This window comes from Paraburkholderia sp. BR10141 (assembly GCF_056155635.1).
Window position 1 is genome coordinate 113,903 of the sequence record NZ_JBMIQH010000004.1, and the last position, 56,808, is coordinate 170,710.

At 59.2% G+C, this 56,808-nt stretch carries 52 protein-coding genes and 1 tRNA gene (2 of these 53 only partly in view); 31 read left to right on the plus strand and 22 right to left on the minus strand.

What is annotated here, in order from left to right; all coding sequences use genetic code 11:
• Nucleotides 1-569 carry the beginning of an MFS transporter gene (locus tag ACOJB8_RS07080; RefSeq protein ID WP_368618030.1) on the minus strand. Its footprint begins 652 nt before the window's first position, so the window shows 569 of its 1,221 coding nt (coding positions 1-569); the start codon lies at nt 567-569; its stop codon lies beyond the left edge, outside the window.
• A 154-nt stretch (nt 570-723) separates the two neighbouring features.
• Between ACOJB8_RS07080 and ACOJB8_RS07085 the strand changes: the two genes are divergently transcribed.
• The 3 genes from ACOJB8_RS07085 (at nt 724) to ACOJB8_RS07095 (ending at nt 3,610) form a co-directional block, all read left to right on the plus strand.
• Nucleotides 724-1,410, plus strand: a complete 687-nt coding sequence (locus ACOJB8_RS07085; RefSeq protein ID WP_368618031.1) for a HugZ family pyridoxamine 5'-phosphate oxidase — start codon at nt 724-726, stop codon at nt 1,408-1,410.
• A gap of 413 nt (nt 1,411-1,823) precedes the next feature.
• A complete protein-coding gene (locus ACOJB8_RS07090; protein WP_069265202.1) occupies nt 1,824-2,132 on the plus strand; it encodes an H-NS histone family protein in 309 nt (102 codons plus the stop codon).
• Nucleotides 2,133-2,428: 296 nt separating this feature from the next.
• Nucleotides 2,429-3,610 (plus strand): cation diffusion facilitator family transporter, encoded by a 1,182-nt coding sequence (locus ACOJB8_RS07095; RefSeq protein WP_368618032.1) that lies wholly within the window; start codon nt 2,429-2,431, stop codon nt 3,608-3,610.
• Between the two features lie 42 nt (nt 3,611-3,652).
• On the opposite strand, the gene ACOJB8_RS07100 is transcribed toward ACOJB8_RS07095, so the two are convergent.
• The 3 genes from ACOJB8_RS07100 to ACOJB8_RS07110 form a co-directional block, all read right to left on the minus strand.
• Complete coding sequence (locus ACOJB8_RS07100; RefSeq protein ID WP_174479506.1) at nt 3,653-4,123, minus strand: Lrp/AsnC family transcriptional regulator; 471 nt, start codon at nt 4,121-4,123, stop codon at nt 3,653-3,655.
• Between the two features lie 77 nt (nt 4,124-4,200).
• Complete coding sequence (locus tag ACOJB8_RS07105) at nt 4,201-4,833, minus strand: 3'-5' exonuclease family protein (protein WP_368618033.1); 633 nt, start codon at nt 4,831-4,833, stop codon at nt 4,201-4,203.
• 14 nt (nt 4,834-4,847) lie between these two features.
• The gene (locus ACOJB8_RS07110) at nt 4,848-5,492 is read right to left on the minus strand and encodes an MBL fold metallo-hydrolase (RefSeq protein ID WP_069265200.1); all 645 of its coding nucleotides are present in this window, start codon (nt 5,490-5,492) and stop codon (nt 4,848-4,850) included.
• A 769-nt stretch (nt 5,493-6,261) separates the two neighbouring features.
• Between ACOJB8_RS07110 and ACOJB8_RS07115 the strand changes: the two genes are divergently transcribed.
• A complete protein-coding gene (locus ACOJB8_RS07115) occupies nt 6,262-6,861 on the plus strand; it encodes a septal ring lytic transglycosylase RlpA family protein (protein ID WP_069265199.1) in 600 nt (199 codons plus the stop codon).
• 155 nt (nt 6,862-7,016) lie between these two features.
• Here ACOJB8_RS07115 and rsmI read toward each other — a convergent pair whose 3' ends face one another.
• Nucleotides 7,017-7,919: a 16S rRNA (cytidine(1402)-2'-O)-methyltransferase gene (gene rsmI / locus ACOJB8_RS07120; protein ID WP_368618034.1), complete on the minus strand. Its 903-nt coding sequence runs from the start codon at nt 7,917-7,919 to the stop codon at nt 7,017-7,019.
• On the opposite strand from rsmI, the gene ACOJB8_RS07125 reads away from it, so the two are divergent.
• From ACOJB8_RS07125 to ACOJB8_RS07155, 7 genes are all read left to right on the plus strand, one after another.
• Nucleotides 7,918-8,445 (plus strand): YraN family protein, encoded by a 528-nt coding sequence (locus ACOJB8_RS07125; protein WP_368618035.1) that lies wholly within the window; start codon nt 7,918-7,920, stop codon nt 8,443-8,445. The genes rsmI and ACOJB8_RS07125 overlap by 2 nt on opposite strands.
• Nucleotides 8,446-8,558: 113 nt before the next feature.
• On the plus strand, nt 8,559-9,146 hold the full coding sequence (locus tag ACOJB8_RS07130) for a phosphoheptose isomerase (RefSeq protein ID WP_069265196.1): 588 nt from the start codon (nt 8,559-8,561) through the stop codon (nt 9,144-9,146).
• A 28-nt stretch (nt 9,147-9,174) separates the two neighbouring features.
• Nucleotides 9,175-9,957 carry a BON domain-containing protein gene (locus tag ACOJB8_RS07135; protein WP_368618036.1) on the plus strand — a complete coding sequence of 261 codons (783 nt, stop codon included), beginning with the start codon at nt 9,175-9,177 and terminating at the stop codon, nt 9,955-9,957.
• Nucleotides 9,957-10,304, plus strand: a complete 348-nt coding sequence (locus ACOJB8_RS07140; RefSeq protein ID WP_368618037.1) for a c-type cytochrome — start codon at nt 9,957-9,959, stop codon at nt 10,302-10,304. The genes ACOJB8_RS07135 and ACOJB8_RS07140 overlap by 1 nt, the downstream gene beginning before the upstream one ends.
• Nucleotides 10,305-10,371: 67 nt before the next feature.
• Nucleotides 10,372-10,447, plus strand: a tRNA-Ala gene (locus ACOJB8_RS07145).
• 662 nt (nt 10,448-11,109) lie between these two features.
• Nucleotides 11,110-13,260 carry an ATP-binding protein gene (locus ACOJB8_RS07150; RefSeq protein WP_475011770.1) on the plus strand — a complete coding sequence of 717 codons (2,151 nt, stop codon included), beginning with the start codon at nt 11,110-11,112 and terminating at the stop codon, nt 13,258-13,260.
• Nucleotides 13,260-14,699 carry a hypothetical protein gene (locus tag ACOJB8_RS07155; RefSeq protein WP_475011773.1) on the plus strand — a complete coding sequence of 480 codons (1,440 nt, stop codon included), beginning with the start codon at nt 13,260-13,262 and terminating at the stop codon, nt 14,697-14,699. The genes ACOJB8_RS07150 and ACOJB8_RS07155 overlap by 1 nt, the downstream gene beginning before the upstream one ends.
• A 594-nt stretch (nt 14,700-15,293) precedes the next feature.
• Here ACOJB8_RS07155 and ACOJB8_RS07160 read toward each other — a convergent pair.
• The 8 genes from ACOJB8_RS07160 to ACOJB8_RS07195 all read right to left on the minus strand — a co-directional run bounded on the left by ACOJB8_RS07160 (nt 15,294) and on the right by ACOJB8_RS07195 (nt 30,945).
• Nucleotides 15,294-18,620, minus strand: coding sequence for a type I restriction endonuclease subunit R (locus ACOJB8_RS07160; RefSeq protein ID WP_475011776.1), 3,327 nt, complete (start codon nt 18,618-18,620; stop codon nt 15,294-15,296).
• A gap of 57 nt (nt 18,621-18,677) precedes the next feature.
• Nucleotides 18,678-19,955: a restriction endonuclease subunit S gene (locus tag ACOJB8_RS07165; protein WP_475011780.1), complete on the minus strand. Its 1,278-nt coding sequence runs from the start codon at nt 19,953-19,955 to the stop codon at nt 18,678-18,680.
• Complete coding sequence (locus tag ACOJB8_RS07170; RefSeq protein WP_475011784.1) at nt 19,952-22,132, minus strand: type I restriction-modification system subunit M; 2,181 nt, start codon at nt 22,130-22,132, stop codon at nt 19,952-19,954. Before ACOJB8_RS07170 ends, ACOJB8_RS07165 begins: the two co-directional genes overlap by 4 nt.
• A gap of 725 nt (nt 22,133-22,857) precedes the next feature.
• Complete coding sequence (locus tag ACOJB8_RS07175) at nt 22,858-24,261, minus strand: TniQ family protein (protein WP_475011786.1); 1,404 nt, start codon at nt 24,259-24,261, stop codon at nt 22,858-22,860.
• Nucleotides 24,258-25,409 carry an AAA family ATPase gene (locus ACOJB8_RS07180; protein ID WP_475011790.1) on the minus strand — a complete coding sequence of 384 codons (1,152 nt, stop codon included), beginning with the start codon at nt 25,407-25,409 and terminating at the stop codon, nt 24,258-24,260. Before ACOJB8_RS07180 ends, ACOJB8_RS07175 begins: the two co-directional genes overlap by 4 nt.
• Nucleotides 25,409-28,090 (minus strand): hypothetical protein, encoded by a 2,682-nt coding sequence (locus ACOJB8_RS07185; protein ID WP_475011793.1) that lies wholly within the window; start codon nt 28,088-28,090, stop codon nt 25,409-25,411. Before ACOJB8_RS07185 ends, ACOJB8_RS07180 begins: the two co-directional genes overlap by 1 nt.
• On the minus strand, nt 28,080-28,511 hold the full coding sequence (locus ACOJB8_RS07190) for a hypothetical protein (RefSeq protein WP_475011797.1): 432 nt from the start codon (nt 28,509-28,511) through the stop codon (nt 28,080-28,082). Before ACOJB8_RS07190 ends, ACOJB8_RS07185 begins: the two co-directional genes overlap by 11 nt.
• Before the next feature lie 1,459 nt (nt 28,512-29,970).
• A complete protein-coding gene (locus ACOJB8_RS07195) occupies nt 29,971-30,945 on the minus strand; it encodes a helix-turn-helix domain-containing protein (protein ID WP_475011800.1) in 975 nt (324 codons plus the stop codon).
• A gap of 146 nt (nt 30,946-31,091) precedes the next feature.
• Between ACOJB8_RS07195 and ACOJB8_RS07200 the strand changes: the two genes are divergently transcribed.
• The 3 genes from ACOJB8_RS07200 to ACOJB8_RS07210 all read left to right on the plus strand — a co-directional run bounded on the left by ACOJB8_RS07200 (nt 31,092) and on the right by ACOJB8_RS07210 (nt 32,770).
• Nucleotides 31,092-31,901 (plus strand): DUF4145 domain-containing protein, encoded by an 810-nt coding sequence (locus ACOJB8_RS07200; protein ID WP_475011802.1) that lies wholly within the window; start codon nt 31,092-31,094, stop codon nt 31,899-31,901.
• A gap of 375 nt (nt 31,902-32,276) precedes the next feature.
• On the plus strand, nt 32,277-32,525 hold the full coding sequence (locus ACOJB8_RS07205; protein ID WP_475011806.1) for a hypothetical protein: 249 nt from the start codon (nt 32,277-32,279) through the stop codon (nt 32,523-32,525).
• A 2-nt stretch (nt 32,526-32,527) separates the two neighbouring features.
• Complete coding sequence (locus tag ACOJB8_RS07210) at nt 32,528-32,770, plus strand: hypothetical protein (RefSeq protein ID WP_475011810.1); 243 nt, start codon at nt 32,528-32,530, stop codon at nt 32,768-32,770.
• A 278-nt stretch (nt 32,771-33,048) separates the two neighbouring features.
• Here the strand turns inward: ACOJB8_RS07210 and ACOJB8_RS07215 are convergent, their stop codons facing one another.
• Nucleotides 33,049-33,276: a hypothetical protein gene (locus tag ACOJB8_RS07215; RefSeq protein WP_475011814.1), complete on the minus strand. Its 228-nt coding sequence runs from the start codon at nt 33,274-33,276 to the stop codon at nt 33,049-33,051.
• Between the two features lie 920 nt (nt 33,277-34,196).
• Between ACOJB8_RS07215 and ACOJB8_RS07220 the strand changes: the two genes are divergently transcribed.
• The gene (locus ACOJB8_RS07220; RefSeq protein ID WP_475011817.1) at nt 34,197-36,722 is read left to right on the plus strand and encodes a hypothetical protein; all 2,526 of its coding nucleotides are present in this window, start codon (nt 34,197-34,199) and stop codon (nt 36,720-36,722) included.
• A gap of 239 nt (nt 36,723-36,961) precedes the next feature.
• Here ACOJB8_RS07220 and ACOJB8_RS07225 read toward each other — a convergent pair whose 3' ends face one another.
• From ACOJB8_RS07225 to ACOJB8_RS07240, 4 genes are all read right to left on the minus strand, one after another.
• Nucleotides 36,962-37,864 (minus strand): plasmid partitioning protein RepB C-terminal domain-containing protein, encoded by a 903-nt coding sequence (locus ACOJB8_RS07225; RefSeq protein WP_475011821.1) that lies wholly within the window; start codon nt 37,862-37,864, stop codon nt 36,962-36,964.
• A complete protein-coding gene (locus tag ACOJB8_RS07230) occupies nt 37,852-38,763 on the minus strand; it encodes a ParB/RepB/Spo0J family partition protein (protein ID WP_475011824.1) in 912 nt (303 codons plus the stop codon). The genes ACOJB8_RS07225 and ACOJB8_RS07230 overlap by 13 nt, the downstream gene beginning before the upstream one ends.
• Nucleotides 38,760-40,325, minus strand: coding sequence for a recombinase family protein (locus ACOJB8_RS07235; RefSeq protein WP_475011828.1), 1,566 nt, complete (start codon nt 40,323-40,325; stop codon nt 38,760-38,762). The genes ACOJB8_RS07230 and ACOJB8_RS07235 overlap by 4 nt, the downstream gene beginning before the upstream one ends.
• Nucleotides 40,326-40,496: 171 nt before the next feature.
• Nucleotides 40,497-40,940, minus strand: coding sequence for a hypothetical protein (locus tag ACOJB8_RS07240; protein WP_475011831.1), 444 nt, complete (start codon nt 40,938-40,940; stop codon nt 40,497-40,499).
• A 561-nt stretch (nt 40,941-41,501) separates the two neighbouring features.
• Between ACOJB8_RS07240 and ACOJB8_RS07245 the strand changes: the two genes are divergently transcribed.
• The 3 genes from ACOJB8_RS07245 (at nt 41,502) to ACOJB8_RS07255 (ending at nt 42,970) form a co-directional block, all read left to right on the plus strand.
• A complete protein-coding gene (locus ACOJB8_RS07245) occupies nt 41,502-42,008 on the plus strand; it encodes a tyrosine-type recombinase/integrase (RefSeq protein ID WP_475011833.1) in 507 nt (168 codons plus the stop codon).
• Nucleotides 42,009-42,074: 66 nt separating this feature from the next.
• Nucleotides 42,075-42,683, plus strand: a complete 609-nt coding sequence (locus tag ACOJB8_RS07250) for a tyrosine-type recombinase/integrase (RefSeq protein WP_475011836.1) — start codon at nt 42,075-42,077, stop codon at nt 42,681-42,683.
• The gene (locus ACOJB8_RS07255) at nt 42,680-42,970 is read left to right on the plus strand and encodes a hypothetical protein (protein ID WP_475011839.1); all 291 of its coding nucleotides are present in this window, start codon (nt 42,680-42,682) and stop codon (nt 42,968-42,970) included. The genes ACOJB8_RS07250 and ACOJB8_RS07255 overlap by 4 nt, the downstream gene beginning before the upstream one ends.
• Here ACOJB8_RS07255 and ACOJB8_RS07260 read toward each other — a convergent pair.
• On the minus strand, nt 42,967-43,503 hold the full coding sequence (locus ACOJB8_RS07260) for a hypothetical protein (RefSeq protein WP_475011840.1): 537 nt from the start codon (nt 43,501-43,503) through the stop codon (nt 42,967-42,969). The two genes, ACOJB8_RS07255 and ACOJB8_RS07260, sit on opposite strands and share 4 nt — an antisense overlap.
• Before the next feature lie 39 nt (nt 43,504-43,542).
• Here ACOJB8_RS07260 and ACOJB8_RS07265 point away from each other — a divergent pair, with 39 nt between their 5' ends.
• The 6 genes from ACOJB8_RS07265 to ACOJB8_RS07290 all read left to right on the plus strand — a co-directional run bounded on the left by ACOJB8_RS07265 (nt 43,543) and on the right by ACOJB8_RS07290 (nt 48,728).
• Nucleotides 43,543-43,719, plus strand: a complete 177-nt coding sequence (locus ACOJB8_RS07265) for a SymE family type I addiction module toxin (RefSeq protein ID WP_475012076.1) — start codon at nt 43,543-43,545, stop codon at nt 43,717-43,719.
• Between the two features lie 98 nt (nt 43,720-43,817).
• Complete coding sequence (locus ACOJB8_RS07270) at nt 43,818-44,606, plus strand: GntR family transcriptional regulator (protein ID WP_475011842.1); 789 nt, start codon at nt 43,818-43,820, stop codon at nt 44,604-44,606.
• 57 nt (nt 44,607-44,663) lie between these two features.
• Nucleotides 44,664-45,482, plus strand: coding sequence for an ABC transporter substrate-binding protein (locus tag ACOJB8_RS07275; RefSeq protein WP_342949598.1), 819 nt, complete (start codon nt 44,664-44,666; stop codon nt 45,480-45,482).
• A gap of 15 nt (nt 45,483-45,497) precedes the next feature.
• The gene (locus ACOJB8_RS07280) at nt 45,498-46,265 is read left to right on the plus strand and encodes an amino acid ABC transporter permease (RefSeq protein WP_475011848.1); all 768 of its coding nucleotides are present in this window, start codon (nt 45,498-45,500) and stop codon (nt 46,263-46,265) included.
• Nucleotide 46,266: 1 nt separating this feature from the next.
• Nucleotides 46,267-47,067: an amino acid ABC transporter ATP-binding protein gene (locus ACOJB8_RS07285; protein ID WP_475011852.1), complete on the plus strand. Its 801-nt coding sequence runs from the start codon at nt 46,267-46,269 to the stop codon at nt 47,065-47,067.
• 68 nt (nt 47,068-47,135) lie between these two features.
• Nucleotides 47,136-48,728, plus strand: coding sequence for a gamma-glutamyltransferase family protein (locus ACOJB8_RS07290; protein WP_475011855.1), 1,593 nt, complete (start codon nt 47,136-47,138; stop codon nt 48,726-48,728).
• A gap of 45 nt (nt 48,729-48,773) precedes the next feature.
• On the opposite strand, the gene ACOJB8_RS07295 is transcribed toward ACOJB8_RS07290, so the two are convergent.
• Entirely contained in the window at nt 48,774-49,220 is a 447-nt protein-coding gene (locus tag ACOJB8_RS07295) for an SRPBCC family protein (RefSeq protein ID WP_069265180.1), read from the minus strand.
• A 160-nt stretch (nt 49,221-49,380) separates the two neighbouring features.
• On the opposite strand from ACOJB8_RS07295, the gene ACOJB8_RS07300 reads away from it, so the two are divergent.
• Nucleotides 49,381-49,674 (plus strand): hypothetical protein, encoded by a 294-nt coding sequence (locus ACOJB8_RS07300; protein WP_475011860.1) that lies wholly within the window; start codon nt 49,381-49,383, stop codon nt 49,672-49,674.
• A 274-nt stretch (nt 49,675-49,948) separates the two neighbouring features.
• On the opposite strand, the gene ACOJB8_RS07305 is transcribed toward ACOJB8_RS07300, so the two are convergent.
• Nucleotides 49,949-50,257, minus strand: coding sequence for a DUF4148 domain-containing protein (locus tag ACOJB8_RS07305; protein ID WP_368682723.1), 309 nt, complete (start codon nt 50,255-50,257; stop codon nt 49,949-49,951).
• 273 nt (nt 50,258-50,530) lie between these two features.
• Between ACOJB8_RS07305 and ACOJB8_RS07310 the strand changes: the two genes are divergently transcribed.
• The 6 genes from ACOJB8_RS07310 (at nt 50,531) to ACOJB8_RS07335 (ending at nt 56,589) form a co-directional block, all read left to right on the plus strand.
• Nucleotides 50,531-50,785, plus strand: a complete 255-nt coding sequence (locus tag ACOJB8_RS07310) for a BufA1 family periplasmic bufferin-type metallophore (protein ID WP_069265177.1) — start codon at nt 50,531-50,533, stop codon at nt 50,783-50,785.
• A 40-nt stretch (nt 50,786-50,825) separates the two neighbouring features.
• On the plus strand, nt 50,826-51,674 hold the full coding sequence (bufB, locus tag ACOJB8_RS07315) for an MNIO family bufferin maturase (RefSeq protein WP_475011867.1): 849 nt from the start codon (nt 50,826-50,828) through the stop codon (nt 51,672-51,674).
• Nucleotides 51,671-52,450, plus strand: coding sequence for an HvfC/BufC family peptide modification chaperone (locus tag ACOJB8_RS07320; protein ID WP_342949592.1), 780 nt, complete (start codon nt 51,671-51,673; stop codon nt 52,448-52,450). The genes bufB and ACOJB8_RS07320 overlap by 4 nt, the downstream gene beginning before the upstream one ends.
• A gap of 222 nt (nt 52,451-52,672) precedes the next feature.
• Nucleotides 52,673-54,187 carry a sensor domain-containing diguanylate cyclase gene (locus ACOJB8_RS07325; protein WP_342949591.1) on the plus strand — a complete coding sequence of 505 codons (1,515 nt, stop codon included), beginning with the start codon at nt 52,673-52,675 and terminating at the stop codon, nt 54,185-54,187.
• Nucleotides 54,188-54,277: 90 nt separating this feature from the next.
• Nucleotides 54,278-54,913, plus strand: coding sequence for a DUF2239 family protein (locus ACOJB8_RS07330; RefSeq protein WP_475011873.1), 636 nt, complete (start codon nt 54,278-54,280; stop codon nt 54,911-54,913).
• Between the two features lie 371 nt (nt 54,914-55,284).
• A complete protein-coding gene (locus tag ACOJB8_RS07335) occupies nt 55,285-56,589 on the plus strand; it encodes a solute carrier family 23 protein (RefSeq protein WP_342949589.1) in 1,305 nt (434 codons plus the stop codon).
• Nucleotides 56,590-56,684: 95 nt separating this feature from the next.
• Here the strand turns inward: ACOJB8_RS07335 and ACOJB8_RS07340 are convergent, their stop codons facing one another.
• Nucleotides 56,685-56,808, minus strand: partial view of a Na+/H+ antiporter gene (locus ACOJB8_RS07340; protein ID WP_069265171.1) — the 3' end only. It continues 1,544 nt past the right edge of the window; 124 of the gene's 1,668 nt are visible here — the last part of the coding sequence; the start codon falls outside the window, past its right edge; it ends in the stop codon at nt 56,685-56,687.

Sequence of the window (56,808 nt, forward strand, 5' to 3'; positions counted from 1 at the left end):
GAAGCGAGAAAGAGATGCAGCGCCGGCGCCATGCCGCGCGCGAGCAGCGCGCCGCCAATCGCGGCGCCCGCCATGCCGCCCAGGCTGAACATGCCATGCAGCCCCGACATGATCGGCTTGGCGACGGCTTCTTCCACGGCGCTCGCTTCGGCGTTCATGGCGACATCGAGCGTGGCCATGCCCACGCCGAAAAAGGCGAGCACGACGATCAGCATCCAGTAATACGGGACCACCAGGATCAGCGCGCCGCACACGGACATCGTCAGGCCGCCGGTGAGGCAGGCGCGGCGCGAGCCCGCGCGCGCGATCCAGCCGCCGATCGTCGTCATCGCGGCGATAGAGCCGCCCGCGACCGCGAAGAGCGCGTAAGAGAGAAGTGCCGGGCTCAGATGAAACTTGTCGCGCACGGTCGGCACGTGCACGCCCCACGACGCGTACATCATGCCGGCGACGAAAAAGAGCGCCATGGTCGCGATGCGCGCGCGATGGCGCGTGGCGGCGGGCAGCGCCCGATGGTGGGCGGCTGGGCTCGCAACGGCGAGGGCGGGGTCGGTCGGTCGGTCGGACACGGGAATTCCGGGCAGAAGGAAGAGAAGGGACCAGGAAGGCGCCTGAAAGCAAACGATGATTCTAACGAAGGTGCGACTGGCCTGTCGCAGCGCGTTGGCCGGGTCAGCTGCTCTAATATCAGGAGCATCCATCGTTCGACTCGAGGACGCGCCCTTGAAGATTCCCGCTCACGCCCCGCTGCATCTGCTGCACCAGACGCCTATCGGCACGCTCGCCACGCACTCGCGCGAGCCGCGCGGTTTTCCGTATCCGACGCTGCTGCCGTTTGCGCCCGACGCGCAGCACCGTCCGGTGATCCTGGTGAGCCGTCTGGCCGAGCACACGCGCAATTTGCTCGACGACCCGCGCGCGGGCTTTCTCGTCGCGCACGTACCCGACGCCGACGTGCTGAACGCCCCGCGCGCCACGCTGCTCGGCCGCTTCGAACCAGTCGCGCCGGTCGATTCAGCCGCCCACGAAGCGAGCGAGGCGCTGGCGCGGCGCTACGTGCGCTATCACCCGGACGCCGAGCGCTATCTCGCACTCGGCGACTTCACCTTCTGGGTCATGCACGTCGAGCGGCTGCGTTATATCGGCGGGTTTGGCGCAATGGGCTGGATGGACGGCGCCGACCTCGACGCGCTCCCCCCGCTCGCTCCCGCCGACGAAACCACGCTGATCCGCTTTTTCGAAACGCACCCCACCCGCCGAGCCGGACTGGACCTCGCAGGCGTGGATCGCTACGGCGCCGATCTCGTGATCGACGGCGCCCGCACGCGCTTTGTTTTCGATGCGCCACAGTTTGATTTGCAATCCTTGCATGCGGTGCTAGCCGACTGCATTGAGCGCCATACGCAATGACGGTTTATTCCGCCCATGCGGGCGTTGTCCGCCGTCCTATATAGCGCGTCGCCTCATGCTGCTTAGCAGCAACCGGTTTCTATCCCCGTTGATTGGCTCAAAGTTGTCATGGGATGAAATGTTTGACGTATTTCAACGCATTTAATTTTCATCCGCTGCTAATTATGAGATGTGGATTTATCTGGCAAAAGCGGGATTTAGTAAAAATACCGATTTGCACGAAATGACAATGAGTTAGAGGCTTGCTGGAAGGCGCGGGATTGGAAATCTGGCTTTAATTATTTTTATTGCTTACACGCAACCCGGCATTCAAATCTGTGTTAATCTCGCCACCGATTTCCGAGGCACGCATCTATCAATCGGCATACTGACGCGAGATCAGTAGCCATTAAGATCAAACCACAAGGGCACCTATGTCTTCCTACAAGGAACTTCTCGCTCAGCGAGAGAAGCTGGAAAAGCAGATTGAAGAGGCGAAGGCTCGCGAATATGCCGAGGTCCTCGATGAAATCAAGCAGAAAATGGCCGACTACGGCATTACCCTGGCAGAACTCGGTGGCGGCCGCGCCAGCGCCAAAGCCGCGAAGGCAGCCAGCCGTTCGCGTGCGAGCGTCGCGCCGAAATACCGCGATCCCGACAGCGGCAGCACGTGGTCGGGCCGTGGCAAGCCGCCGCGCTGGATCGCCGGTCAAGACCGCGATCGTTTTCTGATCCAGAAGTAAATCAACTTGTCAGCGGCGCGTTTGAACGCGCTGCGCATGAGTGAAAGCAGGAGCGGAGTCGGGCGAGGTATCTCCTGATTCTCGAAAACAAGAAGCCGCGCAGTCCGGGGACGCGCGGCTTTTTGATTTTCTGCACCATGTGCGGTTTGGTTCGAACCGTATCCACGGCTTGAATGAGAATGCTTCCTGGTCTTGTAGGCATCTGATTTAAAAGAGATTTTTAGGGCTATCCATAAAATCGTCGCATGCAGTCGCTACAATCGCGGTTATTCCCCTAATTTGCTCTCTCGCCGCGCATGACTTCTTCCGCCGCCCCCCCGTTCTCAGATAAACACGAGGTCGCACGCCGTACGACGTGGGTCAGCGTTGGCGTCAATTCTGTTCTGGTGGTGTTGCAAATCGTCATCGGTGTGTTTGCGCATTCGCAGGCGTTGATTGCCGATGGCGTGCATTCACTCGCCGATATCGTTTCCGACTTCGTCGTGCTGCTGGCCAACCGGCATAGCGGCGCCAAGCCGGACGCCGATCATAACTACGGCCACAGCCGTTATGAGACGGTCGCGTCGTTATTCCTTGGCGCATTATTGATTGCGGTGGGCGTCGGCATGCTGGTGCGCGCCGGCACGCGCATCATGAATCTCGGCGATATTCCGGCGCTGCACGTGAGCGCGCTGGTCGTGGCGCTCCTCGTGCTGGTTTCCAAGGAAGGGCTCTTTCGCTACATGCTGCGCGAGGCGCAGCGCGTGCGCTCGGCCATGCTGATCGCCAATGCCTGGCATGCGCGCTCGGACGCGGCTTCGTCGCTGGTCGTGGCGATCGGCATTGTGGGCAGCCTCGCCGGCGTGCGGCTGCTCGATCCGATCGCGGCGGCCATCGTCGGCTTCATGGTCGCGCGCATGGGCTGGGTGTTCGGCTGGGACGCGCTGCAGGACCTCTCCGACCGCGCGCTCGACGAAGCCGCCGCCGCGGACCTGCGCGCGCTGCTGATGAGCACGCCGGGCGTGCTCGACGTGCACGAGATGCGCACACGCAAGACCGGCGACCTCGCGCTAGTGGATGCGCACATCCTCGTCGATCCGCTGATTTCGGTTTCGGAAGGGCACTACATCGCGGAGACGGCGCGTGCTCGCCTGCTCACCGACGCACGCGTGCTAGATGCACTGATTCACGTCGATCCCGAAGACGACATGCACGTGCGCTCCGTGGCCAACCTGCCTGCGCGCGACGACGTGGCCAGGCGCCTGCGAAGCGAGCTGTCGGAGCATGACGTGCATGTCGAAGGCATCACGCTGCACTACCTGAGCACGGGGCTGGAGATTCAGGTGGTGCTGGCCGCGGCGGACGACGCGCGGCGCGTGGCCGCCATGGATCTGGAAGCGCTGCGCGCGCGCCTCGGCGCGAGCAAGCTCGTCGTGATGCAGCCGCTCGATGCGCATGGCGCACTGGCCGCGCACGGCAAATCGCGCGAGTCGCATTGAGTGCGCTCGGCGCGGCAGAGAAGCCGCCGCGCCGTCGTGGCTTCACAGCGGCAATTGCGTATCGAACTTGATTTCCCGCAGCACGACGCTCGTGCGCACCTGCGCCACCGCGGGAATGCGGAAGATGCGTTCGTGCAGGAAGGCGTCGTAGGCCTTGATGTCGGGTGCGACGATCTTGAGGATGTAGTCCGACTCGCCCGTGGTGCTGTAACACTCGGTGACTTCGGGGCAGGTGGCGATCTCGCGTTCGAAGGCTTCGACGCCGCCTTCGGTGTGGCGCGTGAGATGGATATGCGCGAGCGCGCAGACGTGCAGGCCAAGCTTTTCGCGATCGAGCAGCGCCGTGTAGCGCTGGATCACGCCCGACTGTTCCATGTCCTTGATACGGCGCCAGCAAGGGGTGCTGGAGAGCCCCACCTGGTCGGAGATTTCCTGGACCGAGCGGCGCGCGTCGAGCTGCAGCAGGCGCAGGATCTTCTGAGAGAACGTATCGAGTGTCAACTGCGCCTCCATTGCGTCGCTGTATTCCTGAATGTTAGAGGCCAGGAGAACAGAACGCAATGCAAAGCGCAGATGATGAGGGAGATTACCTAATTTGCCGGAGTGCTCGCGGCGTTTTGCCCTGAGTCGTCCCCATCAGCGGCGAGCGCGGCTTGCTGTGCGCGCAGGTCGGCCAGCATGTTGCAGAAGAGGGCGCCTTGCTCGATCGCGTCGTCGAGCGCGACGTGCGTGTGCGGGTGATCGTCGAACCAGTGCTTCGGAAAGCGCGGCTTGATGCACTTGCGGTACGGCAGGCCCGTCATCGCGAAGGCGAGCGTCTTGATGTCGAGCGCCGACCATGAGAACGGGCAGCGCCCGGCGAAACGCATCATGTACCAGAACATGAAGGTGAAATCGAAGCCCGCCGGCATCGCCACGAACACCGGCTTGCCGGGCAGCGCCTCCACCCATTCGACGTAGGCGACGAGCGCCGCCGCCGGGTCTTGCAGATCCTTGCGGCATGCGGCCCAGGCCTCGGGCTGCGTCTCCCACCAGGCGGCCTGCACCGGATGCGGCGCCGCGCCTCCGAGCATCTCGAGATTGGCCGAGAACGTGGCGATCAAACGCTTGTCGGCGGTGTACGCCGCCGAAGCGAAACTCAGCATCGAATGCGGGCCGGGAATGGGACCATCGGCCTCGACGTCAGTGCTGACGTAAATCTCCTCAATAGCGGCTTGATTCATCTTACTTTTCACTCTCATCCAGGTACGCCATCTGCGACGTACGGGTTGGAGCGGCGCTCCTCGCCGAATGTCGAAACGGGGCCATGGCCCGGCACGAACGTGACGTCGTCGCCCAGCGGCCAGAGCTTTTCGCGGATCGAACGGATCAGGTCCGCATGATTGCCGCGCGGAAAGTCCGTGCGGCCGATCGAACCCGCGAACAGCACGTCGCCGACCGTGGCGACCCGGTGCTTGCGGCTGAAGAAGATCACGTGACCCGGCGTGTGCCCGGGGCAGTGATAGACCTCGAGTTCCTCGCCGCCGAAGCGCACCGTGTCGCCGTCTTGAAGCCAGCGCGTGGGCTCGAACGCCTCGGCGTGACCGAAGCCAAAGCGCACGCTCTGCTGCGGCAACTGGTCGATCCAGAAGCGCTCGTCTTCCTGCGGGCCTTCGATCGGCACGCCGAACTTCGTGGCGAGCGCCTTCGCGCCGGCGCAGTGGTCGAGGTGGCCATGGGTGAGCAGCACCTTTTCCAGCTGCACGCCCTGACGTTCGATCTCGGCCTCGATGCGTTCGAGGTCGCCGCCCGGATCGACGACGGCGGCGCGGTTCGTCGTTTCGTCGACGAGCAGCGAGCAGTTTTGCTGGAACGGCGTGACGGGAATCAGCGTGACTTTCATGCGGGGATCGTGGGGTTCAGGTCTCGCGGGGCGGGTACAGCGACGCGTCGAAATCGACGTCGCGTGCCGACGGCCCCAGCCAAAGGATCGATTGTACCGGGGTGCAGGAAGCGCCGCCGACGCCGCTCGCGACAGCCTCAGTCCCTTGTCTGACAAGGGATGCGGCGGCGCAAGGCGAACGGCTTTGTTACATCAATAGTGAAAAATCATGGAGATTTGTGAGGCACCGGCGTGACAGGAATAACTTTTGGGTATAATGCGACCCATCACGCACGGAATTCGTGCTTTCAAAGGGCGGTGTGACCTTCGTAAAAAAAGAGGTCGCATACATCGCCGTCAAGCAGTGCTGTCGTTCTAGGCGGGCCGAAACAGGCTGCCTTACAAGATAGCAAATCAGGTGTCGATCCGTTCGACGCCGCACGTCTTGCCCAGCCAGGTGCCACGCGCCTGCAACGGCCTACATGCCGTGACGCTGGGTGGGGCCTACGCCGCCGTTCCTGTGCGCCGAGAGTTTCCGGCGCGCCTGAACGAGCTTCATCGTTCGATGGCGGCATGTGGGGTCTGGTCAGGCTGCCGGGGACAGGTTGCGCCAGACGTGAAAGATAACTAGCGGTTAGCGGCTTATTAGGGCTGCATCCGGGCATTGGCACGCGTTCGCCTTTTTCATTTCAGGCGAGCGATGGCGAAGCTTTGCCCGCGACCGCCGAAGCCTTTCCGACAACGCGCACACATGGCGCGGGACAGGCTTCGAGAACGTGATGGCAATGTTATGAACCTTCGACTGACTCGACGACGACTCGGGAGTCTCGCAGCCGTGTCCATTCTGGCCGGTTGCGCCGTGCCGCCTGCCCAGCAGGACCAGGCATCCAGCGACGCCCTTCGCACGAAGGACGCGGCTTTCACTGCGCCGCAGGGCTACGGCTCCGCGCTCGCTGCGCTGCCCGCATCGGGCACCGCGAAGGACAACTCGCTCGCGAACGCCGAGGCGATCGACGAGAACGGCCCGGACGTCCACTCGTTCCACCAGACCGGCCGCGCCTCGTGGTACGGCCGCGCGTTCCACGGCCGCCGCACCGCAAGCGGCGAGCGCTTCAACATGAAGGCGCTCACTGCTGCGCACCGCACGCTGCCGCTCGGCTCGTATGTGCGCGTGAGCGTGCCCGGCACGTCGAAGTGGGTAGTGGTGAAGATCAACGACCGTGGCCCGTACGCACGTGGCCGTGTGCTCGACCTCTCGTATGCCGCCGCCAAGCTGCTTGGCGTGCAGCATGCGGGTACGGCGAAGGTGGACATCGAAGGCCTCACGCGCCAGGAAGCGAAGGCCGCGCAAGCGGATATGCTTGCCGCGAACTCGAACATCGATCACTAAGCGATCTCGTTTGGGCGTGGCGCTGAGTGCGCCGCGACGCGCCTGAGACTGAACCGCCTGGCAGAGTTGGATGTATACGCGAAAGGCCGCCTGATTGACTCAGGCGGCCTTTCGGTTTTTCTGGCTGGTGCTTTTGACTGTAGTCGGCTGGCGGCTCAGTCGCCCGCTTCTTCCCCGCCTTCACCCTTCAATTCCAGCGCCCGCGCGTAGAGCGCATTGCGCGACGCGCCCGTGAGCGCCGCCGCGATCTTCGCCGCGCCCTTTACCGGTACTTCCTGAAGCAGCACGCGCAAGAGCGCGTCGTGATCGGCTTCGCCTTCCGCCTGCTCGCTCGCGCCTTCCACCACCAGCACGAACTCGCCGCGCTGACGGTTCGCGTCCCCTGCCAGCCACGTTGGCGCTTCGGCCAGGGTGCCGCTCCAGAGCGACTCGTGTAGCTTCGTCAATTCGCGGGCGATGAGGATGCGGCGCGCGGGACCGAACGCATCGGCGAGCGACTGCACGGTTTCGACGATGCGATGCGGGGCTTCGTAGAACACCATCGCATGCGTATGCGAGGCGAGCGGCTGCAATGCGGCTGCGCGCTGCTTGGGCTTGGGCGGCAGAAAACCGAGGAACGTGAAGGTCGAGACCCAGTCGCCGGCAGCGGAAAGCGCCGTTGCGAGTGCGCTCGCGCCAGGTAGCGGCATGACGTTCAGGCCGGCGGCGCGCACGGCGTCCACGAGTTTCGCGCCCGGATCGGAAATGCCGGGCGTGCCCGCGTCCGAAACGCAGGCCACGCGCTCGCCCGCGCGCAGAAATTCGATCACGCGCTGCGCGGCCTCGCGCTCGTTGTGCTCGTGCACGGCGACGAGCGGCTTCGAAATACCGTAGCGCGCGAGGAGCTGGCCGGTGTTGCGCGTGTCTTCGGCGGCGATGCGATCGACGAGGCCGAGCACGTGCAGGGCGCGCAGCGTGATGTCGGCGACATTGCCGATGGGCGTCGCCACGACGTACAGCGTGGCGGCCGGATATTGCTGGGCCTGTGCGAGTTCGAAGGGGGACGAGAGGGACGTCATGACACGCAACGCGCGAAAGCAGGAAAAGAGGCCGACATTGTGCCACGCGGGCGCGAGTGCACCCGAGGGAAGCGGCGCGAACGAAAGTGCACGCGTCGACAACTTTTGCGCGCGGGCGCAGTCGAATGCCCAACGCCGCGCGACAGGCGCGCGTTTCGAGGCGCACGCACTGGCGTTTTTACGTCGCGAGCGCCTGGAGCTGGTCGCGCGCAACGTGAATTGCCGCGGCGGCGAACTCGATCTCGTGATGCGCGAGCGCGACGGCACGCTGGTTTTCGTGGAAGTGCGCGCCCGCGCGCGGCCGGCATTCGGCGGGGCGGCGGCGAGCGTGGGATGGCGCAAACAGCAGCGCGTGCTGCGCGCGGCGCGCTACTTTCTCGCGACGTGGCGCGCCGCCGATGCGAACGGGAAAGCGGCCACGCAAGCGCGAACGCCGCCCGCGTGCCGCTTCGACGTGATCGCGTTCGAGAGCGGCCGGCTCGTGTGGCTGCGCGACGCGTTTCAACCGGAAGCGCACGAGAGCTAAAACTTACGCAACAGAAAGAAGGGTGAAAATGAACGCCCTCGAGTGCGCTAAACTTGCGGCACGCCGCACCGCGCGGAAATTTTGCGATACCCGCAGTACAGATTAGAGAGTCGATGTCCGTCGAACGCATTCAACAGCACTTCCGCGATAGCGCAGCCACTACGCTCGCGGCCATGGAAACCCTGGCGGTCCCGATTGCCGCCGCGGTCGATACGATGTTCGCCGCGCTCGCGAACAGCAACAAGATTCTCGCGTGTGGCAATGGCGGATCCGCCGCCACCGCCCAGCAACTCGCCGCCGAACTGATCGGCCGGTTCGAGCGCGAACGCCCGGGCCTGCCCGCGCTCGCGCTGACCACCGACGCCTCGGTGCTCACCGCCGTTGCCAACGACTACGCGTACGAGCAGGTATTTGCGAAGCAGGTGCGCGCGCTCGGCCAGCCCGGCGACGTGCTGCTCGCCATCACGACCTCGGGCAACTCCGTAAACGTGCTGGCCGCCATTCAGGAAGCGCACGAACGCGAAATGGTCGTGATCGCGCTGACCGGCAAGGGCGGCGGCGACGTGAACAGCGTGCTCGCCGATACCGACATTCAGCTGTGCGTGCCGAGTGACCGAACGGCGCGTGTTCAGGAAGTGCATCTGTTAACTATTCACTGCCTGTGCGACGGCATCGACGCGATGCTGCTGGGCGAAGACTGACACCGTAAGACGAAGAGAGGGGAAGTTGATGAGCAGATACGGCATGACGCGCGCGCTGGCACGGACCACGCTGACGATCGGCTTCGCAGCCTCGCTCTGCGCAAGCCTGCAGGGCTGCTTCCTGGCGCTGGCGGGCGCGGCGGGCGGCACAGCGCTGGTGGCAACCGACCGGCGCACGGTGGGATCGCAAACGGAAGACCGCGAGATCCAGGTGAAGGCGCTGGCCGATCTCGGCAAGCAACTGCCCGACACGGCGCACGTGAACGTGGCGGTGTTCAACCAGCGCGTGCTGATCACGGGTGAAGTGCCCGACGACGCCTCGAAGCAGAAGGCCGAGAGCATTGTGCGAGCCGTGACGAACGTTGCATCGATCGTCAACGAGCTGGCGGTACAGCCGGCCAGCTCGTTCTCTTCGCGCGCGAACGACTCGTACCTCGAAGGACGCGTGAAGGGGGAGCTGATTGCCTATAAGGACATCTCCGCGAACAACTTCAAGGTCGTGAGCGAGCGCGGCACGATCTATCTGATGGGGCTGGTTACGCCGCAGGAAGGCAATATCGCCGCCAACGCGACGGCCGGGGTGATGGGCGTGACGCAGGTGGTGAAGTGCTACCAGTACATCGACCCGCAACAGGCGACGGTGGCGACGGCGGCTGCGCCCAGTGCGCCGGCGGCGGCGCCTGCTGCCGATGCGCCGACGGTGGGGGCGGTGCCTGATTCGGGCGTGACCTCGCAGCCTATTGAGCATCAGGCGCCCGCGCCTGTGACTAATTCGTCGGCTACGAAGGCGGGGAATACGGGGGCTTTGTGATGCGGCGGTTTGTTGGTGGGGTTGTGGCTGGGGTGGTGGTTGCTGGGGCTGGTTTGGGTCTCGCTTCGCCGGCGGTTGCTGCTGTGGCGGATGGGGTGAAGGTGGCTCAGGCGAATGCTTGCATGGGGTGCCATGCGGTGGATCGCAAGCTTGTTGGGCCTTCGTTTAAGGATGTCGCTGCGAAGTACAAGGGCGATGCAGGGGCCCAGGGCAAGCTGGAGAAGAAAGTGCGGGACGGTGGGGCAGGGGTGTGGGGGGCTATTCCTATGCCTTCTCATCCCGGGATGAGCGCCGGCGATATCCATTCCGTTGTGGCCTGGGTGCTCGCCGGAGCGCCTTCGAAGTAGTTTTGCTTGGGGTCAAACTTGATGCTTGGCAAAACGGATTTTGTGTGTGTAGAATCGGTGATTCGTTGGGGCGGTAGCTCAGCTGGGAGAGCGTCGCGTTCGCAATGCGAAGGTCGGGAGTTCGATCCTCCTCCGCTCCACCATTAAGTATTCCACGAAGTTCCGCATGAAACCGGAACCATTTATTTGCAGTAACTGCAGATTTATGCGTCCATGACAAACTGAAACGACATGCTTCCTATCAAAGCCGGCCACGAGCCGGCTTTGTCGTTTTGGACGTAAACCCGCAGCATCTATTCTTTAATCTTTGAAAGGTTTGAATGGCTCCTAGGGAGGTCGGAATGGTCGCTCGATAAAGGTGCGCTCCGTTCACGCGGGTGCGCTGCTCTGCATCCAATCGAGAAGCCACCGGGCTTACCGGGGCGAAGCCGCGGTTAGGTCAATGGAGTCGTGGCTAATTTGCCCCGCAAAGAGTCGTCGCCGCGAGTGCAGGCTGTCGTGCGACAGAAAGCGAGCATCATTGTTCGCGATATGCGAATTGCATTGCTATGTCGGCTCGTCTTGCCCTGCCTTGGACGGCACTCCATAGTTACTAAAAAGCAGCAATAATAGCGAGCCATCAACAGAGCGAAGCTCTCAGTCCATTGCAGCTTGCCATGCAACTGAGGGACAGCGGCGTGGCAACGAGGCAGGCGTGGACGCGGCATGTTGAGGCGTAGATGGCATCTTCGCGCTGACAGGACTTTCGCATCCCATTCCCGGCTGGTTGCACGTGTGAATGTTAGATAAAACAAGCGAGTAACTAATGACCTCTGGCACGCTTCATCCAATTCGAGCCCGCAGCCACCTCCTGCAGCTCTTGGGCGACGAGCTTATCGGCGATGACCGATTGGCGATCTTCGAGTTGGTGAAAAACGGATACGACGCAGACGCCAACGAAGTCGAGATCACGGTGAACCTAGCACAGCGTGGCGCTGAGTCAATTGTCGTGCAAGATACCGGGGACGGTATGACACTGAGCGACATCACCGGGAAGTGGCTAGAGCTTGCAACTGACTCAAAACGTAAGAATCGCACGACTCGAACGAAGCGCTTTCATCGGTTGCCACTTGGCGAAAAGGGCGTGGGGCGCATTGCGTCTTTAAAGCTTGGCCGCTACGTTACGCTAACGACACGTTCGGCTGCATCCCCGGAATACGAGGTGTTTGTCGATTGGGACAAGCTAACGGAGCAGGGTCCCTATTTGGAGAACCTTAGTGTGTCTGTTCGAGAAAACGAGACACCGAAGTTCTTTAGTGGAGATAGCACCGGCACGCGAATAGCAATATCGGGGTTGCGGCGCGATCAATGGACTCGCGGTGATCTTCGCAAGCTGTATCGACTGGTCACTTCCCTTGCAAGCCCCTTCAAAACACCCGATCAATTCGTCGTCAAATTCAGCGCCCCAGGGAGAGAAGGCGATCTTAAAGATCTAATTGCACCGAACGATTTTTTGGGCCTCGCCGTTTGGAAATTCGACTTCAGGATCGACGGCCACTGCTTCAATTGGAGCTACGCGTTCAATCCGCCTCATTGGAAGAGTGTCAAGGCTCGCAGTGCGACGATGAAAGACGATCGTCTTTTGCTTGCACCGGCATTGGATTCAGATGGTGAGAAGCGCCGGTTGGCGAAGGCGGACGAACCACTTTTCGCGACAGACACTGATCTCAGGGATATCGGCCCAATTGACGGACACATTTACGCCTACTACCGGCGTTCAGAAGTTCTAAACGCCACGGGCAGCTCCTCGCAGGTACGGTCGTGGCTCGATGATCAGACTGGCGTTCGTGTGTATCGTGACGGCGTCCGCGTTTTTACATATGGCGAGCGGAACGACGACTGGCTTGGTCTGAACGTGAGGCGTATCAACGCGCCCGCGGGAAAGCTTGGAACAGCATCTGTTGTTTCGGCAATTCACCTGAGTCTTGACGAGAGCGACGGCCTACGGGAAAAGACAAATCGCGAAGGATTCGACCAAAATGCTTCCTTCGAAAGGCTTAGACGGATTGTGCTGAGTGTCTTCGAACACTTAGAGCGACTTCATGCCGAGGACCGCCGTGCGCTAGACGAGGTTATTAAAGGAACGGTGGAAGAGAAACCCGTTCTTTTTGTCGAAGCGATGGACCATTTGCGACATGGCTTGAAGTCTAATCGACTTGATCAAAGTTTCGCAAAAGACATTGATGCTATTGAACGAGAGTTTGTGCAGTTGCGCGATGTTATGACGAATGCGGGCGTCGCAGGACTCAACCTTGCCGTCATCTTTCATGAAGTCGAGCGGGAGGTCGATTCACTAGCTAGCGCGCTTGAACGTGGCCTCGATCAGCGGCGTTTGCGCGAACAGATTGAACATCTTCACCAGTTACTCCAAGGTTTCGCGCCTTTATTGCGCAAGAACGTGACACGATCCGTGTTCGCAAGCGGAATCGTCCGAGCAGCCTTAATGACGCGAGAGCCTCGCTTTAGACATCATCACGTGACACTGTCAGCGCCCATTCTCAATAAGGAGCAGCCGGATTTCAGGATTCGCGGGGCGTCAAATCTGATATCTGGAGCGCTCGGTAATTTGCTCGATAATGCACAGTATTGGGCGAGATATAGAAAGGAGAGGGAAGAGCGAGCGGATCCAGCTGCGGTACTTGTTGCTTGTGACTGGGATGATCAGTCAACTTCAGGTTTTATTGCTGTCATTGACAATGGACCAGGGTTTTCGATCCCGCGCGAACGTGCGGCGGAGGCATTTCACACAACGAGACCAGGCGGCATGGGTCTCGGACTCTACTTCGCAAAGCATGTAATGGAACAGTGTGGCGGTGAGCTTTCAATTCATACCGCCGACGAGTTTAGAGATGAAATCGATATTCCGAAAGCATTCGATGGGGCTGCAGTCGTTTTACGATTTAGGGAGACCAAATAATGTTCGGTCCTGTAAGGGCTGTCGCAGTTGACGATGAACCGCGGCATTTGCTTTCAATAACGTCGGGACTTTCTGCGCTTGGCATACCATGCACTGGGTACTGGTTTGACCGGGATACAAATGCACTCAAACCGGAGCCACCCGCGGGAGGTCTTCCATACCTGCGGATACTATTTACTGATCTCAATTTAGCGGAGCTCGGTGGTGTACCGGATACACAAAGTCTCTGGTCTGCCGTTGTAAACGTCATCAAACAATTGCTCTCAAAAGACAGCGGCCCATATCTGCTTGTCTTTTGGACTCGCGTTGGTGCGAAAGCCGAAGAAGTGAAGCAGATGCTGTACGCTCGAGCTGAACAGCTAGATGGGATTCCTTGCCCCATCGACGTCCTCGAAATGTCGAAAGGCGAGTTCCTCATTGAGGGGCCCAATGGCCAAGAGTTTGACGCAGGCTTACGCGAATTCTACGGCGCATTGTATGAAAACGTCGACCGATTGCGGGAATCTGTAGCAAAGGCAGTTGCAACCGATTCGAACCTCAATCTAGTCTCCGCTTGGGAAACGCGAGCAGCACAGGCTGCAGCGCTAGCAGCAAACGAAATCCATCGGTGCGCACAGTCAGACGTAGCCGACCCTTCGCAAGTTAGCGAGTCTCTTGGTAAGGTGATGGCCAAGATTTCCGTGGCTGCAGCAGGCACTGCGTCTGCCAGAACTGAGCCTGCGCGTGCGTTCGACGCCGGTATGGTCGATATTCTTGTCGATCAACTTGGTGCTTCCGTCGAATCTGGCGATTACAAAGCTTATATACGAGACTCTATCGGTGCGAAGGTGGCCGAAGATATCCATTTTTCAAATAACGTGTTGATGCACGCCGAGCTCAATACATTCTTTCAGATAGAAAGGGAGATCTCAGCAGCCAAGTCGTGGGATCGAGGCGTTGTCGTGCCTGCACGTCCACCCATGAACGGTAATGTCCTCGGATTCAATACGCGAGAGCTAATAGACGGGGAGTTTCTTTATCCGCCCGAGCTTTTTGGTGAGGAAGAACGAGATCAAATTAGGGCACAGCTACAGGACTTCAGGCGGAACGCCGAAGTTGTACTAGTCGAAGTCGGTGCCGATTGCGACCATGCACAGGATCATGAACGAACACGCCGCTACCTTGTCGGCCTTGAAGTGCCCGAGGGACTGGTGCATTTGGCTCGTGGCCCACAAGGCGGTACTTTGCGTAATGGATCTCTAGAATTGCTGGGTCCTTGGATGATCGGGGATGCACCGACTTATCTACTCGTCTCTTGTAGGCGATTTTGGACATGGCAACGGCGTAATCCACCCGAAGTTCACGCAATCCGGTACCGGCTTAGAGGCTCAGTGGTGGACAAACTGCTTCATCGGTATTCGGCATGGAGCAGTCGTCCTGGCATTGTTGAGTTTAGATGAAGTTTGGTTGCAGAGATTTTGACCATGGCAAGCCATCACGCTGGACATTTCGGGTATTCCTTTTAACCGTGATGCCGGAACATCCTTCGAGAAAGGAATCCCTGCAAGCAAGCGATCGGCCAACTTTATTTGTACCGTAATGTCCCGTGTGTTCATCGGGGGGGGGCGAATCCGACGAGCCAAGCCCATTGAAAGCGATCGCTTGCGCTCGCTTTCATGGGCATCTACTTCGAAGTAGCAATGTTTTTCACGAAAGACTCGGATGCGGCTGGGTACCGTACCGGTTTAGTGTCTTGAGATGGATTGATCGCCCGCGCGGGACGATACTGACACGTCTCGAACTTCGTCGACACGACCTAAAGCCATATCGCAGTACAGACTGCGATCAAGAACTTGAGGGAGGCGAGAGAGCAATGCTGCTTTGCTCTTGCCGGTTTTCCTGACTTGAACTGCTCTCACGTTTTCGGCTCTGTTTCCTGCATCTAGGCAAACACATCCTCGGGGTGTTGCTAGCTTACGTCATACTTCAATGGTCACCTTCGATCCAGATGTTGGTTAGGTAGTCTGCCGATCCTCACAACCAGAGGATGTCGGTTAATGCAGCACCCTAGATCCATCGCCCGCCGTAGCGAACAAATGCGAAAACACCGCCTGCGACTTGTTCAGGATATCAGCCGGGGTATAGCCCAAGCCAGTCAGCTCGCTGTCCCACAGGTGGATCTCGATCTCCCGCTTTAACTGGGCCTGCTTCGCTGCTAGGTCGCGCAGGTGATCCATCAACAGGTGGCCCTTCTCCAGCTTCGCCAACAGCTCGGTTGCCACTTTCTTGATAGTCTCGCGCTCCTTCGGCGACAGGGTGTCCTTCTGTAGCAGATCGAATACGGCCAACTGCTGCTCGTTGTCCAAGCCTTCGCGCTGGAACCGCACGGCTTCTTCATCAAGGTTATCGTAGATAGCAAACAGGTCGTCCATCACCTTCTGGATTTCGACGGCGTCCTTGTCCTTGTTGTATCCCGCAATAATTTCCTGATAGCGCTCGTATAACTTGATCCGCGTCGGATTCTGCACGACCATATCCTTAAGCCGCGCCTCAATCTTCTCCATCAGATTCATGGCGACGATATTCTTCTGCTTGATCTGCCGGAACTCGGCGCGCAGGCGATTGAAGTCTATCTTGGAAAGCTCGTATTCCTTCGTCGTCCTAGTCGGAGAGGGCTCGGTCGTCACGGCGGTATCCACCACATCGTACAAATCCTGCAACAGTGCGCTCACATCCGGCGTGGTGCGTGCCGCTTGCAGCTTGTTGTATATGGCGTTGAGCGCAGCCTCCTGATCGTCGTAACGGTGCAGGCCGGGATTCGGGAACAGGCTGCGATACTTGGCCTGAATGTCCTGCACATGGACACCAAAGGTCTTTCGGCGCTCGGCCGTCGATGCCAGCAAATCGACGGCCTCCAGGATCTTCGCCCCCTTATCCATGCCTTTGGCCTGAATCACCTCATCTAGGTCAAAGCCTAGATCGGATAGGAACTCGGTTGCGTCACGCAAGCTCAATGCATACTCAGCCAGTGCTTCAGCTTCATCCTCCAAATACGCCGGCTCACCTTCACTGCTGCCCGCTCCGTCTCCACGGTCGCCTTGGGCGAACGTTGCCAGTGCCTTGCGCAGACTTTTGATCATGCCGTTGTAGTCAATGATCAGGCCGTTGGCTTTCCCGCCGCCGACACGGTTCACGCGGGCAATGGCCTGCATTAGCGTGTGGCCCTGCATCGGTTTATCCAGATACAACGTGGCGAGGGATTTCACATCGAAGCCGGTCAGCCACATTGCGCAGACAATCGCCACCCGAAACGGGTTTTCAGCCTTCTTGAACTCAAGCTCCAGATCGCGATTGACGATCTTGGCGCGGTGCGGCGTGATATCCAGCGGGTCGCGACGATGGTTACGCCACTTCTTGAACTCCTCAATCTCACCCTGTTGCGGCGACACAACCACGCAGAATTCGCACTCACGCATCCACGTCAGACGCTCACGCTTTTGCACCAGCAGCGCTGGAAACGGCTTACCTTTCTGGGAAAACAACGTTTCGTCGGCAATGATGTCTGCTTCTAGCTTATCTGCCTTGGCACGCCATTTGTCCGCGATCAAGTCATACATCTTCACGCAGGTGATCTTGTCGATACAAACGAGCAATGCCTTACTGTTGCCGTCTTTTACGGCGTTGCGGCGCTCGGAATAGTGATCGACGAAATCCTGCGCGACCTGACTCAGCCGGGTGGGCGCAGTGAATATGACGTACTCACCCGCGAGCTTCTGGTAGAGCTTGTCTTCCTTCTCATCAGTCCACGGGTCTTCCGCCGTCGCGCTCTGCTTGGCTTCGTCGATATAGTCGGCGATGCGCTCACTCACCTTGGGGTCAATGATCCGCAGCTTCTCGCCCCGATTGATGTATTTCAGTGGCAACGTCGCACCATCGGCCACGGCACGCTGAAAATCGTAGATTGACACGTAATCCCCGAACACTTCGCGAGTAAGCTGCTTTTCCGCGGCGGCGATCAACGGCGTGCCAGTGAAGCCAAGGAACTTGGCCCGTTGCAGACCCTTTCGCATGTTCAGGGCAAACCGTCCGTACTGGGATCGGTGCGCCTCGTCGCTGATGACGATAATGTCATCGCGATCTGAATAGCCGTCCTCCTCTACCCGTTCATTGAACTTCTGTATCAGGCTGAACACATACCCGCGATTGCCGTCGCGCAGCATCGCACGCAGCCCGGGACCATTCTTCGCTTGGTCAGTCTTGGCGTTCGCCCGTCCGCAGTTCGTGTACGTACTCGCAATCTGGTCATCCAGCTCGGTACGGTCAGTTACGATCACGAAGGTGTAGGCCGACGACAGCTTACGATGGATCTTCTCTGTCAGGAACACCATCGAATACGACTTGCCTGATCCTTGGGTGTGCCAGAACACCCCCAATTGCCCAGCTGCCAGCTCGGTCCGCACCCTTTCATCGTCGGCGTTCAGGCGGGCGATGACACGGTTCACGCCGAGGAATTGATGGTTGCGCGCGACGACCTTGCTGGCCGCGCCCTCGCTGGTGTCGAATAGAATGAAATTCTCCACGAGGTCGAGCAGTCGTTCCTTGTGCAACATGCCGTGAAGCAAACGCGGCAACTGCATCTCGGCTTTCTTTGGTTCGGGATCGTCTTCATCAAGACGCTTCCATTGGTAGAAGTGCTCGCGCATAGACGTGATGCTCCCGTATCTGGCTTCCTCGCCATTGGAGACCACGACAAGTTGGTTCCAGTGAAACAGGCTCACGATGGTACCGTCCACGGCCGCTTTCTTGTCGGTCGCATCCCATCCGCGATAGTCGCGATAGTTCTTCTTGTAGGCGTCCGTGGCAGCCACATCCAGTCGCTTCAGTTCCATGAACACCAGTGGCAGTCCGTTGACATAGCCAATGACATCTGGGCGGCGGGTATAGATCGGACCACGAATCCACAACTCGCGGATGACCTTGAAGTCGTTGTTGTCGGCATGGCCTTCGGTGAAGTCGATCAGAGACAGACGACGATGCACCATACGGCCGGTCTTGTCTTTGTAGTGGACCAAGACGCCGTTGCGCAACAGATCATACTTTTCCCGATTAATGGCAACCAGCGTCTTGCTGTGATCGTGTGCCAGAACCTGTTCCAGCGCCTGCATATAAGCGGTGTCTGGCAGCTCCGGATTAATGCGCTTGAGCGCAGCAAGCAGGTCACGGGTTAGCACCACTTCGGCGCGCGATGTACGTCCCAGCAGCGCTGCATTGCCTTCGGCCTCGTCGTAGGCGTTAACCGAAGTCCACCCAAGTTCCTCGTGGAGTATACGAGCGGTGTCCTCCTGAATCATCTTGTCTTCGCTGTATTCCGACTTCGCCATGTCAATGCTTCCCCGTGGGTGGTTCCTCGCGGCTGTCTACCGCGTGTGATTTGTGTATCAGCCCGCGTCCCGTTCCGATAGCGTGATTCCGGAAACGTCTAGTTTCCCCGACATTAGTTTCGGTAGTAGCGCATCACGGGCCTTTACAAGAGCATCGTTTTGCATTTCCAGCGCATCAATTTGGTTGCGCGCCTCTTTTGCAAAACTTACGAACATGTCCTGAACGTCGGCAGACGGTATGAAGCACTCAACCGAACGCAAAATGGTCGCGCTCAAGTTCAACATCGTTGCACCTACCGCTTGGCCCTCAATCCATTTCACCATATCTGGTTCGGCGAGTTGGTGATAAAGCAAAACGGGATGCAGCGGAACTTCCGGGAAGCTGATTTTCAGGCAGCCAGTTCCACAAAGATAACCGGTCTGATGTTCCTCGATGATTGCTCGCTTGGATATCTCGCCCCGGCGTGGAAATACGATGTCCAGAGGCTGAAGCGAATGCCGTGATAAACGAAGAGCTGTTGATTCGTCGACAAATGCGATCTTGTTCATACGGACACGATCACCAACAATATCTTGCGGCATGATCACTGGAATTCCCGTTTCAGTGTATTCATGGCTGTGCAATTGAGAACCAAACGGGCCGGTCTGGACAACTGCACCTTCCGTTTCGTCAGCAAGTTGGCCCAGAGTCAAACGACGCCAGCCCTTCGGCACACCGCCCACAACCTTCACGGCTTCGTGGCCTGGAAAGCGCAGATGCACGAACCACTCGCGATACAAACGGCGAGCAGCTTCTTCCAGCAGCTCGATGCGGCGCTGATTGGTGGTGATCAGTTCGTCGTAAGAGTGAGCGACGTCTGCAACGGCTTTTTGTACGTCGATATCGCTTGGAACCTTGATCTCGAACCCTTCAAGGCGATCCATTTCAAGTTTCTTCGTGCCATGAGCAGCCTCGGTTGCGAGATCGCGAATGGCGATGGCATTGGCGGAGAGGCTATAAAAGATAAATTTTCCGTCAATACCATCCTTCGGAATTAATGCCTTAACATCCTGGTTGAATGACATTGGACGGAGCGCTAGTGAGATACGAAACTCCTTGGCCAAAGACATCCCACGGACAACTGCAAATGTGGTCCCTGCAGGAACCATCCGGCTGCCGGCTTCCAGACCCGCCTCCGTAATACGCAACGACGTATCGCTCAAGAAGCGTTCGGTCATCTCTGCTGAGCTCACCCACGGGATGTCGCCATCCCAAAATTCCACATTTCGTTTATTCGGGGTGCCGCCTGACAGGAATTTCACGCACTCCCTTAAAGATCGAGTCTCCCAACTCATGCGAGCAGCTCCTCAAAATTGCGGCCAATGCTCGCGGCCAGCTGCACTGCTTTCTCATTCAACTCGGCCAGCTCTTCATGGATGGTCCGCATCTTCTCAACGAAATCCTCCTCATCATCCTCCGACGCAGCAGCGCTGCCCACGTAGCGCCCCGGCGTGAGTGAATATTCGGTCGAGGCAATCTCAGTCCGAGTCACCGCCTTGCACAGCCCCGGTACGGCAGTGAACACGCCATCTGGGAATCGTGACAGCAGCCAATGGCCCTGCGCGATGAAATAGCCGGACTGCTTCACGGCCTCCAGCATGCGGTCACGAATGGTGGGTTCCTCTTCCTTCTTCGCGTCAGCAGTGAGCAGTGCGCGCCGTACTTCACGGATCGCCTTCGCATCAAATGCTCCGCTCGACCGCGCGTGGAGACCTTTCTCCGCCGTATCCAGCAACTTCAACCAGAGCTTATGGCGGCCTTCTAGCAGCTTACCCGTCGCCTTGATCTGCAGAGCCAGTGCTTCCAGCGTGGCCTGCACAGATTTCAGTCCGTCGAGCTTGGACGTGCTCGCGCCAGCAATAGCCTGACGCGCGTCGCCGGCAGATTTCAGTAGTACGTCGATGGCCTCCGCCTCGGAGGTATTGGCCCGCGCAGCCACGATTTCTGCCTTGTAAGCTTTAAGCACGTCCCGGCTGATTGCCGCATCTTCGTCCACACCATCGTTCAGTTCATCAAGCGTCGCACCATTCGCGAAGGTGCCGAGCTTCAGTGCGAGCGTTTCAACTGCGGCGGTGTCGGCAGCTATACGTTCGGGCAATTCAGCTAGCCAGTCTGCAGCCTGTCGCTGGTACTGCGCGACCAATGCGGTGAATTTTTCGCGCTGCCCACGGTACAACCAGACAATCGCATTGAGGTTGGCAAGCTGTTCGTCGGTAAACACATGCGAGCGTGCTGAGACGACGTGATACACGTTACGCGCATCGAGCATCAGCACGGTGTCCTGCAGAGACTGTGGTTTGCCCTTGTCAAAGAACCAGAGCGTGCAAGGCAAGCCGCGGGTGTAGAAGAACTTGTTGCCGATAGCCACCATCACATCGACATGGCCGGACTTGACCAGCTGCTCGCGAATGTCGCGATCCTTGCCGCCTGCGTCGCTGGCACTGGAAGACATGACGAACCCAGCCCGCCCTCTTGGGTTCAGGTACGAATAGAAATACTGAATCCACAGGCTGTTCGCGTTGCTGATTGCGCCGGTTTTGGCGTTCAGACCCGGCAGACCAAAGGGCAGTCGACCGTTGGGTTCGGCCTGGCTTGCAACCTTCTTGGTTTCTACGCCGTCCACATTGAACGGCGGATTGGCCATGACATAATCGCACTCGCCCACCAGATGTTCGATTTGGTCGTAGAAGGTGTTGCCTTGCTGGATGTTGCTGGCGTCCAAGCCATGCACCGCCAGGTTCATGCGGGCCAGCTTGGCGTTGGTGTCGCTCTTTTCCTGCCCGTGGAACACCACGCCGCTATCCAGCGGATTTTGATGACGGACATCCTCGATGAAGTGACCGGACTGGACGAACATGCCCGCCGAGCCGCATGCTGGATCGAGTACCAGACCGTGATCCGGCTCAATGATATTGACAATCATGCGCACCAGGGAGGGCGGCGTGAAGAATTCGCCACCTTCCTGCGCGCCCGTCATCGCGAATTTATTCAGGAAGTATTCGTAGATGCGGCCGAAGACGTCACCAGTTGCATTCCTGATAGCCTGATCATTAAAAATTTTAATCAGGCCCGCGAGCAGGTCAGGTTCGAATGCGGCATAGCCGCGCGGTAGCGCACCAGCCAACACGGTATGCTCAGCCTCGATCTTGTCCATTGCCGCATCGATGACTGCGCCCACGTTCGCACCTTTCGGAAGGGCGGCGATGTGCTCGAAGCGCGATTCTTCCGGCAGATAGATGGCGGCCCTCCCTTGGAAACCGAGCTTGATCAATTCTTCGCGGCGGCTGGCCGGAACCCGCGGTGTGATGCCGGCCGTGATCTCCGGCAGGTAGGCCTCGAAACGGTTGCTGGCATGGCGTAGGAAGATCAGGCCTAGCACCGGCATCGAATACTCGCTAGCCGTAAGTTTGGAATTGGCGCGAAGCTGGTCGGCCGCTTCCCACAGTTTGTTTTCTAGTTGCTGGATGTTCATTCGCTGGGTGTCTTGTTGTCAAACGTACCGCATGCACCGGGGCGACTAGCTAGACCGTGCGGCCAATAGCCGCCTGCCGCTCGCAATGATGCTTTGCGGGGCGAACTCCTTAGCACGATCCGCAGTCATGTCCGGGAGACACTAGTTAATCTCCACTTTGGGTTCGGCCAGCCCTCCGGCGCTTTCCCATAAATCGCATATACGCTTGCTTCGATTTTAACCGAAGCCGACTGGTCAATTCCTTGGCTAGACATCGACGAGACAAGCGAACCGAGTATCACCTGAAACGGGGGAGAAAGCACGGAATAGCTGTGTTTCAACGTCGGTTGCCCTGAACCCACATGAAGCTGATCTATGAATGATCGCTTTCCTGCACCCACTGCAGCTCCAGCCGCATTGCGACGCGGGTCTACGGTCGCAAAGCCGGCGGCGCCGTGGGCGCGGCTGCCGCACTCGGCGGTGTTGACCTTCGCTTCGTCGCTGCACCGGTCGGCTCAGTCTTCGTTGGCCTCGCGGGCGCCCTGATGAGCGCCCTGTTTGGTGGAGCTGCGGGATGTGCCGCAGGTTCGGCCGTTGTCGAGCAGATTGGTACCCACCTGCTCGACAACTACGAGCGCACGCGGTGTAGGCCTGTGTTCAGATGCCAATACGCGTCCTGAAGCCTGACTGCACGACGTCGCATGCCACAAACGCGGCTTGCGGCATTCACATTCTGATGCCTTCCTCTATGAATCTGGGACGCTGCTCTGTGCCGTCGCGCCGCTGAGATGGGCGCGGGAAGAATGAAGTTCTTTCCTCGTAGCATAAGCGGCGGCGCGGACTACAGGATTCTGAAGTGACAAACCGGCTCTATTTAAGGCTGCATCTATTGACCTCCGAGATACGTGAGCGTGATCCTCGTACATCCGTTGGACAATCTCTGTGGCGAGAAGCCGCTCGGCTTCGGCCTGTTCTTGCATGCGCGCCTTGACCCAATTTCGGTGTAGCCGAGAAACCTCTCTACACTCTTCACGGTACCAGTACATTAGATACGAATGTCTGTAGCCAAGCTGGCTCGCAACGTCTCGCATCGGAATCTCTGAGTATCCGATGCTGACAATATGATCGAGTGCCCGCTTTAATTCGTCGTGCTGCGCTTGGCTGAGCTTTCTGGGGTAAACGCGAGTCGGCCATTTTGGAGTTTCAGGCGGGCTGAAGGACGGAGGGACGCCCTGCACAATGAATGCAACGGGCGTGGTGCCAAGCCTTCGCGTCAAATTAAACAAGGCCGCGAAAGAAGGCTTATGCCGTCCTGTTTTCCAGCTAAGCATTGCAGACCCCGAAAGCCCCATCGCCCTCTCCAGTGGCCTAATTTGTCCCTGATAGTGCTTGTCGACGATTTCTTGAACGCGCGACCAAAAATACTTCGCATCCAGCAGGTGTCTAATCTTCGCGCCAGCTGTGATCATTTCACCCACTGCGTCGAGCGCGTCCAGTCGATTTGCGTGAGTCTCCTCCGCTGGCTGCGAACGCATGCGGTCGTGAATCGACTGAGCCAATGAGTATCCACAGTGGGAACAATGATCGAGATACGAATGGCGCGGTACAAACGGCTGGTGCTTCAGGCACGAAGGACAGAAATCCGTCAATGACGTACGATGAACGGGGCAAATGTGGACTGGCCCTGCTTGCCAGATAAGAGGAAAGTACGGCTCTTCGCCAGCAGCTCGCCATTCGGAAAAACATGTTGGACACCATCGTGGATGCTTATGTAGCAACCCTTGGGAATGGTAGTCAAGGAGTCCTGCCCACGGGAGGAATGTACATTCATCCAACCCCGACTGCATCGTGAGCTTCTCGAGGCCAATGCAGAATTCGAGCGCGTACCTCCCCAGACCATTCATCGTCTTGAGGTAGGTGCTTGCAAACCTGGCACTGTGCTTGTCGTATTTAATTCCGCATACAGGCAAGATCTCGTGCTTCACTAGAATCATTGGCCTTACTGTATGTTCCCGGGCTAGCCTGATGACGAGGCTGTGTAGAGATTCACCCATTATGGTGCCGTGAGCGATCGGACTTAGCCGAAAAAGGTGGCTACGTGGCGGCATGTCCCATTCTGGAGTGGGCCAGAGGCAGAATTCGGATTTCATTCGAAATGCCCTCCTACCGCGTCGCGACCAGGTTTGCGCTTGCCCGGCTTCGACCGGCGTTGGGACGTTCTCACCGAGGGGAACGAGTCCTGCGTGATATCGCGGGCTTTCAGATTCAACGATGGTGCGGACATGAAACCCAGTTCCCTTGCAAGCTCTTCTGCCGTAATGTCAACAAGCAGCTGCTCGCCGGCTTTGGCCTCCTTTAACATAGTGGTCAACTTGTAGTTCGTATATGAGGTTTTGCTGAGCACCTCGGCGTCGACCACGGTTTCATTGGTAAGCGCATATTCAAGTGCACGTTGCAGCCATCGTTTTAGGAGGCCAACGCATCCGACGCAGTGCATGAGAAAATAGTCGGGTCGATCGACGAGGCGCTTGTCCCACTTGATTGGAAGAGCCTGCAGAAGGGAATACACGCTGTCACGAAATGACTTCCCATACTTGTCTCCTGACTCAAGCTCTTCAACGGTATATCGTCCAAAATGTACAATTTCTGTACGACGCAGAAGTTGCGCATGAAAGTTTTCCCTTTTCACCAGATCATAGGTAGAGGCGAGAACCATCGGTATCGCGATGTCGTTGACGAGGGATTTAACAAGTTCAAGCTGGAGAAGATGTTGCGAGCGAGACCGCGCAATGAACAGGTGACTCGCCTCATCGAAGGCAATAGCCCTCGTTTTTCTGTTTGCAACGCAGTTACGCACAGCTCGTCGCAGTTCTTCTGCGACCAGCCGAGACAGGTTGCTTACTACCTCGCCGTCGAGTTCCGTTTTCAATCGCGCCACAAATTTCTTTCCGATTAGTGGCTCGTTGAAGCGTTCAAGGATGCGAATGAAGGCGTCTTTCCAGTTGAAGTCACCGTGAATTGGAGCAGGTAAGCGTACCCACAGCGCCGGCACGATAGACGGATCGGCGGAAAGCTCATCTTGCGCGGCAACATTGATTCGCTTGACGAGTTCTTCGATGATTACGGACTTCCCTACACCCGATGGCCCGACGAGGGCGACAATCGAATCACTAAACGATGGGCTACCTATCTGGCTGAGGGACGCCAAAGCCTCTTCGAGCTTGGCGTGCATGACGCGTCGGTTCGTGAACTGAGCGAGCGCCGCAGCGTGGCCTGCATTCATTGGCGAGGATTGCATCAGAACTCTCCCAGAATCTTGGGCTCGTATGGAACAACGGGCGGAAATCCATCTTCGCTCTGTGTTCGTGTGAGGAAGGATTCGTCCACCTTGCCATTCGTCGACTGGTTGCTCAGTGCGACGTTGGATTCGACCTCTAATTGATGTAACCTCTGCATTTCAAGCCGCTCTTCCGCTTCGACCGAAAGGAGGAATTCGGCTAGTTGTTTTGCATTTACGGCTTCCTGTCTGCCCGCAAGTCGAAACTTTTCCTTGAGTCGATCGCTAGCGAACTTGAGTTCCCGTTCGGATCGGTCCTTAAATGCGAGATAGTATTGCGATCGGCACTCGTGCCATTTTCCGTCAAGGTAGGCGAACGCAATACCCATATTGAACGGTTCAAATCGCACGGGAACGTCCTGGCCGATGTTTCCGAGAACGCGAAGAACCGGTGATGAGTAGTAGCAGTAGTTGATCTTTACGCCGCTAGTAGTGATCCTTGCGGTCCCTTTTGCCGTCGATGGACGAGTTAGCATTAGGAACGCCTCCGAATACGGTATGTGTACGTGATTTCTCCGCCCCGTTGTCTCGAGGCCGATGTTGAACTGTTCGGCCGGACTTCGACCAAGGGTCGCGTGATGGTGTGTGTGATACACCTGATTGAAATACTGCTCGAGCCGCGCACTGAATCTTTCGTACGTCCACATAGCGAGTTCAGTCGGGGATACTTTCTTCGTTACCTTCCGGTAGTGGCGTTCCGCCTGAGTGTTCCCGGTAAGGTTAAAGATGAAGGCTTCCTGAGTCACGTTGAAGAAGCTTTCGATAATCGATCCGGCACGGGGCTGACGCGGGGGGCGCTCTTTCTTGCGGCAATTGAGTGCGGCAAGGAGTTGCTCGAAATACGTCGACTCAAACTCAGGGCCATGATCGACAACAATAAATTGCGGAACTCGCCCGTGACGACGGACGCAGTCACGGATGACCATCATGCAGGACCTGTACGCGGGTTCGTCGAAGGTTAGGTGATAAGCAAGTACTTTGCGCGAGAAGGCGCAAAGCAACATGGTTAGCCATAAGCTTTTAACCGTCTTCCTGCTATCGCGTGCAACCAGCCGTATTGGCAGGGGAGTATGGTCGAGATGAGCAATATGGAACGGGTGTGTTCCGTGCACGGGAGTGGTGTAATCGAGCCACCACGATGGAACTATCGGCTCTTGATCATAGGCGATTGCGCTTCCGTGCCGGCTCGCAACGGAGCGTATGTTCTTTAGCTTACGCATCTCCCGCGCGAAGGCTTTTCGACTTGGGGCAATAAGTCCCTCCTCTTCACAGAGAGTGATCACCTTGCCAAACATGGCAGTGGTCGTTTTCTGCTTGGGCTCTACCCAGTCGGTGTTGAAGACGTCTTCGAGTATCCCGATCACTCTGGCATCGAGTTTTCGCTCCTTGTTTCCCTGAGTATGATCAGCATTCGGAATGAGCCCAAGGAACCCGGAGCCATATTGGGTCTCCGCTCTGCGGTACTTTGCCAACCAGTAGTATTTCGTCCGGGCGCATCGGGCAGAAAGCGTACTCCGCTCGTCCGGTCTGAAGAGTGCTTTATATCGCTCGACCGCAGTCTTTAATTGGATCTCGCTGGCGCGCTGTATTTGAGCAAGGTGTTCCGGGTTTTCGTACTCGCTTCGATCTGGATGCGGGACGATTTTCCCTTGGCGTGCTAGCTCATCGACGATGCGCGGAGTTAGTTCGATGAAACTTGATTCCGCTGTGCCGTGTAGGTTAAGGCACCGACATGCGACAGCGGTGTCTCCGCGGTTGATCACTTCCCACGACTTGCCGTCCCAATCGAATCGCGTTCCAGGAAGCATTTCCAGCGCAGCGCTCTTTGACAGCGTCTTCGTCTTTGACTGAGCGAAGGTCCGATATGCTGTCTGAGCCTGGATATCGCGGAAGATGAGCGCGCTGTCTCGTTCGGTGAGTCGATCCGTCACTAGGTCGAAGAGGACCCGTCCCGTGGCGATCTCGGCATAAAGCGTGTCCGCAATATTAGGGATGGCGTCAAGTACAGACTGGATGGTTACCCATGGGCTAGCTGCCAGATACTCCTGCAGCGCGAGCAACTGTTCTGGCTCTTCGTCATGCGTCCAAAGCCGATAGTCTCGAAGGAACTCAATGTTCTCGACCAACGGCCACATATTTTCCGCCGAAGAGCGCAGGTGAAAATCTACGCCAAGGCGCGCAGCGGCCTCCTCCGCAGGCGCGTGGCGCCAGCGCCCCTCTTGATCTACTGTATATATATGACTCTTCTCGCGCGCGAGCTGGTGAATGTCCTCCTCGAGCTTGCATTCAATGAACTCAAATCCACTTTGCGTGATGCGGAAAAAGTCGGGTGTGTATTTGTGTGTAGATCGCCGTCCATTGGGGTGGTAAGCAGTCGGCTGGAGTTCCCTCGGTTGCGAGTAGAACTCAAGCGTTTCGTCGTCAAAGTCCCAAGTGACTGCCGCCGCATATTCGGTATGATAGGCCTCGCATTCGAGTACGAATCCCATTTTGCGACTGCAGTACCTCACTGCGGTACTCTTCCCTCTTCCTGCAACGCTGCGTACGGGGGAATGATGCCTGATCCATCGAATGACTTTCCGGCCTTCCTCGGGTATGTTGAGCCGTTCGAACATGGCAAGTAGCTCTTCGTCATTCAGCATGATCAGCTCCCGAAGCCGTGCTCGGTAATTGAGGTCTCGCCAAGATACGAATCAGCGGCAAGGAGCCGAGGGCGGAGGCGCCGGACGATTCGCCGATGGGATCAAGTTCTGCGCCGGAACACTTCGAGTTCCTTGTAGTGAATTCGATGGCGAAGTCGACCTTGTGATTTGCATAAGGAGCACGCTTGCTGCCGCGGCCTCCGGGGTGTACCAGACCATATGTTCTGCTCCAAAGAGTGTTGTTGCGGACGGCATCCGAAGAACTGAACCTGTTGGCTAGTCCAGAAAGCTCTGGAGCGCTCGGCAGGACGAGCTTTCCTGGATCGATTGGGGCGTGGATGATGCGCTCGCCGCGTTCCGCTTTCGGATGTGGGGTGTTTTCAGCCCGGCAGGCTGATACTGAGTGGTCTAAGTTGCTCACGTGCGTTTCTCCGGCGTAGCCGCCCCCCTGGAGCCAGTTGGGGCTCCATCCGGGGCGACGAGGTAAAGGAGTCCGCTGCCGAGCGCGACATTCGGCAGAAAATGGACGAAGAAAGAGGTTCCTGTTGACAAACAGGAGAAAACGCGGGATAAGTGAGTAGTCCGGACCTAGGACAACGCACTTCCGTAAGACAGCCCGCGCTCTGGCAGGAACGCGGGCTGTTTGCGTTTTTGCGGCCCGAATCGTCGTCTATCGAAGGCCGCGCTCTAAATGGGGTCAAATTATCGTGATGTGTGTGATTGAAGCCTCCGTAGAAAAGGAATTTGGATTGGCGGGATAATCACCTGCCGGGAAGGTATCAAATCTAGCGGATTTTTGCGGCTAAGCGCAAGATGCACATGTCTGAAGTCGAGGTGGTGGCGAAACCCATGCTGGTAAAGGGTTTCGAGGGGTTTGCTGGTGATGGTAAATTTAAATCAGTCGACATGATGACTGTGATTCACATGACGTAATTTAAATCAGCACGAGTACTGATTTTAATTACCATGTTTTTACGTGGTCGTTAGCTGCTAGGTCTGAAATGGCCCTTGTCTTGGCGATAACAGGGAAAGCACAGAGGTACGCGGAGCATGTTTCGCTGACGTTCCATGAGGCGCGATGGTCAAGAGTCTGAATCGGCCAAGCGGTTGGGGCGCTTGTCGAGGGCGGATGCTAGGGAGCCGGAGGCTGGCACGCTCAACCGTGTCCCCGCAAGCGCGCTTGCGGGGACACAACCGGATTTGCTAGGGGGCGAGATGTTGGATGGCCGTGAGTTGGATCGGGCAATGGCGGAATATGCCGGGCAGATTGCCAGGATGAGGGAGTGCCTGAGGCGAAGCGGGCGAATGTGCAGTGATCGTGAGATTGCACTCGCTTGGGCGAGTTATTCCGATAGCGTGTGCGCGTCGTGGCTATTGCCGCCTGATGAGGACGACGCGTTAACCAATGCGTTGCTCGAGTATCTGCCGCGCGGCCGCTTTGACGACGCCACAGGTCATCACTCTGAATCCGGTGTCGCGCATTCTGATGCTCGAGAGTACAGGCCGCGCACCGTTTGCGAGTTGACTGCTTGTGCTTGCAGCCGCTGTGGTCGACGCCTAAGCATCGACGATCCTGACTGGCATGAGCGGGTCTCTCTCTCGTGGCGAGGCGGGTATGACTCACTATTTGGAGATGGCGTTGAGATTTCCATCGATCTTTGTCAGCAATGCGTGAAGGAGATATTGGGACCTTGGCTTCGGATTAGGCTGGAACGCTGATAGTTTTCCAGGTTCCACCAGAACGAGCGATAGCTAAGGTGAAACTTTCCAGATTCGCTGACGGAACTTCAAACGATTGCCTGAACTGTGGCGCTGGGCCAACCGTCACTTTCGGTTCCTGAATAGAAGGACAACGACCAATTTGATATGCTGGAAATTGATCAAGATTCCTGCTCGTCAATGTCTTCCTCTGCGCACTCGATCAATCCCTCCTGGTACTTGTGCCTCGGGATCGATATATAGTCAAGCGCGGATGCTGTGATCACAATCGTTCGGTGGTAACCCTCCAGCGGCAAGTAGATCGTATGGACCAACAGGTCATCATCGCTGTCCGAAGTGATCGGGCCGAAGACCTCGTACAGAATTTTGCTTTCCGACGCATATTCCCGGCGGGTTTGGCCCGACGAAAACTGCCAGCACACGTTTGTAGCCCGATCCATAAGTTCGGCAGCTTTCCCGGCACTCTCGGTCATCACCCTTTCGCGGTCTTCAGGTCTAACATGTCCATCAGCAATCAATTTGTCTAGGCGCTCCTCCGTCAAGCAAATCTGACTCAGAACCTCCTCGATCCTTCCTTGTTCAACTTCGCCTCCAAGCAGGTCCGGACACTCCTGAAATTCAACTATCCTCCAGAAATCATCATCCGGTAACAAGCCAAGATGATCTGGATATTCCTGACCATCGGGGCCATACGTGTCATACGCTTCGCTTGAGAAGTACACGTCCGCCACAGCGGCGCGCCGTATGAAGAGCTGCCGGTTATCCATTGATTCAGCGACGATGAATGTGCTTCTGCCGTGCAGTTGATTGAGCAAGCTGGAGCGCATTTCCTCTGTTACGGGAAGAAGAATTGGTGCGCCTTTGTTGAAATGAATGGCAACCTCTCCAAAATATGTTCTGTTGTCCTCAATGTCTGGATCGATTCCAAAGAGGTCAAAAGCGGGCGGCTTCCCCAGCACTTCGTCGACCGAGGTGCTCAGCACACGGGCCAGCTTCTTCTGCTTGGTTGCTGGTATTGCCGCGCTTCCTGATTCCCATCGCTGATAGTTCGGCTGGCTGACACCCATGGCGTCAGCCACTTCCTTCTGGGTCATCCCGGCTTTCAGCCGCAACCGCTTGAGGACCGGAGAACTCATCGCTGCCTCCTTAGTGAATATACGTATAATTTATACATTTTTGTATATATGTCAAGGCGACCCGCTCCGGGTTCGTGTGCGGTTGCGCATCCATCGGTCACAGGTCCAGTAACGGACTGACCGGACCTGCACTGGAAACGGAGCCGATGGCTGTAGGGACTTTCACGCCGACTGAGGACGAACAGAAAAGCCTCCGCCAGGAAACCGATGGGCACTTTTTTGCTAGTCTTTCAGTTCGCATACTCCGATTGAAACACGCCCAGATGTCTCATACCGAAACCAGCCAAACTCTGAAGACCGACATCCAAACGGTTACCCAAATTCCCTGTCAGAGATGCACAGGCAAAACTGACCATTCCATCCTCGTAGAACTTGATGTACGCACCGAGTACACAGACAACGGATTTACCATTGACTTCTATGAGGGAAACCAGATTGCCCAGTGCCAAGGTTGCAAGAGCGTGACCTTTCGGAGACTCACTTCCAACTCTGAGGACTTCTACAGAGACCACGAGGGTGAGCAGCACTACGATGAGCGCGAGTCCCTCTATCCACCGCGCGCTGAGGGCCGACAAGGTATAAACGATGGCATCTGGTTTCTTCCCCACGCGATTCGAAGCCTCTACGAAGAGACCTTTGCGTCAATTGCCAGTAATCACCCGATACTTGCAGGGGTTGGGCTTCGCGGTCTTGTGGAGGCCGTCTGCAAGGATCGGAAGGCTGAGGGAGACAACCTCCACGCGCGCATCACCGACCTTCAAAGAAAGGGAGTACTGACTCTTGGCGGTGCGGAAATCCTTCACCAAATTCGGACGTTGGGCAATGCAGCAGCGCATGAAACGAAACCCCACGATGCAAAACAACTTGCTCTCGCGATGGATGTGATTGAGCATTTACTGGATGAGGTATACATCCTCCCGGCGCGCGCCAAAGCTGAGTTCGAGAATCGAAAATAGTGGCGCTGCATATTTCCGCTGACACCTTTCCGCACAGCCGAAGCAACTTTTAGACCGTTGCCATCACATTCTCCGGCGCCATAGGGCTCCCCAAATCCTAGACATTAAATGGCGGTTTTCAACCGCCCCGCGTAGAGTGAGTGCGGACTTAGTTTAGAAAGGGTGTCCATGTACCCTTCGCGTGTGTGAGTGCCTGCGTGCAGGCGACCTGCGACAGGTCGGACATGCACTTCGGGCAGGAAGGTCAGGCCGAGCAGGGCGAACGACGCCGACGACGATCACCGTCACGAAGCCGGCGACCTGCACTAGATGCAGCCACGGATGAGGCCGATATACTGTGAAGCAAATCCGACATAACGACGGGGAGGCAGGGGAATGGCATGGAAACAACCGGGGTTTGCTTTTGACTACGTGGCCGGATACTGGCGCATAGGTGAGCAGGGCCGACGCCCGACGCGTCATGACGAAGATTGGATCGAGCCCGTGCGCCTGCGCATCAAGGACGAGATCTTCGACTACCAAGACGCCTACACTCGGGTGTCGGCAGGGCGCTTCACGTTCGCCTGCTGCATGAATCGTGTGCCCCCGCTTGTGCGCACACGCGCGGCGACGATGGGAGGCTGACTATGACGCCCACCCTCAAGAGGATCGTAATCGGCGCATGTATGGCCGCCGCGGCGCTGGTACTGTGGTTTTCGTGGATGTTCAGATATGAGCCGCTCAGTACGGGCACGGCAGCGGTGTGGCTCTGGGATCGCTGGGACCATACCGTCTGCTTCACGTCGTTCAACCGCGGCAAGTCCGGTTACGCCTTGTCGCCCGGCGCGGAAGTGATCGCCTGCAGCGGGCACGAGATGTCGGGGCAGTGAGCAGGCTACGCGCGATCTTTTGGAGCCGCGCTCAGTCCGATTCCGGAAGACGATGCGGCGTTCTCCGTCGGCGTTCCAACCTGTATTGGCTTCTCTCTAGACGGCCCGCAGTTGCATTCGCGTACTGCAAGCCGTGTCACCCGAAAAGTTACGAGCCCTGCAGATCGTCCGGCCTCATGCTCTGCAAATCTCTTTGACTGTCGTGGCTGAATACGTCTCGGAATAGAAGGGTATTGCGGCCGCGTCAAAGTCGCATATCTTTTTGAGAGCTCAACGTCTTAAGCTTTAGAAGCCAAAAGAATCTCAACGAGTCGTTTTTCCCCGGCCTTGAAGAGTAGATAGAACGTCGACCAAAGGACGCCTGCTAGCAGCGTGGAAAATAGGAAGGCGGTCCAATCCTCAACACTATGGTGTTGGTGGATGTCGTTGAATGCCACAACAAGTTCCGTGAACGGCTTGGCGAGCACCGCCGATAAGAAGAACAGCGCAGCGGCTGCACCGGTCATTCGGATCCAGATGCCGACTACGCGCACCCGCGAAACGCGACTATTCGAAGGAGACACAGCGAGCGAGATTGACGTGCCTGAGTACGGAGTCCGTAGCGGGAAGCTAACGCCAACGCGAAATATCCGGGTTTCATATTTAGCCAGTTCCCAGTCGTGCTTTAGTAGTAGAACCATGCGCTCCTCGATTTCATCAAGACTCCGCGATTGCTCTGCTGTTGCGAAAACCTCCAAACTGCGAACTGCGTCGAGTAGCGCTTGGTCCTCTGAATCGGAAGGATTTAGATGTAGTGCGAGCTGGTTTCTCGCCACTCGGATTGCGTCCCCGTCACCGCGCCGTACCGCTATGGTTAGGTCTCGAGCGAGTGAGAGTAAAGTCTGTCGACGATTAGCATGCTGTTTGATTGCGTTTTCGGCTAGTGCGCTACGTCCCGAGAAGTAGAGTGTGGCGAGGCACGCCGAAATGGAAGCCACGACGGTAGAGGTGAGTACGAGCGCGAGTGATCCAAAAAAATCCATGCGTTTCCTCTATTCTTAAACAAAAAGCATTAAGTTGATCCAGCGACTGTAATCCTAGCAAGACGAATTTACGCGTCGACTCAAGTTTCTAGGCTACGTGACGTTAATGAATGTCATATCGAATTGTCGACGATTCGAGAGCGGAGCACGAGTTTGAGTGCTTGCGTTCCAATGGCAATCATAGGTCCCTACGACGGGACGCGCGGCACTCCAACTCGTACGATGCCGGTCTAACAATGAAACTGGAGCTATCAACCTTGAAACAGCGGCCGCGTGGTCCCGTGTCGTTTATTAGCACACTTGAGGCGATTGGGCGAGCACGGACTTCAGTCACAACGAGACTTCTCGACTTGTTCAGCCACAGAAATCTTCGGCAAATCTCGCTCGGCCTAGAGTGCTTGATCGTGCCTGCCTTTGTCACAACCATTTACTGGATTGCGTTGTACGTTCCTGGTCAATCCCTCGCTCTGCGGCGTGCACTGGCGCCACTCTTTTTGCCTAAAACCATTGACGCCTACAGCGGCGATCAGGGCGGATTCCTTGTCGAGCCGTGGCAAGCAGTCGTCTGGATCACGACGAACCTGCTGTATCTCGTCATGATGTGGACGTACTTTCGACACCGATTCGACGAACTTCTGGCAAACAGAAAGCCGGCAGATAGCGAGATGCCAATCACTTTGGGCACTGGTGCGGTCTTCATTGCAGCAGCAGCGGAAGTCATCTTTATCAGCCCGCTAATCGGATTGCTGAACGGACCAGTCATAACATTCTTCGTTGCGGCGCTGGCAACTTTGGTTACGCTCACCCTATTGCGCATAAGCTTTTCTTCCAACGGAGCTCTTAACTTCTTACAAATAGTAGGATATTTCGCTGCGGTTGCGCTGCTAGTTGAACGATCTGTAGCTCTGTCGACTGATTCTTTCCTGGCAACCGCTGTGCTTGTGACTGGATATGTCTTCGTGCGGCATGCGAGATATCGCACTCCCGTGGAGGCGTTCGTCGTCGTGGGCGCCCTAGCCACTTTGTTCTTTGGTGTACTAATGAGCCCGGCAGCGCGTCCTAACGACTACGTGACCTGGTCATCCGCGTGTGCACTGACAACACTATTGCTTCTTCCGGCGGTGGCTTCTGTTGTGATCGTTAGGATCTTGAGAAATCCGTTCGACAATTGGCGAAAACTGTTCGTTCTGGAGTTTGTCGTTCTCACGTTTGCCTACCTAGTACTGCGAGAATACGATTCAATACTCGTACTATCTAGTGTTCCAATTTTGCTCGGAATTGCTACAGTAATAGCATTGCTGCTTAAGATTTCTGTCGGAAGGTACGCCGTACTGAAGCCAGTCCTTTTGCTACTTGTCTTCGCCTTCGTCGCGCGTTCATTTCTCGGCTTGGATCCGACCTTTGTTAAAAGGTCGGCGAGCGTCGATTACCGAAACTACAATCTACCGCCTGCTGATAGCTTGCTCGACTACTACCGAAAGTGGGACCGAGTTCATGAGGGTGGACACGATGCTCCCGTCATCCTCGTCGCAGCAGCCGGCGGTGGCATCCGTGCCGCTCTACACACCTCATCAAGTCTAGCTTACGCGGATGCGCAATCCGACGGTAAGTTTGGGGAGCGGGTATTTGCGATAAGTGCGGTTTCGGGCGGAGCGCTTGGAGCATTGATTTGGGAAAGTTCGAAAAGCGAAAAGTTTCCCGTGTCCCGAAGCTCAGACAATAGTTCGATTGGCACCCCTAGGCTGGCCGCTACAGTCAAGTTCTTTTCGACTGATTTCGTTTCCACATCCGCCAATCGGCTTTTGCTGCGCGACCTACCCTATGCGTCGCTGCCGTATCCCGCAATCGATGCGACTCGCGATGAGGGGCTGCGCAACTCATGGATTGATGCATGGAAAGAGGTCGAAGCGGCTAACCACGTAAAGGCCGATGGCGGCAGGTTCATTGCCCCGTTCGCAATGGCTACGCGCACCGAAGGACAATCTCCGGTACTTATTTTTAACTCTACCTCTGCTGCCGATGGTCAGCGCGTCATCCGGTCGAATATCCCCTTGGCTCTACCTGTGTCTCCACTCTTGCGGATCTCGAGCGAAGGCGATGCGGTGAGACCTGCGATCGGCTCCTTTGCTCCTGCAACATCACGGTTTGTGCCGTCGTTGGATCCGAACGTACGAGGGGTTGATGCGGCATACGACAGCGCTAGGTTTCCCTTGGTTAGCAGTGTGGGGTTCGTGTGTTCCGATACTCAACTGCAATACGCAGCGAGGAGTACGCCCCCGCAGGATTGTGCAAACAATGGCATGCCCTACAATCACGAAATTTCGATCACTGATGGCGGTTATGCGGACAATTCCGGAATGGCAACTGCGCTCCAAATAGCCGGCCGTCTTCACGACTTCGGAGTGGATTGGAAGCGCATTTTCATCGTTTTCATATCCAGCAATCCCACCGAGGGGCTTGACTATGAGGAGGGCGGCCGCTTCGATTCTGGCCGCCTCACAGCTAGTCTTCTCGCCCCGCTATCAATGATGGAAACAGCTCGCTCGGGTCGTGCAACTTCGATTGTGCAGTCGGCTGAGGGAAAAGATCAGGCTCCGACGATCGTCGAATGGGCGCTTTCAAGAGCCAATCGAAGCAATCTCGCAGCACCCGATCGCCCTGTGAAGGAAGAGAGCGCCGAGTCAAGGGGGGGCTACTTTTCGCAATTCCCTTTCTACAGTGCGAACGTGGCGGCGAAAGATAAGGAAATGATCGAGGAGATCAACGCGCAGGATTTTCCTCCTCTCGGCTGGACGCTTGACACGACGGCTGCGAACGGTATAAACATTTTTGCGTCGAGTCATACGAGGTTTAACCGGTCCAGCTGCGAGGCGAGATATCAATCGGACAAAAGCTTATGTGAGAAAGTGTTCCTTGCTTCTGGACGCTAACTCGCGAAACGCAAACCGCTAGTTCGGGACAACTAGGCGTGTCCGCGCTGAAATCAGCGCGGACTACGGACGCAGGCCGTATCCCTGACATCATCGCGCAGTTATGGTTGCCAGCTTCGGATTTCGAAGGGTGATCTGAGAAATGCGTCTACGGTACGGACGATATCGTCGAAAGACTCAAATTCCTTGAAATGACCGCGGACTGACCGGATGGGGTCTCGTTCCGGCCGGCAATCAATCTACGCAGCGACTGGAAGTTGCTGCTGGTCCAAGGAAACCGTGTCGACTATGGCTTGAAATTCCGAAAGCAGGTCAGGATAGTTCTGCTCAAGATGCAGCTTGACAGCGGCGTTATCAAGAAGCTTGCAAAGGTAGCTCTTCGCTAGCACCAAATTCAGCACATCTTGGCCATACGTCTGCTCCACGAGTTTGTACTGAACCTGGAGATTACCCATTTCCCGCTCCATCTTGCCCATTTGCTCGGGAGTCACACCGGTAAGCTTGGGGGGCTTCCTTCCTTCTAGCAGTCTCGATGCCGGCGTCGCGACGAGGAGCGCTTCTGCATAGGTGACAGTGACGTTATTAGCTGAGGTCATCAACTCAACACATTCCACTTGGCGTGTCGGCTTCATCCTGCGAAGCACTCGGACAAGTTCAGGCGAGAACTGCCGATCCCCAAGCAGTTCGACCGCCTCTGCGCAAATGCCATCGAGAAGCGACATCCTCTTCAGAATTTGCGAGACATCTACGGCGAGCGCTTTCGCTAGCTTCTCGGGCGAGACACCGCGCTCGACTGCGCGCCGGATCATGTAGTGTTCCTGGATCGTTGACAGCCGGTTAATCCGGTTGTTGTAGGTGTAGCTTTCATCGTCCGTGGAAATAAGGCAGCTTGCAGTCGTGAAACCGAGCTCCTGCAACGCGATCAAGCGCAGATGGCCGTCGAGCAGCACATACTGCCTTGAAGTCTCATCAGCTGCTGTTACTGACAGGGGCTCGATGAGTCCGATCTCCTGAATCGAAGTCCGGATCTGCTTGAATTTTCTCGACTCGACGACGCCGGCTGGCGTGCGGCGAGACGGGAGTATGTTGATCACTGGGACTGACAGCGGCTCTGGAATGAAGCCGAGCGTTACGCCTGCCATGGCGAACTCCCGGATGGCCAGACGCGTTCCGCGAGGTATTTGGGCAGGGTGGCGAGACCTTCGGCTCGCAACAGATTGACGAAATTGTCGTCCGCGAGCAATTGTCGAAGGGCGCCGACAACGAACAGCAAGCGCTGCTGGGTGAACTCAGCTTTTCGGACCATTGCCTTCTGACGCGTCACCTCATGCTGGTAGGACCGCACCAGGCTCGATGTCGTGACGCTTGTTATGTTGCGCGACATATAGCGACTGGCGTCTCGCCCGAGTGTCTTTCTACGCTCGATCACACGACGGGCGTCCATCAGCTGTTTGCCTCGCAGCTTGCCGGATTCGTAGGCGTCTTGAAGAGCATTCTGGATTGCTTCATCGTCGTCGCCGGCGCCAACGATGGAGAGTGCCGCGGTCAAGGGAATTTGCCCTTTCTCGACCGCAATCACCAGCCGTTCCTCGCCATGATGCAGCAGGGTCAGGATGCCCTGTACGTACTGCGGTGCGAGGCCGGTCTTCTCTGCGATCACTTTTGTTGTGTAGCCACGCTCCTGCAGTTGTCGGATGCCAGCAAGCCGCTCGAGTGGTCTGCATTTCCGCCGAGCTATGTTCTCTGCGAGACTCATGACGAATGCGTCTTCATCGCTCACAACGATGACGACTGCGGGAATCGTCGTTTCACCAAGCGCGCGGAACGCTTTGAGTCTACCTTCGCCGCATACAAGCAGGTATCTTTCGATTCCGTCTGCAGTTGCCCGCGGCGTCACCACGATTGGCTTTTTAAGGCCAATTGATTTGATGTTGCCGACGATATCCTGAAAGATGCGATCGTTGCGCTCGCGCGGGTTGATGACTTCGATTTGCTCGATCGATATCATCCGGACTTCGCCTTTCTGGTTATGCGGAGTCATGCCGCTCTCCTCAGTCGCGCCCGCTGTGCCATCCCGTACAGATACTCGAGCGTCTCGAACCGATAGCTCTCGAACTCTATGGGATTGTGATCGGCAAGGCGAATACGGGGCTGACAAAAGTCGAGCCGCGGGAGCAGGTAATAATCGAGCGCGGACATATTGTCATGGTCGAGCCTGACCGCGACAGTGATATCAGGCAACAGGCTGGTGTCGAACCTCACCTTCCAGTGGTTGCGCCCGTTGCAATGACACTGGCACCGGGAAAGCACGATGGAGGTGGTGAACTCGGCGTTGACGGTCAGAACGTCCGTCGCCGGATCCCGAACGACGCTTCCGCCGAGGTCGACGATCTTCTTTTCGGTTTCGGCAACGATCTTCGGGTGAAGCTGCCGGAGAAAGCGATTTGTTTCCACATACTGGTAGTCGCGTCCCGGCGTGAAGCCGACGGTCTGATACGCTCGGAAGAGGCTGCCAAACCGGTATGCGTACACTGAAGAGGACGGCATTCCCTCGGTTTCGTCGATTACGACGCCGGAGAGAAATCCGCGGCTTCGGTAAAGACTGCGCAGACGCTCAATCAGCTCCTCCGACGAATAGCGCCGGGCGCGCGCCCGCATGATGCCCTGCGCTGTATAGAAGGTTTCGCTTGGCACGATCGACTGGAAGGCTCGTTCCTTGCGGATCCACATTTCGGGTGGGTTGGTGATCCGGGTCTTTTTGAGTTTGAACGACACGCGGTTGTAGACGTTGTTTCCGATGTATTTCTCGTTGGTGAGCACCTCCCTCACGGTCGCGCGCGTCCACTGCCGGTCTAGATCGGTTTTGATCCGCATGTCATTGAGGCGGGCGGCAATTTCGTACTCATTCAACGACCCATCGATGAACCAGTCGTAGATGAGGTTCACGGTCCGGACTTCGCTTTCGGGCCCCGGCATCAGGATCACGCGATCCGTCTGCAGGCTCTTGTGGTCGCCGCGTTCAAGTTCACCTTTCATCAGGCCGTGTTGATCGACCAGCACGCGCCGCAGGCCGTATCCGGCCGGGCCGCCTTGCCGGAATCCGAGTTCAATCAGTCGGCACTGGCCGGCAAAGACCTTCGCGGAGAGCTCGCGGCTGTATTCGCCGGCCATGGCGCGCTTAACGCCCTTGACGATCGTTGAAACCGGCGAACCGTCGTTTTCGAACTGTTCCGCGCAGTAGGCCACCTGGATGCCGGCGCGTCGGCAGATGTACTCGTAATACGCGCTCTCGTCGGCGTCCTGGAAGCGCCCCCAGCGGCTAACGTCGTACACGAGGATGACCCGATAGTCGGCCGTACCGGTCTCGACATCGTGAAGCAGGTTCTGCAGCGCCTGCCGCCCATCAATGCGCAGGCCGCTCTTTCCTTCATCCGCATAGGTGCGAACGATCTCGAGCCCGCGCCGCTCTGCATACTCGCGAATCTTGTCGCGCTGGTTCTCCGTTGAGTACTGCTGATGTTCCGTCGACATGCGGACGTACTCGGCGGCACGCAGAAAAGGCGTCTGCGTGGTATCTGCGTCGACTGTGCGATCGAGCGTCACGGTCCTGCTCCAGCCAGCTTTGACGAAATCCCAGTCCCCGCTGTTTCGCACGAGCAATTCTCGTGTGTGAGCAACGAGGCAACCAAGGGACCAGGCCTATCGGTTGTTCGCGGGTACGAAGTGAAAGGTAGCAGGCGCGAGAACCAAATCGATCAAGTCATCTCTTTGCAATTACGGCACGGCAGCCCTCGGAGCCGACAGCACGGCGATGTGGACAGTCCACGCGTTCATCTTTGCAAGGCCCGCCTCGACGGCGCCACGCAGAACGTAATAGCCGGATGCGAGGGGCCGGAATGGCTCCGACGCGTCCATCTTTGCAACTGGCTGGAAAATTCGGCCGGCACCCCTCTCGCGCTGCAAGGCGCGATTGCGTTCGGTGTACGCCGGATGTGTCGCTCGATACTGGCGCCAGTAGTCGGCGTGACGGGCGACCCAGCTGGCCTGTGCGCGCGCCTGATTGTCGCGATAGTCGGGGTCGGTGCGAAGACGCTGGCGCTGCCATGCGCGCCGGCGGGCGCGCTGACAGCTCGCGGACGAGCAGTAACGCTGATGGGGGACATGCGGGAGCGGTGTGAATGCCGCGCCGCAGGCAGCGCAGGTTTGAGCCGATTTCATGACCGGCCTCCGGGCAATCGTCAGGGTTGGCGGCGTCGGCTCAAATCTGCGGGAGATTGGTCAAGCATCGGTCGCCGCAGCCGGATTGAGCCTTGAGCGCCGTGTGGAGATTGTCGCGCTTCTGGCGCTGACGATGCGCGGGTGTCATGGATGAGGGCGATCGAGCGGTCGACGGGTTCGTGGAAAACTCCGATAAAACAAGAACCTGTCATGCCATTTCGGTTCACGCGCAGTCAGTCAAAACAAAGTGCAACGAATTCCGGCACATCTGGACAAACTGCAAATTTTTGGTTCTACGCGTCAATTTGAGATCCGTTGGATCCCTTGTTCCGTCGTAGTAGGGGTGCAAAAAGAAGGTTCCAACTGAGTGCAAGAAAATGCTTCGTGTCTCACGCAGTATTCCGCAAACCCCGCGCCCCGTAAGGCTCGCGGGGTTTTTGTTTCCATTTCGGGATCGTGGTTTCCATTGACAGCCGGGGGCATTTCGGCGCAGGTTTGGGGGCATCGGGCCATTTTTCGCCGTCAGCGAGAATTTATGCCCCCACGGACCGGGAGTGCGCTATGCCCCTAACGGATCTGGAAGTGCGCCGCGCGGCAGCCAAAGAAATGACGTACCGGATTTCGGTTGGACGCGGGATGTATCTGGAGATTTCGCCATCCGGCGGCAAATACTGGCGCCTCAAGTACCGGTTCAACGACCGGGAAAAGCGACTGGCATTGGGAGTCTATCCGGACGTCACGCTCGCGCACGCTCGAAGAAAGCGTGACGAGGCTCGCGCGATGCTCGCGGACGGCGTTGATCCCGGCCAGGCCAAGAAGGACAAGAAGCGCATGGCGCGGCTCAACGCGGCCAATACGTTCGAAGCAGTGGCGCTGGAGTGGTTCGAAAGCCAGGCACCCACTTGGGCGCCGAGCCATTCGGAAAAAATCATGGGGCGACTCAAGAAGGACGTCTTTCCGTGGATGGGCCCTCGTCCGATCGCGGATATCACTGCCCCGGAAGTGCTCGAAGTGTTACGCCGGGCCGAAAAGCGCGGGGCGCATGATACCGCGCATCGCATCCACTAGAACTGCGGACAGATCTTCCGTTTCGCGGTTGCGACCGGCCGTGCACTACGTGACGTTAGCACCGACTTGCGTGGGGCGCTGCGGCCAAACCGGCATACCCATTTTGCTGCGATCACGGATCCGGCGAAGGTCGGTGAGATGCTGCGCGCTTTCGACAGTTTTTCGGGCACGTTCGTCGTGCGAGCCGCTCTGCAGCTTGCGCCGCTGCTGTTCGTGCGTCCCGGCGAGCTGAGGCAGGCCGAATGGAGGCAGTTCGACATGCAGCAGTATGAGTGGCGCTACACGGTTTCCAAGACGAAGACTGAGCATCTGGTTCCGTTGGCCACGCAGGTGGTTGAGATACTGAAAGAGCTGCAGGCGCTGACTGGGCAATGGCGCTATGTGTTTCCCGGGCGCGATCGCAGAAAACCTATGAGTGGAGCGGCGATCAATGCCGCGCTCCAACGGCTTGGCGTCGATCTGGCGAAGCTACCATCGAAGCTTGAAGTCGTCCAGTTTCTCAAGCGCGCGTTCGAGGCACTCGGCACCGAGGGGAAACCCGACAAACTCGAGAAAGCGGTCGAATTGATGTGGGCCGAGTTTGACGGACTGGATCACGAACAGATCGCCGAGCGCCTGCCGGACGCTGCCTGGAGAGGAGCCGTCAGACTCAACCTCTGTGGGAGCGACGAATGAGCCTGCCTGGACCGACCCGAAAGTCTGCGCCAAGCGTGGGTCGAAAAAACGACGGCCCAGTCGAGCGGTTCGAAGAGGGTAACTATGTGCTTGCTGCGTCGGTTTTCGATACGTTCAATCCCGACCAGCTTCGACCACTCGATGTCGTGTCGCTCAGGCAGGAATCCGTACGGCAGCCCGAGCGTGAGTTCGACAATCTGATCTCAAACGCTATCGTTACGCAAACGGGCGATTCAAAGTTTGAATGGCGGCTGGGTGATGAGATTCGCAAGCGTGCGATCGCCTAGTCAAAGAAGCTTCGCCCAGACTCGAGCAAGCCGTATTTTTGGACGAGTTGCATTGGGGCAGATAGATTTGTGCGGGCAAGCGCCGTAAGGTGCCGATGAACAATATTATCTTGGGGGAGACCGTCTTGTATTTTATCGATGGGTACATCGTTGCCAATTGCGACAAGCGAGTCGCCCAGCAGCATGAATCCTTTGCGTTCCAGCAATCGCTTCCAGTTCAGCAAGAAGCCAATAGTTGTGGTGTCATCGAATAAACCGACAGCTTCTGCTGATGCTGTTAGCTCGGCCCATTCGGCGTACCGGGGATGCCCTCTTCCGACAAGTAGCTCTTTTCTGTGCAATATCGGCGGGTTGAGTGACTCGGCATAGTGGCGGACTGAGGCTGGCGTGGTCGCACCCTTCGGAAAGATCCATGATGAGCTAAGCGATGGGAATGGGTCGTCGAAAAACTGCGGATAGGACAGAAGCGACACCCGGCCGGTTCTAAGGTTGTACTTAGCAACGTTTGGTGCCTCGTCAACCGTAACGGGCATTGAATGGAGTGCTGCCTGAATTCTTGATCTAATTACCTCATCTTCCAATTCGGTCAGTACGGATACCGCAAGTACAGTTCACGTGCAAGAAATGACCCGCCGCTTTACCCCTGGCTCAAGCTTTCTGGCCGATGGCTCGAAGTCGCAGGCTTTGAACCAGGCCAGCGCGTCCGAATCACGGTCGAAGACAAAAGGCTTGTAATCACCCCAGACTGACGCGCCCGTCAGGCCAAAGCCCGCACCAAACAAAGAAGGCCACGAACCACACGGTTCGTGGCCTTCACGCCTTCTGCAGCATCACCACCAAATCTTTTTTGAAAGACTGGATCCACAAATCCACTTGGAGTAATCTGCGCCAACGACTCAGCAACCGCAATGGCATCCTCCCGCACCGCACAAAACGGATCAAGCGCACAAAAATGCCTGCCACCAGCGTCCGCAACACCGCCGGCCTAGCCTTAACCGCCGAGGAAGAGGCCTACCGCTTCCTGCTGGAGGCCATCATCGAAGGCCGATACGCAGCAGGCCAGCGCATCGTCGCCGAGACGGTTGCAGAAGAGCTTTCAATGAGCCGCATGCCTATCCGCGCGGCACTGAAAAGACTTCAAACCGAAGGCCTGATCATCCAGCGCCCCAACCGCGGCGCCATCGTCCGCGGCCTCACAGTAGAAGAAGTCCAGGACATCTTCGACATGCGCATCGCGCTCGAATGCCTGGCCATGCGCGTCGCCGCCCCCCGCTGCACTGAAGCGCATCTCACGAAGCTCCAACGCCTGCTGGAAGACATGGACGCCTGCGTAGGCGACACGGACACCTGGGTCCAACGCCACTGCGCGTTCCACGAATACCTGTGCGAAATCAGCGGCCGCACGCGCCTCTACCAGCAAATTCACTCGCTCTACACGCTGATCGAAGGCCCCATGCGCTTGTGGATCGAGCAAGCCACCTTCAGACGCAAACGCGCGCGCGACGCCCACCAGATCCTCATCGACGCGCTGCGCACCCGCGACCCCGCGCAAGCCGAGCAAGCGCTGCGCGAGCACCTCGAATCAACCGTTCCCCAGATCATCAAGTTCCTCGAATCGCCCGCGTCGCGAGCGTAACGCGTCGGCGTCCTAACTGTCGTCGTACCTCACGCAGCTCACACCAGGAGCCTCTCGATGTCAGCAAAACAGTTCAAGCGTCTTCGTCTCGCCGCCTGCGCAGGCTTTGCGCTCCTCGCGCAGGTTGCTGGAACTTCCGCGGCGCAGGCCGCCGATCTGGGTCTCGTGAAAGGCGGCACGCTCACCTACTGTTCGAGCATGGACGCGCCGCCGCTCGCATCCTACGACGAGAATCAGCAGCCGCGTGGCTTCTCCGTCGACGTCGCGCATGACGTCGCGAAGCAGCTCGGCAATCTCAAGGTCGAGTGGAAGGTCATGTCCTTCAGCGGGCAGATTCCGGCGCTGCAGGCGAAACAATGCGATCTCGTCATCGGCCAGCTCTTCGACAAGCCCGAGCGCCGCCAGATCATCGACATCGTCGACTACATGTATTCGAGCCAGTCGATCATGGTGCCGCGCGGCAATCCGCATCACGTGCGCTCGCTCGACGACCTTTCTGGCATGAAGGTCGCGGTGCTCAACGGCACGACCATCAGCACGCTGCTCGACAAGGTAAACGAGAAGCTCAAGGCTGCGGGAAAGCCGCCCATGAACATCGTCGTCTATAGTTCGGATGCCGATGCATTTCAGGCCTTCCGCCTGAATCAGGTCGACGCCTACGGCACCACCTCGGAAAGCGCCGCGCACTTCCAGCAGGTCTCGGGCGACATGTTCGAGGAGGCGGTGCCCGGTTTCAATCGCATCGCGACCGGCATTGGCGCGCGCAAGGGCGAGCCGCTTTCGCCGGCCGTGGCGAAGGCCGTGGCCGATCTCGTGAAGAGCGATCGCTACGGCAAGATGCTCGCCACCTGGAAGCTCGAAAACGATCGCCTTTGAGCGTGGAGTGACGCCATGAATTTCAGTTGGGAAATCTTCCGGAAATTCCTGCTGGACCCAAGCCCGGCGTATCTGCACGGCTTGTGGCTCACGTTCTCGATCAGCGCCTGCGCGATCGCGTTCGGCGCCTCGCTCGGCCTGATCGTCGCGCTCATGCGGCTTTCGTCGAGTCTGCCCGTGCAGTATCTCGCGCGCGGCTATATCTGGGTCATGCGCGGCACGCCGTTGCTCATGCAGATCGTGTTCCTGTACACCGCGTTTGCCGCGGCGAACATCTTTCACTTTCACGATCTCGACTTCGGCATCATCTCGCTGCCCGGCAATATTCAGGCAGCCGTGCTCGCGCTCGGCATGAATTCGGCGGCCTATCAGGCGGAGATCATTCGCGCGGGTTTGAGTTCGGTGGATCGTGGGCAGTATGAAGCGTCGCGCTCGCTTTGCATGACTTCGGTGCTGCTCATGCGCCGGGTCGTGCTGCCGCAAGCGTTCCGCGTGATCGTGCCGCCGCTCGGCAACGAGTTTAACGTCATGCTCAAGAACACCACGCTCGTGAGCGTGATCGGCGTGCCGGAACTGCTGCTCAGCACGCAGATGATTACGTCGGTGAACTTCCGCGTGTTCGAGCTGTATCTCGTGCTCGGCATCTACTTCCTCGCGCTCACCACGCTCTGGGGTTTCGTGCAGCGGCGGCTCGAAGCGCATTTCGGCCGCGGCGAGGCGAAGCCGGCTGCGAATACGCGTCTGTTCGGCGCGCAAACGATGAAACTGCTGCGGGGGCGTTGACATGAACGAAGCACGCGAAATTGTCATCGAGGCGTCGGACATTCACAAGTCGTTCGGCTCGACCAAGGTGCTCAACGGCATTTCGTTGAGCGTCGCGAAGGGGGAAGTGGTGGTGCTGATCGGCTCGTCGGGGTCGGGCAAGACCACGTTCATCCGCTGCCTCAATCTGCTCGAGTCGTACGACAGCGGGCGGGTGCGAGTGAACGGCCATCTGCTCGGCTTTGTCGAACGCCCGAACGGCACGCTGGTGCGCGATTCGGCGCGTCAGCTCGCACGGCAGCGCCGCGATATCGGCATGGTGTTCCAGCGCTTCAATCTGTTTCCGCACATGACGGCGCTGGAGAACGTGATCGAGGCGCCTATCCATGTGCTGAAAATGCCGCGCGAAGAGGCGATCAAGCAGGCAAAGGCGCTGATCGCCCGCGTTGGTCTTGCCGATCGCGCCGACCACTATCCGTCGCAGCTTTCCGGCGGCCAGCAGCAGCGCATCGCCATCGCCCGCGCGCTTGCCATGCAGCCGAAGGTGCTGCTCTTCGACGAGCCCACCAGCGCGCTCGATCCGGAAACCGTCGGCGAAGTGCTGCAGGTCATGAAGGAGCTTGCGGAAGACGGCATGACGATGGTCGTCGTTACGCACGAAATGGGCTTCGCGCGCGAGGTGGCCGATCGCGTGGTCGTGCTCGACCAGGGCGAGTTGATCGAAGAGGGGCCGCCCGAGCGCATCTTCACCGCGCCTTCGCATCCGCGTACGCAGACGTTCTTGAAGCGGACGTTGCGAACGGCCATGCCTGTTTCTGCGTAGGCAATAGCCGCAATGCTGCATCAGCTGAAATAAAACATCATCAGGACACCAAAGAGGAGAACGCTTCGATGCGTAACTTCGAAACGCCGGGCCGCTCGCTCGTCATGGCACGCAACGGCATGGCGGCGACTTCGCACCCGAGCGCGACGCTCGCCGCCGTCCAGATTCTCGCCGCCGGCGGCAACGCCATGGATGCCGCGATTGCCGCGTGCGCGGTGCAGTGCGTGGTCGAACCCGGCTCGACGGGCGTAGGCGGCGACTGTTTCGCGCTCTATTCGCGCGGCGGCACCGATGGCGTGATCGCCTACGACGGCTCCGGCTGGGCCCCCGCGGCCGCGAGCGCCGAGCGTCTGCGCGCCATGGGCGTGGAAACCATCGCGCGTCATTCGCCGCACGCGGTCACGGTGCCGGGCGCGGTGGATGCATGGACCACGCTCCATCGCGATCACGGCCATTTGCCGCTGCGCGACGTACTGGCTTCGGCCATCCGTTTCGCTGAAGAAGGCTACGCCGTCGCGCCGCGCACCGCCCACGACTGGGCGGCAGAAGTGGAAACGCTCTCGCGCGACGCCGTAGCGCGCACCACCATGCTCGTGGATGGCGCTGCGCCGCGAGCCGGCTCGACGCACCGTCAACCGCGCCTCGCGAACACGCTGCGCGCCATCGCCGAATCGGGCCGCGACGCGTTCTACTGCGGCGCCATCGCGGCCGATCTCGTCGCGCAGCTTCAAGCGCACGGCGGCTTGCACACGCTGGACGATTTCGCCGAATTCCGCGGCGAATACGTCACGCCGATCCGCGCGAAATTCCGCGGATACGACGTGATCGAATGTCCGCCGGCAGGGCAGGGCGTCATCGCGCTGCTGTTGTTGCGTCTGCTCGACAAATACGACGCCGAAGGCAGCCCGCTCGACGCCGATCGTCTACATCGCGAGATCGAGGCGGCGAAGCTCGCCTACGCCGTACGCGACGCCGTGCTGGGCGACCCGCGCCATGGCGGCGTCGATGTCGATCGCCTGCTATCCGACGACTATGTGGACGAACTCCGCAGCCGCATCGACCTCGAAAGCGTTCTGGACCCGGCCGCCGCGCTTACCCAGGTCGAGCACCGCGACACGGTCTACATCACCGTCGTCGATCGCAACCGCAACTGCGTGAGCTTCATCAATTCGTTGTTCTATCCATTCGGCAGCGGGCTGATGGGCAAGGAATCCGGCGTGATGCTGCACAACCGCGGCATGAGTTTCTCGGTCGCGCCAGGACACCCCAACGCGATTGCGCCGCACAAGCGTCCGATGCACACCATCATTCCCGGGATGGTCGCGCGCGACGGCCGCGTGCAGATGAGTTTCGGCGTGATGGGCGGCCACTATCAGGCCATGGGCCATGCGCACTTCCTCTCGAAGGTGCTGCATTACGGCCTCGACATGCAGGCGGCGATGGATCTGCCGCGTGTCTTTCCGCGCCCGGGCACGGGCACCGTGGAAATCGAATCGACCCTGCCCGCCAACGCGCGCGCGGTGCTCGCGGATCGCGGCTTCAAGCTCGTGCCCGCTGCCGGGCCGATTGGCGGTTCGCAGGCGATCCGCATCGACTGGGAGCGGGGCGTGTTGACCGGCGCGTCCGATCATCGCAAGGACGGCTGCGCGCTCGGGTATTGAGGCAGCACACGGTCGGAAAGAAGGGGCGCGAGCGCCCCTTTTTCTTTACTGCTGGATTTCGGCTTCGACGAGCTTCGCGAGCAACGCCAGCGACTCCTGCCAGCCCAGATAACACGCCTCGACCGGAATGATCTCCGGTATGCCTTCCTGCACGACGGTCATTTCCGCGCCGAAGAACACGGCGCGCAGCTCCACGGTCGTCTGCATGGTGCCGGACAGGTGCTGATCCTCGAACACACCGGTGTATCGCAAACGCTCGTTCGGCACGAGCTCGAGATATTCGCCGCCGAACGAATGACCGTGGCCGGCCGTGAAATTCTTGAACGACATCCGGTAGCGGCCGCCGACTTTCGCGTCGAGTTCATGAACCGTGCAGGTGAAGCCGTTGGGCGGCAGCCATTTCACGACTGCGCTCGCATCGAGAAAGGCGCGATAGATGCGCTCGGGCGGCGCGCGCAGCACACGATGCAGGCGGACGGTGTTCGATGCCATGTCTAAGCTCCAAGGGTGGTGGATCGCCCTGCAATAGTAGGCCACCCGCCCGGGACCCATCGCCTAAACTTCCCAATACCGAATCAATACCGAACACCTGGCCGCATACCCATCGGCCGGATAGCCCGTAGCCGCTAACCCGCGGCACCCGGAGGTCACCATGAGCGCTCAACCGCTTGCGATGCATGAGGTCGACTACGAAGGCTTCGAGATTCACGTCAGCGCCACGCCAGCCGAGGAAGGCGCGAACCGCTACACCTACACGGCCTACGTTTGCCATCCCGGCGCGAATCCCGCGAAGCCGGGCCATACGGTCACGTATCACGCGGATGGCGACGAAACCTGGCGCAGCGAGCAGGACGCCACCGAAGAGGCGGTCCACGTGGGCCGCAGCATCATCGACGGCACGCACCCCGATCTTTCCGTGCTCTCGCTCGTGACCCACGGCTTCTAGGCCCCGCGAGTGAGCCGCCTTCGCGCGCGGCCTGCGCCAATAAAGCGGGCCGCATGCGTCGCGAGAGGGAAGAGGAAAAAGGCCCGGACCGCAGTCCGGGCAAAGCCACCGGATTTCCGGCGGCGGAGGTTTTCGTGGGCGTGCCGCTTATTTCCGCCGCGCGCATTGCACGGGCGGCGCAGAAATGAACGGCGGGCCCGCTGTCTCCCAATCGGGAGAGCGGGCCCGCCAGGCGTTGCTCGCGTAGTGCGCCGGCACTACGTGTGAGCCGCGATTACTGGCCGAAATAGGTCGGCTTGATGTTCGGTGCGCGGGTGCCGGTTTGGGCGCTGCCGTTCGTCGATGCGCCGTAGGCCGTGGCTTCTGCAGCGCCGTTCTGCTGGGCGACGCGCGCCTCGGCAGCCTGCAGGTCTTCCGGATAGTACGGGCTCGACAGATTCGGGCGGTAGCCGGCCTTTTCCAGTTGAACCAGTTCGGCGCGAACTTGAGCGCGCGTCACGGGCGCTTGCTCAGCTTGTGCGAACGACAGGGCCGGAGCGGCGAGGACGGTAGCGGCGAGTGCAGCAGCAATCAGTTTCTTCATGGTAACAACCTCCGAAAATTATGTTGTCGATCCGTAACAATCGTGCTGTTCGAACCGTTGATGACACTTTATTGCAGCGCACTTCAAAGAAAAATACCGCAATCCAGCAAACATCATTACCGTGATTGCAATAATTCCGCCGATCAGCGGCGCTTCGACCGGGCTGGTCGCGCTCTGGTGAGGCAAAATAGGGCACCCAGGGCCGCGCGTTGCGACGGCTACGCAGCCGATCGCTTGCTGCGAAACCCATTTCGAAGTTCAAGGAGAAACGCGATGAAGAACTCTCTCGGCCGCCAGGCGCTGATTGCCGCCGCGCTCGCGGGGCTTGCGACGGCCGGCGCGGGCGTGGCCCGCGCGGACGACACCGTGAATTGCTACGGCGTCGCCAAGGCCGGCCAGAACGATTGTTCGAGCAAGACCGGCGTGCACGACTGCGCGGGTCAGGCCAAGGTCGACCATGACAAAGGCGACTTCAAGACCATGCCGAAGGGCACGTGCGAGAAGCTTGGCGGCACGGCCGAAAAATGAGCCTCGCGGCTGAGGCGGCGCGCAAGGCAGGACGCGCAAAATGAGCGCGCCAAATGCACTCAGTGGCGTGGGCATCGGCCTGCGTCACGCGCACTACGAGGCCTTCATGGCCGGGCCCCCTGCGGTCGACTGGATCGAGGTCCACAGCGAGAACTACTTCGGCGAAGGCGGCTACGACCTGCACGTGCTCGAAACGATGCGCCGCGATTTGCCGGTGAGCCTGCACGGCGTGGGCCTCGGGCTCGGCTCTGCCGCGCCGCTCGATACGGCGCATCTCGCGAGGCTCGCGCGGCTCGTGGAGCGCATCGACCCCGCTGTGGTTTCCGAGCATTTATGCTGGGGCGCGAGCGCGCAAGGCGCGCTGCACGATCTGCTGCCGATGCCGCTCACGCAAGCCTCGCTCGATCACATGAGCGCGCGCGTCTCGCAGACGCAGGACGCGCTGCGCCGCACCGTGCTGATCGAAAATGTTTCGACCTACGTACGATTTCGCGGCGATACCTGGAGCGAGGCGGAATTCCTCGCGACGCTCGCGCAGCGCACGGGCTGTGGCGTGCTGCTCGACGTGAACAATCTGTACGTGAATCAATGCAACCACGGTGAAAATGCACTGGCGGCCATGGCCGCACTGCCGCCGGAGATCGTCGGCGAAATCCATCTGGCAGGGCATCGCGCGACGCCCGCCGCCGTGATCGACGATCACGGTTCGCGCGTCGCGCCGGCGGTCTGGGCGCTGTACGAGGCCGCGCTCGAACGCTTTGGCGCGACGCCCACGCTCATCGAGTGGGACACGGCGGTGCCGGCGCTCGAGGTGCTGCTCGACGAGGCGGGTCTCGCGCGCGAACGCTGCGCGAAACATGCGCGTCAAGCATCGGAGCTGCGCTCATGACTGCGCGCAACACACTGGAAGCGACGCAACGAGCCTTCGCCGCCGCGCTGGACGATCCCGCCGCCGATGCGGCGCTCGCCCACGAACTGCTTCCCGCCGATGCCGCGCTGCTGCACGAGCGCGTGGGCCTGTATCGCGGCAATGGGCGGGCGGCGCGGCGGCTTGCGCTTGCGAACGCGTATCCGGTGCTCGCGGCCCTGTCTGGCGAGGCCTGGTTCGATGCGCTCGCGCTAGCCTACGCGCGCGCGCATCCTTCTCGCGATGCCGATCTGAACCGCTTCGGCGCGCGACTGCCCGAATTCGTCGAGCGCTACGAGACCGACGCACGCTATGCGTATTTCGGCGATGTCGCGCGACTCGAATGGGCGCTGCACGCAGCCAGTTGCGCGGCGAACGCTACTCCGCTCGACGCGCAGCAATGGCAAGCGCTCGGCGCGGAGCGTCTGGCGCAAGCGCGTCTCGCGGTGCATCCCGCCTGCGCGGCGCTCGCGTTACGTTTCGATGTCGTGGCGATCTGGCGGGCGCACCAGCCGGGCGGCGTCTGGCCCGAGCGCGTGGACATGCCGTCGTGGACGCTCGTGGTCCGGCCGCAATGGCGGCCCACGCCGCTCGTGCACACGCATGCCTCCCACGCGGCCTTTGTGGCGCTGCGCGACGGCGCCACGCTCGACGATGCGCTTGCACAAGCCTTCGACATCGACCCGGCTTTCGACTTCGGCGGCCAGTGGCGAGCATGGATCGAGGCGCGCGCAATCGTCGGCGTGCGAGACGACTGACCCTGCAGCATGACAGGCGCAAACGAACTCACACGATAAAGCAGAGGAATCCAAACTAACAAAACGCACGGCACTCGAAGCGCACTTTATTCAGGAGAATGGGGCGCTCGACCGGACTTGCCCGCATAGCCACGACTCACATGGCATGCGAGGATGAATGCATACGCACAGCAAGCGCCCGGCAACCGGCGCTGCTGCAAGGCCAGCCCCCGAAGGCCCCAGATGATGATCCGCCGACCGAACGCCGTGCTTGCCATCGGCATCGCGCTGGCCGCAGTGCTGACGCTGATCGCCGCGTGGGTCATGGCGCAGATGCGGCACGACGCGCTCGCGAGCGCCCGCGCTTCCGCCTCCAATATGGCGCTGCTTTTCGAGCGCGACACGGCGCGCAATTTCGACGTCTACAACCTTTCGCTGCAGGCCGTCATCGACGCCATCGACGATCCGCGTCTCGCCGCGCTGCCCCCCGACATTCGCCAGAATGTGCTGTTCGACCGCTCGGCCACGGCGAAGAATCTCGGCGCGATCTTCGTGACCAACGCAGTGGGCGACGTGGTGTTCGATTCGCGCTCGGTGCCGCCGCGCGCGCTCAATGTGGCCGACCGCGACTACTTCATCGCGCAGCGCGACTCGCCGCACGTGGGCCTCTTTCTGAGCCACCCGTTCATTCCACGCGACGGACCGGCCAACGCAACCATCGGATTGAGCCGCCGTCTCTCGAACCCCGACGGCTCGTTCGCGGGCGTGGTGGTCGGCACGATGCGGCTCGATTATTTCCGGCAATTGTTCAGCGGCGTGGATATCGGCACGGACGGCGCGCTGGCGCTCACGCTCGCCGATGGCACGCTGCTCATGCGCCGCCCGTACGTCCCCGATCTGATCGGCAAGAGCGTTGCGGAATCCGCGCTCTTCCAGCGGTTCCAGCGATCCCAGGCTAGCGGTTTCTTCTCGCTCGGTCCGGTCGACCGCGTGCGGCGCTGGTTCGCGCTGCGGCGCGTGGAGGGTTACCCACTCGTGTTCAGCGTCGCCGTCGCGGCGGACGACATCTATCGCGAATGGCGCGTGCGCGCCTGGATCATCGGCACGCTCACGGCGGTGCTCGACGTCTCGCTGATCGCGCTCGCGTTGATGTTCACGCGCCAGTTGCGCCAGCGCGGCGCAGTGGAGGCGGAGTTGCGCGCGCAGGCGGGCACGGACGCGCTCACGTCGCTCGCGAACCGGCGCGCCTTCGAAACCCGCGCGGACCACGAATGGGCGCGCGCACGCCGCTCGGGCAGCCCGCTCGCGCTCGTGCTGCTCGATGTGGACCGCTTCAAGCTCTACAACGACCGCTACGGTCACCTCGCGGGCGACGACGCGCTCGCGGCCGTCGCCCACGCAATCGGCGCACACGCACGCCGCGCGGCGGACTGTGCGGCGCGCTACGGCGGTGAAGAATTCGTGCTGGTGCTGCCCGACACGGGCGAGGCCCAGGCGCTCGCGCTGGCCGAGAAGGTGCGCGCCGCGATCGAGGCGCTGGCGCTGCCGCATGCCGACAGCCCGAACGGCGTGCTCACGGTGAGCGTGGGCGTGGCCTGCACGACGCAAAGCGCGTTTGCCGACTGGCGCACGCTGACCGATGCCGCCGACGCGGCGCTTTACACCGCCAAGCGCTCGGGCCGCAACCGCGTGGCGGCATGGCTGCCCGCCACGACCGACGACGCGCGCGGCGCGGATCTAAGAGGCCGCTCCGGCTGACCGTCATCAAATTTTACCCGGATGATATTGCACCACCCAATTTACCCGGGTAATATTCGTCCATCATTGGATACCAGGAAGGAGAACACCATGGTGGTGGCGAACGGCTGTACGGCTTTTGCGGGCACGCGCTTGATCGCGCGCGGCGCACCGCTTCAGGTGGCGCTGGCGGTCAAGGCGGAGCTCGAACGTGAAGGGAACGAAAACGGAAACGAAAACGGCGCAACGGTGCTGGTCTTCGACGACCACGACGCGCGTCCGGTCGAATTCGATCTGCGCGGCACGAATAAGGACATCGAGGCGCGCATCGTCGCACAGGCCAGTCGCGAGCAAGGCGCAACCGCGCCGGACGTCATCGACGAAGCCGCCCCGGACGACGCCCCGCGCGGCCGCGGCCGCCCGAAGCTCGGCGTGGTGGCGCGCGAGGTGACGCTGTTGCCGCGCCACTGGGACTGGCTCGGCGCGCAGCCCGGCGGGGCCTCGGTGGTGTTGCGCCGGCTCGTGGATGCCGCGCGCCATGCGAGCGAAGCACGCGAACGCGTGCGCGCGGCCCAGGAAGCCGCGCATCGCTTCATGACTGCACTGGCCGGCGATATGCCGAATTACGAGGAGGCGTTGCGCGCGCTGTACGCGGGCGAGCGTAGCCGCTTCGAAGCGGCGAATGCGCCCTGGCCAGAAGACGTGCGCGATTACGCGCGGGAACTCGCGGAATCCGCATTCGCCTGAACGCGCGAAGGGCTCCAATCGTGTGGGCAAAAAAAGCCGCTCCAGCGGGGAACTGGAGCGGGGAAGTCGGAGAGTTTGCTGCTTGCCAACACTGCATGAACTCTCGTGAGGGTCACGCAGCAAGGACAGTCTAGATCCGGCATCCCACCCCTAATATAGGATGAGTCTGAAACTTCATTCGGTGCTGACTTCGCGGCTCGGGTCGACGGCCGCCGGGAGTGTTTCGGATGCTCGACATCCGGCTTGCCACGCTGATTGCGGCTCCGTACACTCCCGCCTGACCTGCATCAAGGGCGGCCGTTGCTTCGATGCGTGCGCGCCAACAATCAAAACCACAACCAGACCGCAAATCACGCCGACAAGAGGAACCCATGTCCGACTCCTATTTCCCCCGCTGGCGCGCGCAGACGGGTGACGCCCGCAGCGTCGTGGCTCCCGACGAGCGCCTGCCCTGGCCGCAGATGTTCGCCATGGGCGTGCAGCACGTCGTCGCGATGTTCGGCTCGACCGTGCTTGCGCCGCTGCTCATGGGCTTCGATCCGAACCTGTGCATTTTCATGTCGGGTGTCGGCACACTGCTGTTCTTCGTGGTGGTGGGCGGGCGCGTGCCGAGCTATCTCGGTTCGAGCTTCGCGTTCATCGGTCTCGTGATTGCTGTCACGGGCTACGGCGGGCAGGGACCCAATCCCAATATTCCGGTCGCGCTCGGCGGCATCATCGCGTGCGGCGTGGCTTATACGCTGATCGGCCTGCTCGTCTCGGCCGTCGGCACCAAATGGATCGAAACGCTCATGCCGCCGGTGGTGACCGGTGCGATCGTCTGCGTGATCGGGCTGAATCTCGCGCCCATCGCAGTGAAGGGCGTGAGCGGGTCGATCTTCGACTCGTGGATGGCGATCGTCACCGTGCTCTGCGTGGGCGGCGTGGCCGTGTTCACGCGCGGCATGCTGCAGCGTCTGCTGATTCTCGTCGGCCTGTTGATCGCCTATGTGATCTACGCGATCGTCACAAACGGCATGGGCCTGGGCAAGCCGATCGACTTCTCGATCGTCGCGAACGCCGCCTGGTTCGGTATGCCGAAGTTCACCGCGCCGGTGTTCGACCCGCACGCCATGGCGCTGCTCGTGCCGATCGCCGTGATTCTGGTGGCGGAGAACCTCGGCCACATCAAGGCGGTTTCCGCGATGACGGGCTACAACCTCGACCGCTATGTGGGCCGCGCGTTCATCGGCGACGGCCTAGCCACGATCGTCTCGGGATTCGCGGGCGGCACGGGTGTCACGACCTACGCGGAAAACATCGGCGTGATGGCCGTGACGAAAATCTACTCGACGCTCGTGTTCGTGATCGCTGCGCTCATCGCGCTCGTGCTCGGCTTCTCGCCGAAGTTCGGCGCCGTCATTCAGACGATTCCCGGCCCGGTGCTGGGCGGCGTCTCGATCGTCGTGTTCGGTCTGATCGCCGTGACGGGCGCGCGTATCTGGGTCGTCAACAAGGTGGACTTCTCGGACAATCGCAATCTCATCGTCGCCGCGGTCACGCTCGTGCTCGGCGCGGGCGACTTCTCCCTCAAGCTCGGCGGCTTCGGGCTGGGCGGCATCGGCACCGCCACGTTCGGCGCGATCATTCTCTACGCGTTGCTGCGTCGCAAGCCGGCGCAGGAAGCGGCGGTTTAAGCCTCACCGCCTTAGCGCCTTAGCGCGACATGCGGCGCCGGTCCTCGGCGCCGCTTTTTAGCCCTCTCCCGTTTCCCCCACCTGCGCCTACGTGCTCAGTTGCGATTGCGCCCACGTGTCGTCATCGCCGTCTCCGAAAGATCGACTTCGCGCATCAGCTTCGCGAGCGTCTCGTCGTTGATCTGCATCTGGTTGCGCAGCTTGAGCAGCGTCGCGCGT

Bases quoted from the DNA above. Each gene is read 5' to 3' on its own strand.
- ACOJB8_RS07310 (WP_069265177.1), top strand. From the start codon at position 50,531: ATGAAGAACTCTCTCGGCCGCCAGGCGCTGATTGCCGCCGCGCTCGCG.
- ACOJB8_RS07185 (WP_475011793.1), bottom strand. From the start codon at position 28,090: ATGCTGAATGACGAAGAGCTACTTGCCATGTTCGAACGGCTCAACATA.
- ACOJB8_RS07115 (WP_069265199.1), top strand. From the start codon at position 6,262: ATGAACCTTCGACTGACTCGACGACGACTCGGGAGTCTCGCAGCCGTG.
- ACOJB8_RS07165 (WP_475011780.1), bottom strand. From the start codon at position 19,955: ATGAGTTGGGAGACTCGATCTTTAAGGGAGTGCGTGAAATTCCTGTCA.
- rsmI (WP_368618034.1), bottom strand. From the start codon at position 7,919: ATGACGTCCCTCTCGTCCCCCTTCGAACTCGCACAGGCCCAGCAATAT.
- ACOJB8_RS07280 (WP_475011848.1), top strand. From the start codon at position 45,498: ATGAATTTCAGTTGGGAAATCTTCCGGAAATTCCTGCTGGACCCAAGC.
- ACOJB8_RS07215 (WP_475011814.1), bottom strand. From the start codon at position 33,276: ATGACCGGTGCAGCCGCTGCGCTGTTCTTCTTATCGGCGGTGCTCGCC.
- ACOJB8_RS07240 (WP_475011831.1), bottom strand. From the start codon at position 40,940: ATGAAATCGGCTCAAACCTGCGCTGCCTGCGGCGCGGCATTCACACCG.
- ACOJB8_RS07245 (WP_475011833.1), top strand. From the start codon at position 41,502: ATGCCCCTAACGGATCTGGAAGTGCGCCGCGCGGCAGCCAAAGAAATG.
- ACOJB8_RS07125 (WP_368618035.1), top strand. From the start codon at position 7,918: ATGACACGCAACGCGCGAAAGCAGGAAAAGAGGCCGACATTGTGCCAC.
- ACOJB8_RS07335 (WP_342949589.1), top strand. From the start codon at position 55,285: ATGTCCGACTCCTATTTCCCCCGCTGGCGCGCGCAGACGGGTGACGCC.
- ACOJB8_RS07200 (WP_475011802.1), top strand. From the start codon at position 31,092: ATGGCTGTAGGGACTTTCACGCCGACTGAGGACGAACAGAAAAGCCTC.
- ACOJB8_RS07210 (WP_475011810.1), top strand. From the start codon at position 32,528: ATGACGCCCACCCTCAAGAGGATCGTAATCGGCGCATGTATGGCCGCC.
- ACOJB8_RS07140 (WP_368618037.1), top strand. From the start codon at position 9,957: ATGCGGCGGTTTGTTGGTGGGGTTGTGGCTGGGGTGGTGGTTGCTGGG.
- ACOJB8_RS07205 (WP_475011806.1), top strand. From the start codon at position 32,277: ATGGCATGGAAACAACCGGGGTTTGCTTTTGACTACGTGGCCGGATAC.
- ACOJB8_RS07285 (WP_475011852.1), top strand. From the start codon at position 46,267: ATGAACGAAGCACGCGAAATTGTCATCGAGGCGTCGGACATTCACAAG.
- ACOJB8_RS07155 (WP_475011773.1), top strand. From the start codon at position 13,260: ATGTTCGGTCCTGTAAGGGCTGTCGCAGTTGACGATGAACCGCGGCAT.
- ACOJB8_RS07110 (WP_069265200.1), bottom strand. From the start codon at position 5,492: ATGAAAGTCACGCTGATTCCCGTCACGCCGTTCCAGCAAAACTGCTCG.
- ACOJB8_RS07170 (WP_475011784.1), bottom strand. From the start codon at position 22,132: ATGAACATCCAGCAACTAGAAAACAAACTGTGGGAAGCGGCCGACCAG.
- ACOJB8_RS07290 (WP_475011855.1), top strand. From the start codon at position 47,136: ATGCGTAACTTCGAAACGCCGGGCCGCTCGCTCGTCATGGCACGCAAC.
- ACOJB8_RS07160 (WP_475011776.1), bottom strand. From the start codon at position 18,620: ATGGCGAAGTCGGAATACAGCGAAGACAAGATGATTCAGGAGGACACC.
- ACOJB8_RS07325 (WP_342949591.1), top strand. From the start codon at position 52,673: ATGATGATCCGCCGACCGAACGCCGTGCTTGCCATCGGCATCGCGCTG.
- ACOJB8_RS07095 (WP_368618032.1), top strand. From the start codon at position 2,429: ATGACTTCTTCCGCCGCCCCCCCGTTCTCAGATAAACACGAGGTCGCA.
- ACOJB8_RS07260 (WP_475011840.1), bottom strand. From the start codon at position 43,503: ATGCCCGTTACGGTTGACGAGGCACCAAACGTTGCTAAGTACAACCTT.
- ACOJB8_RS07230 (WP_475011824.1), bottom strand. From the start codon at position 38,763: ATGACTCCGCATAACCAGAAAGGCGAAGTCCGGATGATATCGATCGAG.
- ACOJB8_RS07305 (WP_368682723.1), bottom strand. From the start codon at position 50,257: ATGAAGAAACTGATTGCTGCTGCACTCGCCGCTACCGTCCTCGCCGCT.
- ACOJB8_RS07255 (WP_475011839.1), top strand. From the start codon at position 42,680: ATGAGCCTGCCTGGACCGACCCGAAAGTCTGCGCCAAGCGTGGGTCGA.
- ACOJB8_RS07100 (WP_174479506.1), bottom strand. From the start codon at position 4,123: ATGGAGGCGCAGTTGACACTCGATACGTTCTCTCAGAAGATCCTGCGC.
- ACOJB8_RS07275 (WP_342949598.1), top strand. From the start codon at position 44,664: ATGTCAGCAAAACAGTTCAAGCGTCTTCGTCTCGCCGCCTGCGCAGGC.
- ACOJB8_RS07175 (WP_475011786.1), bottom strand. From the start codon at position 24,261: ATGAAATCCGAATTCTGCCTCTGGCCCACTCCAGAATGGGACATGCCG.
- ACOJB8_RS07150 (WP_475011770.1), top strand. From the start codon at position 11,110: ATGACCTCTGGCACGCTTCATCCAATTCGAGCCCGCAGCCACCTCCTG.
- ACOJB8_RS07130 (WP_069265196.1), top strand. From the start codon at position 8,559: ATGTCCGTCGAACGCATTCAACAGCACTTCCGCGATAGCGCAGCCACT.
- ACOJB8_RS07330 (WP_475011873.1), top strand. From the start codon at position 54,278: ATGGTGGTGGCGAACGGCTGTACGGCTTTTGCGGGCACGCGCTTGATC.
- ACOJB8_RS07135 (WP_368618036.1), top strand. From the start codon at position 9,175: ATGAGCAGATACGGCATGACGCGCGCGCTGGCACGGACCACGCTGACG.
- ACOJB8_RS07090 (WP_069265202.1), top strand. From the start codon at position 1,824: ATGTCTTCCTACAAGGAACTTCTCGCTCAGCGAGAGAAGCTGGAAAAG.
- ACOJB8_RS07300 (WP_475011860.1), top strand. From the start codon at position 49,381: ATGAGCGCTCAACCGCTTGCGATGCATGAGGTCGACTACGAAGGCTTC.
- ACOJB8_RS07195 (WP_475011800.1), bottom strand. From the start codon at position 30,945: ATGAGTTCTCCGGTCCTCAAGCGGTTGCGGCTGAAAGCCGGGATGACC.
- ACOJB8_RS07180 (WP_475011790.1), bottom strand. From the start codon at position 25,409: ATGCAATCCTCGCCAATGAATGCAGGCCACGCTGCGGCGCTCGCTCAG.
- ACOJB8_RS07320 (WP_342949592.1), top strand. From the start codon at position 51,671: ATGACTGCGCGCAACACACTGGAAGCGACGCAACGAGCCTTCGCCGCC.
- ACOJB8_RS07105 (WP_368618033.1), bottom strand. From the start codon at position 4,833: ATGAATCAAGCCGCTATTGAGGAGATTTACGTCAGCACTGACGTCGAG.
- bufB (WP_475011867.1), top strand. From the start codon at position 50,826: ATGAGCGCGCCAAATGCACTCAGTGGCGTGGGCATCGGCCTGCGTCAC.
- ACOJB8_RS07225 (WP_475011821.1), bottom strand. From the start codon at position 37,864: ATGGCAGGCGTAACGCTCGGCTTCATTCCAGAGCCGCTGTCAGTCCCA.
- ACOJB8_RS07295 (WP_069265180.1), bottom strand. From the start codon at position 49,220: ATGGCATCGAACACCGTCCGCCTGCATCGTGTGCTGCGCGCGCCGCCC.